We start from the raw sequence: 56,999 nt of genomic DNA, 5'->3' as shown, positions 1-56,999 counted from the left end.
TTGTTCTACCAGCCCCGGACAAGGCTGCAATAGAATTCTAATGTCTTGGCCATAAGTGGCGCAGAGCCTGGCTACGTTAGGGCTGGCCAGCGTTTGACTGGTAGCCAGCACACCAACCACGCCCGACTTAGTCGTTTGCGCCGCCGGCTTAATGGCCGGCTCCATGGCCACCACGGGCACCGGGCACCAGGCGCGGAGTTTGGCGATGGCGACCACGGTCGCCGTGTTGCAAGCCACTACTAGCGCTTTTACGCCCGCATCCAACAGCAATCCGGTGATAGTGCTTGCCCTATCCGCGATAAAATCCGCATCGCGATCGCCGTATGGCGCGTAGCCGGAGTCGGCTACGTAAAGCAGGTTTTCCGCTGGCAACTCGTCGCGAATTGCTCGTAGCACGGATAGGCCGCCGACACCTGAGTCAAATACGCCTATCGGGGCATCGTCGCGAAGGGTTGTCATGGCTGGTTGCGGTTTGTCTTTACGAAGCGAAGCACGATTTAAGGAATGGCGGTTTGGCGCCGCACTATACCACTATCAATGCCCATCCTTCGATACCCGGCCGCCTGATCAGGATTGGCGACTTTGCAAGTAATCTTCGTTAAGGCGAACGGCATTTAGCGCCGCCGGACGAGCATATACTCGCGCGACATAGTCTGAAAACAGCGGACGTTTTTCGATAGTGCCGAACATCATGCCCCAACCTAATTGCGAACCAACGTACACATCCGCCGCGGTAAATTGATCGCCGCAAATATAAGGCCCTGTAGCCAGCGCCTTTTCCAGGGTATCGATAGTCGCGTCGTAACTGCCGAAGCCGACAAATCCGCTCTTGCCTTCCGGCACCTGCCAGCCCAGGGCCTTCGCAGTCACCGCCAATTCCAACGGTCCCGCCGCGAAAAACAGCCAGCGATAGTAATCCGCCCGCGCCGGATGGTTGACCGGCGGTATCAGGTTTTTCTCCGGAAAACGATCGGCCAAATAAGCGCAGATGGCGGCGGTTTCCGTGATCAAGGCCGCGCCGTGCTTCAAAGCCGGCACTTTGCCCATCGGGTTCAAGGCAAGATATTCGGCGCTTTTCATCGCCGGTCCGAATTCCAGCCATACCGTTTCATACGGTACGCCGGTTTCTTCCAACATCCAGTGGGCTATACGCCCGCGCGATTGTGGATTGGTATAAAACATCAGTTCGTTCATTGTGCGATTCTCCTTGGCTGCGGATAAATTGACTATCGGAAACTAAAGCGCGGCGGATTTACGCCAATACGCTTAACAACAAGCCCCATCGGCCTTCGCCGTTTGCCCTTGCGCAACCGGCCCGCAGTCGAATAAACCAAAATGCCGGGACTGATCGCCCAACACCTGAAAATACTCGGCATAGCGGGTCGCGGCCAGCATGTCGGCGGTGTTGCCGCACACCCGCAACGGCCGGCCGGTTTCGAAATAGTGATGGTCGTCCAACTCAAAAGCATGCGGATGCTCGGCTATGGTTCCCAGATAACAAGCCACTTGCCCGTAATCTTCACAGCGGTCTTCCAGTTCCAGTTTGAAGGCTCGCACCGTCACCGACTTGAAGTTAACCATGCCGATCTTGGCGGCCACCTCTGGATCGTCCAAGCTAATGGGGTTTTGTTTGACAACCCGCACATCAGGGCAACCCAGATTGTGCAAAATCCGTCTAAAGTCTTCCCAATATAAAGCGCCGCCCAGGCATTCGCCCAACAGTACCGGATCCTGACGCAATTCGACAGGAATACGGCGATCGGCAAATACGTCGGAAAAATACAATTCACCGCCCGGCTTTAACACCCGAAAAATTTCCGCCAGCACCCTGGCTTTTTCCGGCGACAAATTAATCACACAGTTGGACACCACCACATCGATGCTGTTGTCCGCTATTCCTATAGGTGCCAGATTTTCGATGTGGCCATGCAGAAACTCCACATTGGCATAACCAAAACGTTCGGCGTGCCAATCCCGGTGCCGCACCGCCACTTCCAACTGTTCCAGCGTCATATCGACGCCAATCACCCGCCCGGTGGACCCCACCAGCTTGGACAGCAAATAGCAGTCGCGGCCGCTGCCGCAGCCCAGATCCAGCACGGTTTTACCCTGTAAGGCCGGCGGCAGCGGCGAACCGCATCCGTAAAAGCGCTCCAGCACCTCCGGATGCAAACCGGCCAATAACGCTTTCAAATATCCGGGCATGGCGTCGATGCTGCAACAAGCGCTGGTTTTCAGATCGCTACTGGATTGCAGTACTTGGCCGTAATAATGCCGGACCGATTCGCTAATTTCGATACTGTCTTGCATAAAATTCTCCGTAATCCGCAAATGCCGTAAACGACTCGAGCCAGTTTTAGCTAAATCGTCGCGATTGAAAAAAGCCTACAGTGCTGCAAAACCGGCGCCGCAAACCAAAGGTTTTAAGATAATGTCGCCAAGATTATAGGGCAATTCCCTTGCGGCATTATCGCCCGAATCATTACTTCGTCGCCGGTGGAAAACAATGCAGCTGCGGAGTTGTGCCGCGGGTTTTAACTGATTCGCCGGCCGCTAAGCCTTAATACTGGCTTAAATCTTGCCGTAGCATACTGAAACCACTTCCTGTTAAGAGATCACAATGCGTGTATTACTAGTCGAGGACGATGCCATGATAGGCCAGGCGCTTTGCCAAGGTTTGGCCCAAGAGCGTTTCAGCGTCGATTGGCTGCGCGATGGGGTGCAGGCGCAAATCGCGCTTGCCGCACCGTCGGCGGAATATGCCGTACTGTTGCTGGACTTGGGCTTGCCGCGCCTGTCCGGTCTGGATTTGCTGATCGACCTGCGCAAATGCGGCAATGCCATTCCGGTATTAATCCTGACCGCCCGCGATGCGGTGAGCGACCGGGTCGCCGGCTTGAATAGCGGCGCCGACGATTACTTGGTAAAGCCTTTCGAACTGGAAGAACTAGTGGCTCGCATTCATGCCCTAATCCGCCGTAGCGCCGGACGCGGATCTTTGGATATCGAATACGGCGAATTGCGCATGAATCCGCTCCGCCACGAAGTCTGGCTGCACGGCAAAGCCGTGGAATTGTCGGCACGCGAATTTGCGCTGCTGCACGCCTTGCTGGAAAAACCCGGAGCAGTACTGTCCCGCACCCAACTGGAAGAACGCCTTTATGGCTGGGGACAGGAGATCGCCAGCAACGCGGTTGACGTACACCTGCACAATTTACGCCGTAAATTAGGCGCGGATATCGTCGCCAATGTCCGCGGCGTCGGATTTCGGGTGGCAAAACCATGAAATCATCTATTCGCCATCGCCTGACAGTTTGGTTAATACCGGCCTTACTGGCAACCTGCGCGGTGTTTGCCGTGCCGACCTGGCTTAACGTTCATGACGAAATCGACGAACTGTTCGACCAGATTCTGCGGGAAGCGGCTTATTCCTTGTCCAATTCCAGCTACTCGCCCAAGGTAGAACCCGCTCAAAACCGGCGAGCGCCACACCGGGAGAACATCGATCTGATCAGCCAAATACGAGACTTGGACGGGCGGATACTGTATCGCTCTCATTCATTTTCACCGCTACCGCAAGGCAATAAGTCGGGATACGATACGCTCGTTTGGCGCGGAGAGAATTGGCGGGTCTTCAATTTGAAAACCGACACCGGCTCGATTCAAATCGCGCAAGCCTTACGCGAACGCCGCGAAACCGCGAATGAAATCACCTGGCATTTACTCGCGCCGCTATTAATTTTGTTGCCTGGATTGGCGTTAGTGGTCAGGTGGGGCATCGGCCAGGGTCTGAGGCCGCTGCAAGAGGTCGCCACGGCGGTGGAGCGACGCAATCCAAATTCGCTGGAGCCTATCCCTCCGCAGGATTTGCCGGAGGAAGTCAGAATATTAGTCTGCGCCTTGAATAGTCTGCTAGAGCGACTGGATCAGGCTCTGGTAACGCAGCGCCAGTTTACCGCCGACGCTGCTCACGAATTGCGCAGTCCGCTTACAGCTTTATCCCTGCAGGCGCAACTAGCGGAACGCGCCGGCAAACCGGCGCAGCGTTCGGCGGCCTTACACTCGCTTAGGCAAGGAATCGACCGCGCCAGTCATTTGGTTCAACAGCTACTGACATTGGCCCGCCTCGATCCGGAAGCGGGCGGCGATCCGCACGGCCCCGTATATCTCGACGCGTTGGCGCGCTCCGTGGTGGCCGATTTAGCACCGATAGCCGCCAGTCGAAACGTAGACCTCGGCATCACCCGGGCGGAACCGATCTTGGTAAACGGGTCCGCAGAGTCGCTACGCATTCTGTTGCGCAATTTGATCGATAACGCCATCAATCATTCCCCGTTCGCTGCCCGAGTGGATGTCAGTGTAATTGCGGCATCCGGCGCAGTCCGCTTGGAAGTAGTCGACACCGGTCCCGGCATCCCTGCCGCTGAACGCGACCGCGTGTTCGACCGTTTCTACCGGGGACTGGATAGTCCGGCAGCAGGCAGTGGACTGGGGCTGGCGATCGTAAAGCGTATTGCCGACCGGCATCGGGCCGGCATCACGCTGGCGGCCGGCGACAACGGCCTGGGTTTGAAGATAACAATTCATTTTCCGGAAATCCCCGCATGAAGCATTTATCGACATATGGACAGACAATCTGGCTCGCGACCTTACTACTAACGGCTTGCACACCGCAAAGCAACGGCTTGGAGCGGGTAGCCGACGATCTGGAACAGCGCACGGGACAACGCATTACCGAAGCCCAAACCAATGAAGCGGCGTGGCCGCCCAATGTCGCCCTGGCGGACGGTTTGTCCGAAGACGAGCTGGTCAGTCTGGCGCTATGGAACAACGCAGCTTTCCGCGGTACTCTGGCCGATCTGGGTTTGTCCCGCGCCGACCTGGTACAAGCCGGCATGCTGCCCAACCCCAGCTTTTCGATGTTGGTACCCTTAGGCGCAAAGCCCTTGGAGCTAACGGTACGCTATCCCCTGGAAATATTCTGGCTGCGCCCGCAACGTATCGACCTGGCTAAATTGGATATCGAACAAACCGCGCAGCGGCTGGTACAAAACGGTCTGGACTTGATCCGCGACGTGCGGGTGGCAAACGCGGAGTTGACGCTGGCCTCGGATCGTCTGCAACTGGCTGACGAGTCCTCCAAACTCACCCGAAGCATCGCCGAACTGACCCAAGCCCGATTAAACGCCGGCGATGCGAGCGAGCAGGAAGTCGCCAATGCCCGGGTCGATGCGCTACAAGCCGAGGAGCAACGCGGCCGCTTGCAACGCGATGTCGAAATTGCCGGCGAACGCTTGCGTCATCTGGCGGGACTTAGCCTGGAACAATGGCCTGAGACCGTAGCCAACAGCCCGTTACCGGCCGACGAAGCGTTTGATAGTACAATACTGTTACCCGAAGCCCTCGCCTCACGCCCCGACCTGCGCGCCGCCGAAATCAATGTCGAAGCGGCCGGACAGCGCATCGGCCTGGCACGAGCCGAGGTGTTCAATTTCACTGCCAGTCTGAATGCCAAACAAATCAATGGCCCTTTACTGGCTGGGCCGGGGCTGGATGTGGTACTGCCCATCGTCAATCAAAATCAAGGCGGCATAGCCCAAGCACAAGCGCGTTTCGACAAGGCGGCCAGACAATACCTTGCCATCCGCCAGCGAATCGCATTGGATATCCGCGAAGCCTCCGTCAGACTGCAACAGGCCCGCGATAGCCTTAATCGATGGCAACAAACCATTCTGCCGCCGTTGGCGGCCAGCGTACGCGACGCCGAAAACGCTTACGCGGCGGGCAATGTCACCTATCTATACGTACTCGAAAGCCAACGCCGCCAGTTGGATGCGCGGCTAAAATCGGCTCAAGCCGCCGCCGATCTGCGCCGGGCTCGCGCGGAATTGGAACGTAGCGTCGGCCATCGGCTGAACCCTGCTTAAGCGGCAATATTTTTCGGATTCCACGGTCGGACCCTAATGAAAACCACTCTTCAAATCATCGCTCCATCGGCTTCCCTTCTGATTGCCGTTTTATTGCTGAACGCAGGCGCTGCGTTTGCCGCCGAATCGGCATCGGCCCCGCCCGCCAAAATCGAACATCCGATGAAGGAAGCCGAATTAACTCGGGTCCAGCTGACGCCGGATGCGGAGCGGCGGCTAGGCATAGTCGTCAAAACGGTGGAACAGCGGCAACTTAGCCGCAGCCGGCTGTTCGGCGGCGAGATTACCTTGCCGGCTCAGGCCGGAACCGCCAATGGCAATCAGTCGGTTTATGCGCTACTGCCCTCTTTGGCCCCGGCCGAGTTGGTGCGTTTGGCGCAGTCGCAAATCGACGCCGACGGCCAGGTTGAACAAGCCAAGGTGCAAGCACAAGCGGCGCAACAAACCTTGAATCGAACCGAGCAGATGCGCCGCGACAAGGTCGGCACCGACCGTGCCGTGGAGGATGCGAGAGCACAAGTGGGCTTGGCCGCCGCCGCACTAAAGACTGCGCATGCCCGTCGCGACCTGCTCGGTCCGGCTTTGCTGGATGTGGCTAACCGGGCCACGCTATGGGTGCGCGTGCCGGTATACGTGGGCGATGTCGCAACCTTGGACACGCGCGTCCCGGCCAGTGTGGGCGAATTGAGAAGTACTCCCGGCAAGCCCGGTCTTAAGGCGGTCCCTGTATCGGCGCCACCTTCCGCCAACCCGGCCGCTGCCACGGTGGATTTGTTCTACGAGGTCAAAAATTCGGACGCTATGTTGCGTCCCGGTCAGCGGGTCGGCGTGACCATCCCGTTACGCGATGCCGGCAACAGCGTGGTGGTGCCCTGGTCGGCAATCGTGTACGACGCGGATGGCGGCAGTTGGGTTTATCAATCGCTGGATGCGGGCATCTATCTCCGGCGCCGGGTACAGGTGATATGGGTGGAGAATGACCAGGCCGCTCTGGCCGGCGGTGTGCAAGAGGGTGTAAAAGTGGTAACAACCGGCGCCGCGGAATTGTTCGGCACCGAATTCGGAGCGGGTAAATGATGCGTTGTCTTATAGCCGCCTCCTTACACCAACGGGTATTGGTGCTGGCCTTGGCTTTAGTACTGGTAATTTTCGGTATCTATGCCGCTCGGCAAATGCCGCTTGATGTATTTCCGGAATTCACCCCGCCGCTGGTGGAAATCCAGACCGAAGCCCCCGGCCTTTCCACCGAAGAAGTCGAAAACCTGATCAGCGTACCGTTGGAAAGCGCGGTGAACGGCACCGCTTGGCTGAAAACGCTGCGTTCGAAATCGGTACTGGGTTTGTCCTCAGTCGTCTGCATTTTTCAGGAAGGCACCGATCTGATGCGGGCGCGGCAACTGGTACAGGAACGCATCGCCACTGTCGTTCCGCGCCTGCCGGCGGTAGCGCGGGCGCCGGTGCTGTTAGCCCCGCTGTCTTCCACCAGCCGGGCGATGAAAATCGGCGTATCCTCGGAAAAATTGTCGCAAATGGCGCTTTCCGAATTGGCGTTATGGACCATCCGGCCGCGACTGCTGGCCGTTTCTGGCGTTGCGAACGTGGCCATCTGGGGGCAACGCGACCGGCAATTGCAGGTGCTGGTCGATCCCGACCGGCTGGCGGCTCATGGAGTGACGCTGGATGCGGTGATCCGGGCCGCCGGCGATGCGGCAACGGTGTCGGCCGGCGGCTTCGTCGACATCCCCAATCAACGCTTGCCGGTACGGCATTTGTCGCCGGTGGAAACGCCGGAAGATTTGGCCCGCACCGTCGTGCAATTCGTTGGCGGCGCGCCGTTGCGCTTGGGCGATGTCGCCGAGATCGTCGAAGACCATCCGCCGCCGATCGGCGACGCGGTAATCAACGATGGTCCCGGCTTGCTGCTGATAGTTGAGAAACAACCCTGGGGCAATACACTGGAGGTCACGCGTCACGTCGAAGCCACGCTGGCGGCATTGCAACCCGGTCTGCACGATGTCACTATCGACCCGACCATCTTCCGGCCGGCAACCTTCATCGAACGCTCGCTGCACAACCTGAGCGACGCGCTGATACTGGGGTGCGCGCTAGTCGCGTTGATATTACTCGCCTTCCTCTTCGAATGGCGTACCGCCGTCATTAGCCTTTCCGCTATCCCGCTGTCGCTACTGGCCGCTGCGGCGGTACTTTATCTGCGCGGCGGCACGCTCAACACCATGGTCTTGGCCGGCTTGGTGATCGCCGTCGGCGAAGTGGTGGACGACGCCGTCATCGACGTGGAAAACATCATGCGCCGGCTACGCTTGAATCGAGCAGCCGGTAGCCCGCTGTCGCCATTCCGCGTGGTCTTGAAAGCCTCGCTGGAAGTGCGCAGCGCCGTGGTATTCGCCAGTTTGATCGTGGCCTTGGTGTTCGTGCCGGTATTTTTCCTCGACGGCCTGGCCGGCACGTTCTTTCGGCCGCTGGCCTTTTCCTATCTATTGGCGATTTTCGCTTCGTTGCTAGTGGCGCTGACCGTAACGCCGGCTCTGTGTTTACTGCTGTTGCCGAATGCGAAACAACGGGAAGGCGATGCGCCGCTGACGCGTGTATTGAAACAACAATATCGCAAAACCATGCCGGCCATTATCGCCCGTCCGCACTGGGCCGCAGGCATTCTGCTTACCACCTTTCTCCTGACCGCCCTGGCTTTGCCGCGTCTTGGCGAATCGTTTTTGCCCAACTTCAAGGAAACCGATTTTCTGATGCACTGGGTCGAGAAACCCGGCACTTCGCTGGAGGCGATGCGCCGCATTACACTGCAAGTCAGCAAGGAGCTGCGGGCGATACCCGGCGTGCGTAATTTTGGTTCGCATATCGGCCGGGCCGAAGTAGCCGACGAAGTAGTCGGACCCAACTTCACCGAATTGTGGCTCAGTCTGGATACCTCGGTGGATTACGACAGTACCGTGGCGAAAATCCAGGCCGTTGTCGACGGTTATCCGGGCCTGTACCGCGACCTGCTGACGTATTTACGCGAGCGTATCAAGGAAGTGCTTACCGGAGCCAGTGCAACGGTAGTCGTGCGGCTTTTTGGCCCCGATTTGGCGATACTACGCGACAAGGCTGCCGAAGTCGGCACGGCTATTAGCGGCGTGCCGGGGGTGACCAATCTAAAAGTGGAACCGCAAGTGTTAATTCCGCAGATTCAGATTAGACTGCGGCCCGAGGCAGCCGCCAACTTCGGTTTGACGCCGGGCCAGGTAAGACGCGCGGCCACTACCTTGATCAAAGGCAGTAAAGTCGGCGAAATTTACCGGGAACAAAAAGTGCTGGATGTCGCGGTATGGGGCGTGGAACGGGTCAGACATGACTTGGCTGCGCTGCGGCAATTGAACATCGATACGCCTTCCGGCGCGCACGTTCCGTTGGGCGACGTCGCCGACCTGGAAATCACCCCGGCGCCCAACGAGATCAAGCGGGAGAACGCCTCGCGCCGAATCGACGTGACCTGCAACGTCAGCGGCAACGATCTAGGCGGCGTGGCCCGGGAAATCGAAACCCGCGTCAAAGGTTTAAGTTTTGCTCGAGGCTATCACCCGGAGTTCCTAGGCGAATACGCCGCGAGGCAAGCATCCAGCGAACGCCTGGCTTGGCTAAGCTTTGCTTGTTTGCTGGGCATCCTGGTCTTACTGCATGTGGACTTTCGCTCTGTCCGTTTGGTGCTGCTGGTGGCACTGACCTTACCATTCGCATTGATCGGCGGGGTGGCGGCGGCATTCTTCAGCGGCGGCGTGTTATCGCTCGGTTCGCTGGTCGGCTTCATCACCGTGCTCGGCATTGCAGCCCGTAACGGGATCATGTTGTTGAGCCATTACCGGCATCTGCAACAAGACGAAGCAGTACCCTTCGGCCCGGGACTGGCCATGCGCGGTGCCGAAGAACGCCTGGTACCTATCCTGATGACCGCCGCCTGCGCCGGGCTGGCTTTATTGCCGCTGATCGCGAAAGGCAATATCTCCGGCCATGAAATCGAATACCCGATGGCCGTGGTAATACTCGGCGGCTTGATTACCTCGACCCTGCTGAACCTGTTTTTAATGCCGGCACTGTACAACCGATACGCAACGACGACGGCATCAAGCCTGTAAGGTCGCCATATCGATAACGAAGCGGTATTTCACGTCGCTTTTCAGCATCCGTTGATAAGCATCGTTGATACCGGCCATCGGAATCAGTTCGATGTCGGAAACAATATCGTGCTCGGCGCAGAAATCCAGCATTTCCTGGGTCTCTCGAATACCGCCGATCAACGAACCGGCCAGGGAACGGCGGCGGAATATCAGATTACCGACGTTCGGCGACGGATGCGGATCGGACGGTACGCCGACCAGACACATCGTGCCGTCGCGCTTCAACAGGCTTAGATACTGATCCAAATCGTGCCGCGCGGCGACGGTATTTAAAATGAAATCGAAGCTATTCAGATGCTTTGCCATTTCGTCGGCATGTTTGGAAATCACCACCTCGCTTGCGCCCAAGCGCTTAGCGTCGGCCTCCTTGCCTGGCGAAGTGGTAAACAGCACCACTTCCGCGCCAAAAGCATGCGCGAATTTCAGCCCCATGTGACCCAAGCCGCCCAAACCGACGATGCCGACCTTATGGCCTTTGCCGATTTTCCAATGCCGCAACGGCGAATACGTGGTAATGCCGGCACACAGCAAGGGCGCTACCGCCGCCAGATCCAGCTTATCTGACACACGCAATACAAAACCCTGATCGACCACGATCTGATTGGAGTAGCCTCCGTAGGTCATTTTGCCGGTATGTGGGTCCGGACTGTTGTAAGTGAATACAGTGTGGGCGCAAAACTGTTCCTGATGATCCCGGCAATCGGGGCAGACGCCGCAAGAATCGACCATACAGCCTACCCCGGCCAAATCGCCCAATTTAAAATTCGTCACTTGGGCACCGACCTCCACAACCCTGCCGACGATTTCGTGCCCAGGCACTACCGGAAAAGTCGTGCCGCGCCATTCGTTACGCACTTGGTGCAGATCGCTATGACAAACCCCGCAATACAGGATTTCGATACGCACATCCGTGGGTCCGGGTTGCCGGCGTTCGAAATGAAACGAGCGTAACGGCGTTTGCGGATTATAAGCAGCATAGCCAACACTTTTGAGCATATCGATCTCCTTCGTTTAGATTGTGCGATGCCGGCGCCGAAGCTCAGCCCGTCGCTTGATTTTGCCGTTTTAGGCACATACAAGCGCCTGAAGCGGCAAATATTAACTCGTCAGTTTCAAATACTTTTTATACAGACTGTCCTTGTCCTCAACCACATCCGGATCCTTATCAATACAATCCACCGGGCACACTTCCATGCATTGCGGCTTGTCGTGGTGGCCGATGCACTCAGTGCACAGCGAAGGGTTAATCACATAAATCTCTTCGCCTTGCGAAATGGCACCATTCGGGCATTCCGGCTCGCAGACATCGCAATTGATACAGTCGTCGCTAATAATCAGCGCCATAATTACTCCTGGGAAAATTTTTCGGTTAAGCGTTGTTTGACCAATTCAGGCACGAAGCTGGACACGTCGCCATTCAGCTGGGCGATCTCGCGAATCATGCTGGACGAGATGAATTCGTATTGTTCCGCCGGGGTCAGAAACACGGTTTCGATGTTTGGCGACAGACGACGGTTCATGCCGGCCAATTGAAATTCGTATTCAAAATCGGATACCGCGCGCAGGCCGCGGATGATCACGCTGGCTTGATGTTGCTTGGCGCATTCGACCAGCAAGGTATCGAAGCCGATCACGCTGACATTGCTGAACTCGGTCACCACTTCCCGGATTAAGGCTACCCGCTCTTCCAACGAAAACAGCGGCTGTTTGCCTCGGCTGACCGCCACGGCGACTATCACATGTTGGTAAAGCCGGGAGGCGCGGTGGATCAGATCCAGGTGCCCGTTGGTGATGGGGTCGAAGGTGCCGGGATAAATCGCGGTAATGTTCATCTGCTTTAGAAAAAGGCAAAAGCGGCTTATTTTAAACCATTCGCCGCGGCAAAAGTATCCGATTGCTTTTGCAGCAGGTTGTAGCTGACTTCGCCGGCCGTCTTGGCTTTTAGCAAGCTCCAATCGGCCGGCAGATCGTCCAGCGGCCGATTGCGCTCGCATTCCAAATAAATTTTGGCGTAAGCGGCCAACCAGCCCTTGTCATCCAATAGTTTACAGGTCTGCCAAATTAAACCCTGGCCGAACGGCGGATCCAGAAATACCAAATCGAAAGGCTGCGCCGACCCGTTTAAAAAATGACTGACATCCTGCTGTACCAGCTTAACCTGCGCCGCCGCCAATTTGGCAATGTTCTCGCGCAGCTTTTGGCAACTGGCAGGGTTGTTTTCCACTTGTACCACCTGCCTGGCGCCTCGGGAAGCGGCTTCCAAACCCAAAGCCCCACTGCCGGCGTACAGATCCAGGCAGCGGCTATGCAGAATGTCGGCTTGCAGCCAGTTGAACAAGGTTTCCCGCACCCGCGACGGCGTCGGCCGCAAACCCGGCGCGTCGTCGAATACGATGTGCCTGCTGCGCCATTCGCCGCCGATGATGCGGATTTGGTTAGACATTTTATTTACCGGCACCCACCGTCACGGTTTGCAACAGCTCCGGTTTTACCCGGCGTTTGAAAGCATCCTTGATTTGCTCGATGCTGACGGCTTCGACATTGCTCTGAAAGGTATCCAGATAATCCAGCGGTTGCTGATAAAAGCCGATCATCGCCACATAGTCGGTCAGCTTGCTGTTGGTATCGAAACGCATCGCAAAGCCGCCGGTGATATTTTGCTTGGCGGCGGTCAGCTCCTTCTCGCTTGGGCCTTTATTCAGAAACTCGTTAAAAGTCTTCAGCAACACATCCAAGGCCTGCTCGGTCTGATCGTTGCGGGTTTGCAAACTCATCATGAACGGCCCCTGCCTGTACATCGGCGCAAACACACTGTAAGCGCCGTACGCCAAACCGCGCTTCTCCCGCACTTCTTCAAACAGCCTGGACACCATGCTGCCGCCGCCCAAAATGTGGTTACCCACATACAAGGCAAAGTAGTCAGGGTCTTTCCGATAGGTGCCGGGCAAACCGACCAGAACGTGGGTTTGTGTGGACGGAAACTCGATATGCTGCTTGCTGGCTTTGCCGGGCATCGTCACTACGGGGATTTCCGCAGGCTTGCTGCCCACCGGCAGCTTGCTTAGCACCTGATTAGCGGTTTGCTCGGCTTGTTCGCGACTGACGTCGCCGACGATGACCACCATGGCATTCGCAGCCACGTAGTATTTTTGATAAAAGTTTTTCAGATCGTCAGCGCTAAAACCGGCCACCGTTTCCACCACACCGGATTCCGGATGTGCATAGGGATGATCACCATACAACGCTTTATTGAAGGCAATCCCAGCTAGTTCTCCCGGCGATTCTTCCCGGTGTTTCAAACCGGCCAGGGTACGGGCTTTTTCCCGCTCAAAATCGGCTTGATTAAAGGCCGGCTTGCTCAACACGGTTTCAAAAGTCGCCAGCGCTTTGTCGAACAAAGCTTTCTCAGTCAATGTGCGCACTGCCAACCAGGCCATATCTTCACTCACGCTGGCTGAATAGTTGGCGCCTACCGATTCGAAACGCTGAGCGATGTCGTCGGCACTCAACTCGCCGGCACCGCTATCCAGCAAGGCCGAGGTCAACGCGGCGACGCCGAATTGCGCGTCGTCGCGGGCACTGCCGGCATCGAACACGACCCGGACATCCACCATCGGCAAGCCGACGGTGCGCACGTAATAAACCCGGCTGCCTTGCGGGGTTTGCCAGTTTTCGATTTTGGCGGCTGACCAGACGGTCTGGCTCAACAGCAATAGTGCCAAGCCGATTAAATTAAAACGCATGATGACCTCCTATGGCTTTTGCAGGCTTGGCGGCTTGGGTGATGGGTTGCGGGTCGAGATAAGCGACGGTGAGCGTATCCTCAATCAAATATTTCCGTGCCACTTCCCTGACCTGTTCGGCGGTGACTTGATTGACCTTATCGACATACTCGTCGGCTTTCTGCCAACCGATACCCACCGTTTCCAGCGTGCCCAACTGCATGGCTTGATAGAAGTTGGAATCTTTTTGATACACCGCGCTAGCCAACACTTGCGCCTTGATACGTTGCAGTTCGTCCTTGGCTATCAGTTCGTTCTTCAATTGATAGACTTCGTCCAGCAAGGCGTATTCCAAATCGAACACGGTTTTGCCTTCCGCCGGAGTGGCTTCCAGCAGGAACATCTCCGGCAAACGCGAGGTAAGATCGAAGCCGGCACCGGCCGATACGGCAATTTGCTTGCCTCTGATCAAACGCGAAGACAGGCGGGCGCTATCGCCGCCGTCCAGCACACCCGCCAGCACTTCCAGTGCATAGGCTTCCCATTCCGGCTTGGCGGTTTTTAATACCGGCACTTTATAGCCCATCATCAGGTAAGGCAGTTTGGCCGGCGCTTTCACGGTAATACGGCGCACACCGTGCTGTTCGCTTTCATCCTGCGGTTTTACCGGTTTCAGCACACTGGGTTGCAATGGCGCAAAATATTGCTCGGCGAGTTTTTCGACTTGCAGCGCATCGACATCGCCCACCACTACCAACGTGGCATTATTGGGCGCGTACCATTGTTGATACCAGGATTGCAGGTCTTCGACTTTATAGTTGGCTATATCGGACGGCCAACCGATCACCGGATTTTGGTAGGGGCTGTTGGTGAAAGCGGTAGCCATGAATTGCTCATGCACTTTCGAACGCGGCTGGTCGTCGGTACGCATGCGCCGCTCCTCGGTGACTACTTCCAATTCTTTTTTTAATTCCTCAGCTTTCAAATCCAGATTACGCATCCGGTCGCTTTCCAGTTTAAAGCTGATTTCCAGGCGCGATTTTTCCAGGGTTTGGAAATACGCCGTGTAATCCTGCCCGGTAAAGGCGTTCTCGTTGCCGCCGTTTTCGGCGATGATCCGGGAAAACTCACCGGCCGGATATTTTTGGGTACCTTTGAACATCATGTGTTCCAACATGTGCGAAATACCGGTAATACCGCCAGGCTCGTAACTGGAGCCGACTTTGTACCAGACTTGCGATACCACCACCGGCGAACGATGGTCCTCCTTTACCAGTAGTTTTAAGCCGTTGCTAAAAACATGTTCGTGTACCTTGCCGGCCTCGGCATGCGCCGCGACAGCAGGACAAAGCAGCGCTAACGCCGCAAGCCTATAGTTCATAAATCCCTCGTTGACTAAAAGATGGTGAGCGCTTGTGATTATTTTAATAATCAATGGTTCACTGTTATTCTATATGTTTAAAGACCTGCAAATCCATTTGGTACTTGATGACCGACACAACCTCCGCGCTATCCTGGAAAGACTACTTAGAACTCTGTAAGCCCAGAGTCGTCGCATTGATCGTGTTTACCGCCGTTGTCGGCATGCTGCTGGCCGTACCCGGCATGCCGCCGCTGGATAACTTTTTCTACGGCAGCATAGGCATCGCCCTAGCGGCCTCCTCGGCGGCGGCGATCAATCATTTCATCGATCAAAAAGCCGACGCGGAAATGGGCCGCACCAAGAATAGACCACTACCCACCGGGCATTTGAACTCGCACCAGGTATTGGTGTTCGCCAGCTTGATCGGCTTTGTCGCCATGGCCATCCTGACCATCAAGATCAATGTGTTGACCGCATTCCTGACCTTTTTGTCGCTGATCGGCTATGCACTAATTTATACGGTATACCTTAAAAAAATGACGCCGCAAAATATCGTGATCGGCGGCGCGGCCGGCGCCGCACCGCCGGTACTGGGCTGGGCGGCGATTACCGGCGAAGTGCATCCTCACGCCTTACTGCTGTTTTTGATTATTTTCGTCTGGACCCCGCCGCATTTCTGGGCGCTAGCCATCGCCAGACGCGAGGAATACGCCAAAGTCTCCATCCCGATGCTGCCGGTGACCCACGGCGTGGAATTCACCCGCTTACAGATTCTGCTGTACACCATTCTGTTGTTGATCACCACTCTGCTGCCTTACCTGACCGGCATGAGCGGCGTGATTTATCTGTTGGCCGCAGTATTGCTGGGCTTGGGCTTTATCTATTACGCGATCCAAATGATGCGTAAAAAAGACAATAAAACCGCGATGCGCACCTTCGGCTATTCCATTGTGTATCTGATGCTGATTTTCGCGGCATTGCTGATCGATCATTACTTTCCCCTGTCATTCTCATGAGCTTGTTGACCCAGGAACATCCGTTCGCGGAATTTATCAAGATACTCGGCAAGGGCAAAAAAGGTGCCCGGCCGCTGACAGAAGACGAAGCCTACCGGGCCATGCAAATGATTTTGTCCGACGGCCAAGTGGAACCCATTCAGCTCGGCGCGTTTTTGATGCTGATGCGCGTCAAGGAAGAAACCTGCGAAGAGCTGGCCGGCTTCGTGCAAGCCGCGCGGGAAAGTTTTGCTTTCGAATCAAAAGTGGCCGTCGACTTGGACTGGTCGTCTTACGCCGGCAAGCGTCGCCATCTGCCCTGGTTTTTACTGTCCACTTTGCTACTGGCTGAGAACGGCATCAGAGTATTCATGCACGGCGCCGGCGGCCATACTCAAGGCCGATTATATACAGAGAATGCGCTGCAAGCCTTGGGGATAAAGGCCGCGACGTCAATCGCGGAAGCCGGTCAACAGTTGGAGCAAAATAATTTCAGCTATCTGTCGCTGGAATATATTTGCCCGAAACTGTACGACATGATCAATCTGCGGCCGGTGATGGGTTTGCGTTCGCCGGTACATACATTGGTGAGACTGTTGAACCCGTTCGACGCCACGGCCAGCATTCAAGGCATCTTCCATCCCAGCTACCGGCAGGTACATCAAAAAGCCGCGTTGCTGCTGGATCAAAAACACATGGCGGTATTGAAAGGCGAAGGCGGCGAAACCGAGCGCAATCCGGACGTCGAGTGCCTGGTGCAGAGCGTCAATAACGGAGAACTTAACGACGAAACCTGGCCGGCCTTGTTCGAACGCCGGCATATGAAAGCCGAAGACATGGACCCGCAGTTATTGACGCAATGCTGGCGCGGCGAGTTTAACGACGAATTCGGCGAAGCGACCGTGATAGCCACCGCGGCGGTGGCGTTGAAGCTGCTGGGCAAAGCCGATGACCAAGCACAAGCTCAGCAATTGGCGACCGAATTTTGGCTGGCACGTAACCGGCAACGTTTTTGAATGGCCGACGGCTTAAGCCGCAATTTTAGCCAGCCTCCAGCGGCGGGTGGCTAAAGTTTGGAATACCCCTGATATAGTCGCGCTGCAAATGGAGATACTGCAAGCCCATCAGCGTGGAAATGTCGTCGTGATCGATCCAGACCACTTTCACCTCGCCTTCCAAATTCAAATGCTTGTAATCGAATTTGGCCACCGTGCCGTCCGGCACCTCAATTCTACCCAACATGCGTATCATCAAGCCATCCACCGAGACATTTTCGGTATTGAACGCATAATCGGTATCGTTGAAGACGATATGACCAGGCGCGGTCATGTTTTTGCGGTAGGCGCGACGGCTGTAGAGCAGATTATCGGTATCATAAGAAAGGTTGCGAAACTCGATGGCAATTTCAAAACCGTCCACGGTTGCTTCGGCCCGGACCATTTCGGCCTCGCCGGCTAAACGCATGTCCGGCAGATAAAAATCGACGATCGGCGAAACTTGCAAGGCATTAAAAATGTCTTTGATGCCGTTAACCTGCGGCTTAACCTTTAATTGCGCCAATAAACCGGTCAACGACAGATTCACGACCCAAATCTCGTGCTCTTCGAAGCCCAAATACAGCAATCCTTGGCTGGCCAGATTTTTGCGATAGGCTCGGTTTTCGGTCGTTGGCATAATAGTCCTTCCGGTTTGGCAGGGGCGCGCAAAGACGAGCCCTTTATTGCAATCTGATTCGCTAAGGTATGAATAGCAGAATAATTTGTCTCGCAAGTCTAGCGTTTTTATCAGCGTGTACAACCATGCCGCCGAAAAACCCGGAAAATATCTGTCAGATATTTCGGGAAAAAGACAATTGGTATCAAGCCACGTTGAGTTCCGCCCGGCGCTGGGGCGTGCCCATCGCGGTACAAATGGCGATTATTCATCAGGAGTCCAGCTTCGTCGCCGACGCCCAGCCGCCCAGACCTTTAATCCTGGGCTTTATCCCCTGGTTTCGTTCCAGCAGTGCTTACGGCTACCCGCAAGCCAAGGACGAAACCTGGGCGGATTACCGGCAAAAAGCCGGCAACAGTTGGGCGAAGCGCGAGGACTTTGCCGACAGCTGCGACTTTGTGGCTTGGTATTGCGCCACCAGCAACCGCACGCTCGGCATCCCCACATCGGACACCAACAAGCTGTATTTAACTTATCACGAAGGCCTCGGCGGTTTTCAACGTAGCAGCTACCTGTCCAAGCCATGGCTGCTGAATACCGCGCAAAAAGTCCATCAGCGCGCTTTACGCTACGATGCGCAACTGGCCACCTGCCGGCAAGAGCTGGACGCCAAAAACTGATAAACTAGCGCCCCCAACAATCTAACGGGAGTCTTCATGAAATCCACGAAACAACGTGTTATCGCAATTTTAATCGCATTTATTACAGGATTCGTTATGTTCTCAATGGCCAACGCCAACACCCCAGCCGAAAACAAAGCCGCGGGAGAAAAATTTCTGGCGGACAACGCCAAAAACACCGGCGTCGTCACGACCGCCAGCGGTCTGCAATATCTGGTGTTCACCGAAGGCGCCGGCGCTCAACCCAAAGCCACCGACAACGTCACGGTGCATTACAAAGGCACCACCATCGACGGCAAAGAATTCGATAGTTCCTACGGCCGGGGCGAACCTGCCACTTTCCCATTAAACCGCGTCATCGCCGGCTGGACCGAAGGCGTACAATTGATGAAAGAAGGCGCGAAATACCGCTTCTTTATTCCTTCCAATCTGGCTTACGGCGAGCGAGGGGCTGGCAGAGATATTGGGCCTAATGCGGCGCTGATTTTTGATGTTGAGTTGATTAAAGTCAACTGAGTTTTGGTGTCGCTGACGCGACGGATTGTTTAGAAGTCGGGTCTCGGCCCGACAGCCGAGATACTTTCTTTTGCGCCGCCAAAAGAAAGTATCCAAAGAAAAGGCGGCCCGGATACCGCTTATTCCCTGCGCTCCTCGCTTTTGCCGGGGGTTGACGAAAGGAGCTTCCTGCCCCTTCGTCAACGTGCGGCATCCTTGCCGCACCCCTCCGGGCTATTCCCGCCGAAAGCTCCGGTGCTCGGCGCGGCATACGGGGTAAACCCATCCCATAATCCAAGATCAAACCAACATACGTCGAGCTTCATCCTCAAGCATGTTGAAATATTGTTTTTGGCTCGAACAAAATCTGAATCCTTTTTCCAGCTAGACTTTGACATAACATATATATCACCCAATTCAGGGAGATATACAGAAACTATGTAATCACTTGTTAGGCCATTGTTAGCTTGGCTGTCCGAGGAATACTAGATGGAAGGAACAGAAGAGACTTCAGACCGTTACCCACTAAATATTGAGCTACCCTCGCTAAAGTCCCTGTTTATTGAAATATGTTTTGGAGAGGTTATCTTGAGTACAGGGACTGCAGTGTTGGCTGCGAAAAACAGGAGGTCTCGCTGTGCAATCATTACCAATCGGCATAATGTAACTGGTCGCCACCAAGAAACCGGTGAGTGTTTAAGTAAAACATTGGGAACCCCTGACAACATAATCATCCACTTCCACCGCTCAAAACCACACATTGGTGAATGGCTAAAGCTCAGATTGCCTTTGTATCGGGATAGCGGCGAGCCGTTTTGGATAGAACATCCAATACTCGGCGCAAAGGCCGATCTGGTGGCACTAAATGTAAAGTGGGGGGACGACGTTTTGTGTCTTCCGTACTACATCGAAAAAGATGTCGATAGAGTTGGAATGCTTGTCAGTCCAGCCGAGCCGGTTAGCGTTATTGGATTTCCATTTGGCATTTCCACAAGCGGTAAACTACCCGTCTGGGCCACTGGCTTTCTTGCTCATGAGCTGTCTTTAGTAACGGAAGAGAACCCGGTTTTCCTTATCGATTGTAGATCTAGACAAGACCAATCCGGATCTCCTGTAATCGCATTCAGGACCTCAGGTTACAGAAGCATTAAAGACGGAAAGATATCTTCAAGCTTATCCGCCAAAGAAGCATGGGAATTTCTAGGAATCTACTCCGGAAGAATTAACCCCGAATCTGATTTGGGTAGGGTGTGGCATGCAGACTCTCTCGCGACGCTTCTTGATGCTGCGGAGAATGACTACGAGACCCGTAGAAGGGCTACTAATGCATAGCAATCGCCCAATCGGGTAAACACGGTGGTCCGATTAGCCCAGCGTAATCGGACGCACGTTGGAATACGCTGTCCGCGTTGTCGCTAATTAAGCTAAACGACGCAAGGCTACATTTTTGCAAACTCAAATCCTGCAAATCACGCGTAGGTTCCCCCCCGCATGCCGCGCCGAGCACCGGAGCTTTTGGCGAGACAAATCGGCAGGATAGCCGATTTGCATGCGCAGCACCCGAAGGGCCAGGCACAGGGATGTGCCGAGTGAGTAGCCCCGAAGGGGTGCGGCAGCGATGCCGCACGTCGGCGGAGGGGCTGGGAATAAGCGGCATCCGGGCCGCCTTTTCTTTGGATACTTTCTTTTGGCGGCGCAAAAGAAAGTATCTCGGCTGTCGGGCCGAGACCCGACATTAAAACCAGCCGTCGCGCCAGCGACACAAAACCGACAAGCCTAACCAAAATAAGCAACTTTAAGCCAACATCCCCGCAAACAACCACTCAGAGTAAGCCTGCTCCCGCTCCAGAATGGTCTCATTTTTTATAACCTTGAGCTTTTTCACCAACACTTCGCCGGTTTCCGGAAAAAAGTACACCTTACGGGGATAGATGCCGAGCATGTCGTCAGCCATGACCGGAATGTTCCGGTTGGCCAGATAAGTGCGCAAAAACTGTGCGCTACGTGCACCAACATTGTTTCGCTGCATGCCGTTAAGAATATTACCGCCACCAAACACCTTTGCTTCCAAATTCTCCATTTCCGCGCCCATGTCGATCAGGCGGTCGATGAAACCATCCATGCCGGCATTCGCCATATTCTCCATGCGCTGATTGAGCGGCTGATCTTCATTGACGTTGACCACCATGAATTGATACATCCCACCGATGCCCTGTTGACGGTCTCTGATACAAGCAATAACGCATGAACCCGACACAGTGACGATCAACTCTCCGGAATTGGTTACGCAATATTCACCGGGCGTAATCTTGAAAGCACGAATGCACTGGTGCGGATCGTAGTAGGTTTCGAAGTGTTTTTGCGGGTACATGCCACTACCTTGAATATTACAGAAAGTTAAACAAGCAAATGCCGTTCAGAATTAATACATATAAAGCAAGAACAATGCCAAGTAAGAATTTGACCAGCACCTCAAATCTTTAGAATTTCACTGACTGACATCGATCTTCCGATTGTAAAACAGTTTGACACTCTTTGGCGGCTTTAACCGCCTGCTCTGGTGCAACGCTTGTTTGCGGCTTGCAAGCAAAAATATCCACCGCAGTAGCGGCACATTTTAGTATCCTACCCGACCATTCCGCATCCAGCCCGCAGACCATGAGCCAATACCCACTGTTCGCCACCACGCCCAAAGCGATGGAAGGCATTCTAGCCAACGAAATCAAAGCCCTGGGCGGCCAAAACGTTCGCGAAAAAATGGCCGGCGTGGCTTTCGACGGCGATCTGGCGCTGGCTTACCGGGTCTGTTTGTGGTCGCGTACCGCCAACCGGGTGTTTCTGCCCTTGAGTAGTTTCGAGGTCAAATCCCAGCAGGATTTGTACGACGGCGTGAAAAAGATCAACTGGTTTGAACACATCAAACCGGACGACAGCCTGGCGGTGTCGTTCAGCAGCAAAAACAATCCCGCTATCAACAACACCCATTTCGGCGCGCTGAAGGTTAAGGACGCCATCGTCGATCAAATGCGAGCCAAGTTTAACAAACGGCCCAATATCGACACCGACCGGCCCAGCATTCGCGTCAATGTCTATCTACACAATGAGACCGCACAACTCAGCCTGGATTTATCCGGCGAGAGTTTGCACAAACGAGGCTACCGCGACGTCAACATCGCCGCGCCGATCAAGGAAAACCTGGCGGCGGCGATTTTACTGCGTGCAGGTTGGCCGAAAATCGCCGAGCAAGGCGGTTCGCTGCTCGATCCCATGTGTGGCTCCGGCACCATGTTGCTGGAAGGGGCGATGATCGCCGCCGATTATGCGCCGGGTTTGCAGCGCGATTATTTCGGCTTCCTGGGCTGGAAAAAACACGATGCCGCGCTTTGGGAAAGCCTGCTGGACGAAGCCAAGCAACGCCGGGATATTGGCTTAAGCAAGATGCCGGTGATTGTCGGTTTCGATCAAGACCGCCGCACTGTGTTAGCAGCCTTGCAGCACGTCGAAAATGCCGGCTTGGCCGGTAAGATTCATATCGAACGACGCGATATTGCCGACGCGAAGGCGGCGGAAAGTTGGACTAAGGGCTTGATCGCCTGCAACCCGCCCTACGGCGAACGTCTGGGCGATGAGGCCGAAACATCAGAGCTGTATCGCCGCTTTGGAGAGGTGTTGAAACAACGTTTCGTCGGCTGGCAGGTAGCGATGATCATCAGCAATCCGGAATTGGGCTTTAGATTAGGCGTGCGTTCGCAAAAACCGATTACCCTGTTCAACGGCGCGCTGGAGTGCAAATTGCTGCGCTTTAATATCGAAGTGCAGACCTTTTTCGAACCCAAAGCCAAATCCCAGCAAGAACGTATCGAGCAAATCAGCCGGCGTACCGAAACCGAGCAGCCGGATAATCAGGCGGAAATGTTCGCCAATCGGCTGCGCAAGAATCTGAAAAAAATCGGCAAATGGGCCAAGCAAAACCAGGTCAGCTGCTATCGGCTGTACGACGCCGATTTGCCGGAATACGCGGTGGCCGTGGATGTTTATCAGGGCGAGCAGACCTGGGTCAACGTGCAGGAATACGAATCGCCGAAAACCATAGATCCGGCCAAAGCCAATCAACGTCTGGCCGGGGTCATGGTGGAAATCCCCAAAGTATTGGAAATACCCAAGGAGCAGGTGTTTTTAAAAATCCGCCGTAAGCAGAAAAGCACCGAGCAATATGAAAAGCAAGGCGAATCCGGCCGTTTCCACGTGGTCGAAGAAGGCGGTTGCAAGTTTTGGGTGAATTTCGAAGACTACTTGGATACCGGCCTGTTTCTGGATCACCGGCCGATTCGCCTGTTGATACAACAGCAAGCCAAGGGCAAACGCTTTCTGAATCTGTTTGCCTGTACCGGCAGTGCTAGTGTGCATGCGGCGGTGGGTGGCGCGGCGTCTAGCGTCACGGTGGACATGTCCAATACCTATCTGGACTGGGCCAAGCGCAACTTCGACCTGAACGGGATTCAAGGCGATCACAAACTGCTGCGCGCCAATTGCGTGGAATGGCTGGCGGAGCAAGCCGGCGCCAAGGACAAGCCGCAATTCGATCTGATCTTTCTCGATCCGCCGACCTTTTCCAATTCCAAGAAAATGGACGAAGCCTTTGATATTCAGAACGATCATCTGCACCTGCTACGCAGTGCGGTTGCCCTGCTGGCAGCAGACGGCGTGTTATATTTTTCCACCAACTTCCGCCGCTTCAAACTGGATAGGCAAGCCTTGGCGGATTTTCAGATAGAAGACATCAGCGCGAAAACCATTCCTGAGGATTTCGCCCGCGATCAAAAAATTCATTATTGCTGGAGGATTACGCGATGAGCGAGTGTTTGCACATCATCGTCAAGGGCCGGGTGCAGGGCGTTTATTTTCGCGCCTATACCCAAAAGCAGGCGGTGAAGTTAAATGTAAAAGGCTTTGTCAGAAATCTGGCCGACGGCAGTGTCGAAATCATCGCCAGCGGCCATGTGGAAGAACTGCAAAAGCTGGTGGCTTGGTGCCATAAAGGCCCAATATTGGCCAAGGTTAGCGAAGTAATCACCAACCCACATGAGGCAGGCGAGCATTTTGAGGTATTTGAGGTTAGGTAGATCGAGTAAGGCTAGGTATTTGTCTGAGCGATATTTAGTTTGGTTAACTGAATACCGTTTTCTCAATCTTTAGCCTACCTAATCCCTAGCAAGCAGTTTTCGACTGCCTAACAGCACAAACAACTTCTACCCACCTTCCCCGTCAAATCGGATTACAATAGCGAACATTTATTCCCAACAAAGGGCGCAGCTTAGACGCCCGCCAGCAATCGGCAGGAGCAGTTTTGGCTGACAGAATTATTCGTATCGCTACCCGGCAAAGTCCGCTGGCCTTGTGGCAGGCCGAGCATGTCGCGGCGCGACTGCAACAGGCATTTCCCGGCTTACAAACCGAGCTGGTAAAAATGGTCACCCGCGGCGACAAAATCCTTGATGCACCATTGGCCAAAGTCGGCGGGAAAGGTTTGTTCGTCAAGGAACTGGAACAAGGCATGCTGGAAGGCTCTGCCGACATTGCCGTGCATTCGATGAAAGACGTGCCGGTGGAGTTTCCGGAAAGCCTGCATCTGGCAGTGATTCTGGACCGGGAAGATCCTACCGATGCCTTCGTCTCCAATAAATATCGCAGTTTGGCCGAATTGCCGACCGACGCGCGCATCGGCACTTCCAGTCTACGCCGCCAATGCCAAATCAAGGAAAAATTCCCAAACGCGGAAATTCTTAGCCTACGCGGCAACGTCAATACCCGGCTGGCGAAACTGGATGCCGGTGAATACGACGCGATCATTCTGGCTTCGGCCGGCTTGAAACGGCTGGGAATGGGAGAGCGCATCACCGCCCAACTGGAGCCGACAGAAAGCCTACCGGCGATGGGACAGGGCGCCATCGGCATCGAGTGCCGAATCGACGACGCCGAGATTCACGAATATTTAAAGGTATTGCACGACGAAGACACCAGCATCCGGGTCGGCGCCGAACGGGCGATGAACGCCCGGCTCAACGGCGGCTGCCAAGTACCTATTGCCGGTTTCGCCGAAATTAAAGGTGAGCGCTTGGTTATGCGTGGCCTGGTCGGCAACCCCGACGGTTCTTTATTATATAGAGCGCACGCGGAAAGCAGCCTGGCCGATTTTGAAATCTTAGGCCGAACTGTAGCGGAGGATTTACTGGCACAGGGCGCCGATAAAATTTTACGCGAGTTGTATCAATGACACCCGCTCTGCAAGGCGCGCGGATTCTGGTAACTCGACCCGCCGCGCAAGCCAACAATTTGTGTAATTTGATAAATCAACGGGACGGTCTGGCCATACGCTTTCCAACTTTGGAAATTGTCGCAGCCCAGCCCGATTCGACTATATTGGCTCAGGCAGTAGCCGGCGACTGGCTTATTTTTACCAGCACCAACGCTGTGGATTTTGCTATCAAGGCGTTCGGTGGCAAAATGCCGGCCTTGCATAAGTTCGGAATTGCCGCCGTCGGTCAGGCTACCGCCAACGCTTTACAACAAGCCGGCTGTCCGGTGGATTGTGTACCGGCGACCGAGTTTAATAGCGAAGGCTTGTTGGCCGAGCCGAAATTGCAGGATGTCGCGGGTAAAACTTGCGTGATCGTCCGCGGTGTCGGCGGCCGGGAAAAACTGGCGGAAAGTTTGCGTAATCGAGGCTCCAAGGTGATATATCTTGAGGTCTATAGCAGGCGCCAACCGGTAATAGACAACAGCGAATTGCGCGGACATTTAACAAAACATCAGCTGGACGCAGCGATTATTACCAGCGTCGAAGCTTTACAAAATTTATTGGCAATGCTGGACGATGAGTCGGCGGCACTATTGAGAGCAATACCCTTGGTGGTGGTGAGCGAACGGGTCAGCGACGCGGCAAAACAGTTCGGATTTAAACAGATTGCAGTGAGCAAGCAGCCCACCGATGCAGCGATTTTAGAGACCTTGACGACGTTATTTAACGGGGAAAACAGTGGCCGAAGTAATTGAAGAACAACAAGAAAATCCAGCTCCGGTAGTAGTGGTTAAAAAGTCGCATGCCGGCCTGTGGGTTGGTATTGTCTCCATCGCCTTGGTCATCGCCCTGGCTGCCGCCGGTTTTTATTTTTTCCAGCAGTTGCGCAGCAGCCAGGACACCGAAAACAATCAGGACAATCTGAAGCTGATAGAGCTCGACAAGGAACTTAACGGATTACGCGATCAATTGAACGGCGTGCAATCGCAGATCGCCAACGTCAACGCGGAGATGACCGGCAAGGACAACCATTTTAACCAGACGCTGGCCGACTTTTCCAAGCTGCATGAAGAACGCCTGGATACCGCGCGCAAGGAGTTGGAATCCTCAATCCTGATGCTGCAACGGCAACTGGGTAAAACCCGCGGCGACTGGCTGTTGGCGGATGCGGAGTATCTGCTCACTGTCGCCAATCAACGTTTACATCTGGTAGGCGACGTCAATACCACTCGCGAAGCCCTTGAGGCGGCAGACCAACGCCTGCGGGAAAGCGGCGACGCGGCGGTATTTAAAGTACGCGAGCAAATCGCCAAGGAAATCGCCTTATTAAACGGCGCCACCGTGCCGGATATCGTCGGCATCTACGCCGGCATTCAGCATTTACAGGATGCCGTGGAAGGGTTATCGGTATTTCTGCCGCATGCCGGCAAGCAGCCGGAAAAACCGGAACCTAACAGCGACCTGTCCGAACACGGTCATGAAATTTTAAGCACCGTAGCCAAACAACTGGAAGGCTACGTGGTCTTGCGTCATACCGAACAACCGGTCAATGCCATCCTGACGCCCGAAGAAGCCCATTTCATCAAACAGCAACTGAAAGTGCGGTTGGAAATGATCGAAATTGCGCTGGTGCAACAGAACGATACCTTATTTTCCAGCAGCATTGCCGACGCCAAACAATGGCTGAAGAAAAATTTCGCGGAAAACCAGCAAACCGATAAATTTGTGGCGGAGCTGGACAAACTGGCCAATGTGCAGATTCGCAGCCAATATCCAGATGTCAGCGGCTCTTTGAAGCTGTTAAAGGACATCAGCAAGCTGCGTATCGAAACCGATAAAGCGGTGCTGAATAATCCGGGCGCGTCGGCGGAGACCGGCTCGACGGCCGCACCCTCCGCCGGCCAGCAATAAGCGAGTGGCATTATGAAAAATTTCCTGTATTTTCTCGGCTCCTTGCTTAGCGCCGTGCTGGTGGCGTTTTTGCTGCATAACTGGCTGGTCAAACAGAACGATCCCGGTTATGTATTGATCGGTTTCGGTCACTGGTCTCTGGAAACCTCGTTAACGGTATTTACCGTAACGCAAGTCATCGGCTTTTTCCTGCTATACAGTTTTTTCCGTTTACTGGGTGTATTGATTCGGATGCCAAGTCAGTTTGCCAAGCGTAGGCGCAACATCAAACTGAATCGCTCGCAAGAGGCCTTGATTGCCGGACTGTTCGACGCCGCAGACGGCAATTGGGAGCGTGCCGAAAAAATTCTGATCAAACATGCGGCACATAGCGGCGCGCCGTTATTGCATTATCTGACCGCAGCCAGAGCGGCGCAATCGCGCGGCGCGCTCGATAAACGCGACGAATATCTGCAAAAAGCCAACGAACAATCGCCGGATACCAATTTGACCGTAGGTTTGACTCAGGCGGAACTGCACCTGTCCGAACAACAGTTCGAACAAGCCTTGGAAACATTGGGCAAATTGCATTCGATCAATCCCGGCCATGCGCGGGTATTGAAAATGATGCATCAAGCCTATCAGCATCTTGGCGACTGGGAGGGCCTGAGCAAACTGTTGCCGTCGCTACAGCAACATAAGGTGCTGATGGAAACCGAAGTAAAATTGCTGGAAACCGAAACCTTCAGTCGCCTGCTCAAACAAACGATTGCGCAAAACGACCAAGATGCCATTCAGCGCTGCTGGGAAGGCATCCCGGAACATATCAAAACCCTGCCCGGCATTGCCAATATCTATTTTGCGGCCATGATCGCGGCTGGAGCGGGCTCATCCGTGGAAACGGCAATGCTGAAACAATTGGGCAAACATTGGGACGACACCCTGTTGGTGTTGGTCTCGAATATCGAAGCGGAAGACGCCGCCAAACAACTGCAATCAGTCGAACAATGGCTGGCGGTCTATCCCGGCAACGCAGTTTTATTAAGAGTGCTTGGCAAACTGGCGTTAAAAGCGACGCAAATGGAAAAAGCCGAACAATATCTGTTGAAAAGCTTGAATATCGAAGCCTCGGTCGCGACCTACCAACTGCTGGGCGAATTGCTGTTTGCCAAAGGTGATAAAGATCAAGCCTGCAATTACTTCAAGCGCGGCATGGAATTGGCTTCCGCTGAAGTGATCAGCGGCGTAGAGGCTATCGGCCCCGTTTAACACCCGCTAGTTTAAGCTGCTATTGTTAAACTCGTCGGCATGCTCTTCTTTAATTGCCAGGATTTCCGGCAAATTCTTCGTTAGCAACGGCACCAGTCTGGGATCGAAATGCTTGCCGGACTCGGCAATGATAAAGGCCAAGGTTTCGTCCAGCCCCCAAGCCGGTTTGTACGGGCGTCGCGACGTTAAAGCGTCGAATACGTCAGCCAATGCGCAAATTCTGCCGGCTATCGAAATTTCTTCCTCTCTCAACCCTTGCGGATAGCCGCTGCCATCCCATTTTTCATGGTGATGCTGAGCGATGATACGCGCCGTTCTCATCAGTTCGGTCGGCGATCCGGATAGAATATTGGCCCCCATTTCCACATGGGTCTGCATGATTCGCCATTCTTCGGCGTCCAATTTGCCGGGTTTCAGCAAAACCCGATCCGGAATACCGATCTTGCCGATATCGTGCATAGGTGCCGCATTGAGTATGATTTCCGCATCCGCTTCACCCAGCCCATAAGCCAGGGCCAACAGTTGCGCATATTTGCTCATGCGGATAATGTGGTTGCCGGTCTCGTTATCCCGGTATTCGGCAGCCAGACCCAACCTACGTATCACTTCCTGGCGAGTACGATAGAGTTCGTCGGTGCGAATTTTGACCTGTTCCTCCAAAAGCCGGTTTTGACCGCGCACCCGGTTATGCATTAAGCGCACTTCCAGTAAATTGTGGATCCGGGTAACGGCTTCGAGCTGATCGAAGGGCTTGGTCAAAAAGTCTTTCGCTCCCAAACTTAAAGCTTGCAGGCGAGTTTCCATATCCGATTGCGCGGTCAACACTAACACCGGCAGATAGTCGTCTTTAAAACGTTGTTGCAACTGCTGCATCACATCGAAGCCATTTAGATGCGGCATACGGATATCCAGCAAAAAGGCATCGAAACGGGTCGCGTCGCATAAGGCAACGACTTCGCGAGAATCGCAGGTCGATTGAATATTCCGATAGCCCTGCCGCTGCAAAATCTTTTCCAGCAATTTAACGTTGGCGGGTTCGTCGTCGACGATCAGAATGGCTGCATGCAGAATATGCTGTTTTAGGTCCACGTTTTTTTTCAATGGGGTCGGTGACGAATCGATATAAGCGTATGCAAGTGCAACTAATAAAGAGGACTGAAATAACCCGACCAATCTTTCGCTATTCGCAATCGATGCTCCGGAGAAATCAGAGTATAGCTAAAATAGCTCAAGACGCACTTTGCCGTCCGCCCAAGGCCAAGGGGCTTAGCCTTTAGCCGCAGCGAATCGCCATGCAGGATATATCGTCTTGCGTCTCCCTGCCGGCCATATGCGCGTCCACAGCCGTTTGTATCGCCGCCACCCGCAGGCCGGACGGCGCGATGCTAAGGGTTTGCAGCAGAGTATCGTGCCCGAACAAGCGATTATCGGGGTTTTGCGCATCGGTTAAACCGTCCGAGTACATAAACAATTCGCACTCGTCCCGCCAGTGCCAGATTTCACAGCCGTCGTCAAAGTCCCGATTGTCCAGAATGCCGGCGGACGGATGCGAGGAACGAAAGGTATGCACTAATTTGCCGGCCTTATCCAGCGCAAAAACCTCCGGCAATCCGCCATTCCACAACTCTACGGTTTGCCGCCTGGCGTCTATCATACCCAAGGCCAAGGCCACGAACCGCCCCACCGGCATTTGGCTGTACAACAGCCGATTGATTTCGCGCACGATAATCGGCACCGCGAGACCTTTTCTGGTCATGGCTTGAAACGCTTGATTGACGATAACCGTCGGCAATGCGGCCGCCAACCCATGGCCGGTGGAATCGGCCAATAAAAAATAGATTTGTTGGCTGCTAACCCGTCTGGCGCAAACCAGATCGCCGCTAAAACGTTTGGCCGGTTGCAACCAGAATTGTAGATGATCGTCTTTCAGGTCGCTCTGTTTGATCAAACGCTCGAAAATGCTTTGCAAAAACTGCTGCTCGTCCTCATTTTCGTCGTGATAGATTTTAAGCTGCTCCGTATCGGCAATGATCAGTTTTTGCATATCGATCGAGCGTTGCGCCGAGCTCAATTTGGCCGCGAGTATGGCCTTATTAAACGGCTTCTGCAGAAAGTCGTCGGCACCGGCTTCCAGACCGTCGATCACATCCTGTTCTTGGCTAAGAGCGCTAAGTATGTAAATCGCTATCCATTTATCCGTCGGCAGCGCTCTAATGGCCCGAATCGCTTCCAGACCATTCATGACCGGCATCATGATGTCCATCAGGATCATATCCGGCGCCTCGCTTACTACCAAGTCGACGGCTTGCTTGCCGTTTTCCGCCAGAATCACTTGATGTTGCATTTTGGTCAGCAACTTATCGAGCAGCGTTCTATTTTCCGGAATATCGTCGACAATCAATATTTTCATTAGGATTCGTACCGTTATACGCACTAGCCGGCAGTCTACCCTAACTAAATAAGCTATCCCACATCGAATCGACTTTTTTGATCACATCCTCGCTCATCACGATAGGCCTGCCCCATTCCCGGCTGGTTTCGCCAGGCCATTTGTTGGTCGCATCGAAACCAACCTTCGACCCCAAGCCCGACACCGGCGAAGCAAAATCCAGATAATCTATAGGAGTGTTTTCCAATATCGTCAAATCGCGAGCCGGGTCCATCCGGGTGGTAATCGCCCAAATCACATCCTGCCAATTGCGCACATCCACATCGTCATCGACCACGATGACAAACTTGGTGTACATAAACTGCCTCAAATACGACCAGGTGCCCAGCATCACCCGTTTAGCGTGGCCGGCGTATTGTTTCTTCATGCTGATCACGGCCATCCGATAAGAGCATCCTTCCGGCGGCAGGTAAAAATCGACGATTTCCGGAAACTGCTTTTGCAAAATCGGTACGAAGACTTCGTTTAAAGCCACACCAAGGATCGCCGGCTCGTCGGGCGGGCGGCCGGTGTAGGTGCTGTGGTAGATCGGCACCTGCCTTTGCGTAATGCGCTCGACGGTAAACACTGGAAACTCGTCGACCTCGTTGTAATACCCGGTGTGATCGCCGTAGGGTCCTTCCGGCGCGGTTTCGCCGGGATAGATAAAGCCTTCCAGGACGATTTCGGCGCTGGCCGGCACTTGCAGACCGTTTAGTCCTGGCGTCAGGCAGTTGGCGACTTCGGTCTTGCTGCCGCGCAGCAAACCGGCGAAGGCGTACTCGGACAAAGAATCCGGCACCGGCGTCACTGACGCCAATATCGTTGCCGGGTCCGCGCCCAGCGCCACAGCCACCGGAAACGGTTTACCCGGATGCGCCTGTTGCCATTCCTTGAAATCCAATGCCCCGCCGCGATGCGCCAGCCAGCGCATGATGACTTTGTTTTTGCCTATGACTTGCTGCCGGTAAATCCCCAGATTTTGCCGGTCTTTATTCGGGCCCTTGGTAATCACCAACGGCCAAGTGATTAACGGCGCGGCGTCTTCCGGCCAACAGGTTTGAATCGGATACACGCTTAAATCGACTTCATCCCCAACTCGAATCACTTCCTGGCAGGGTGCGGAACTGACTATTTTTGGAGCCATATTTAGCACTTGCTTGAATACCGGCAACTTTTCCAGCGCGTCTTTCATGCCTTTCGGCGGCTCGGGCTCTTTCAGATACGCCAGTAATTCGCCGATACCGCGTAATTCGGAAACGTCTTTGGCACCCATGCCCATCGCCACCCGCTTCGGCGTGCCGAACAGGTTGCCGAGCACCGCAATATTGGAGCCTTTCGGGTTTTCGAACAGTAAGGCCGGCCCGCCCTGCTTCAGAACCCGGTCGCAGATCACCGTCATTTCCAACACCGGATCGACTTCCGGTTTGATGCGTTTCAGTTCGCCCTGTTTTTCCAGCTGCTCGATAAAGTCTCTTAAATCTCTATATTTCATGCATTGTCCTTAGAAGGGGCCGAACATCGTGCCTCGAGGTATAAAATCAAACCGGCAATCATACGCCGGGATAAGCCGGGCAAGGAAGCCAAAAAACTAAATGAAAGCGCCGAGTATCAACGCCGCAACACCTGTAACGGCGGCTGACTGACCACCTGCCGCACCCCCCAATATCCGGCCAGCCCCACCGTGGCCGCGCCTATGGCCGGCAATGCGCCCCACAAATGGAAGCTGGGGTGATAATCGATATGTATCACTCGGCTATATAGCGCGTACAAAATCGCCTCGCTGGCCAGTGCCGCCAAAATGCCAGCCAGCGTACCGAGCAAACCGAACTCGATCACATGCGTGGTGCGTAACAAGCCGCGCCGGGCACCCAGCGTGCGCATCAAGGCACCTTCGTAGATCCGTTGATCCAGCGTGGCGTAGACGGCGGCAAACAGCACGGTAAAACCGGCCGCCAACGCAAAATACAGCAGCAGATTGATAGCCTTGGTCAACTGCGTCAGGATCATTTTGAACTGTTTCAGGATCTGATCGACTTCCAGTATTGTAATGGCCGGGTATTTTTTCAGCAGTGTAGTCAGTAGGTTTTTTTGACTATCGGCCAGATAGAAGCTGGTCATGTGCGTCGTTGGAAAATTATCCAGCGTGCCGGGCGAAAATATCATGTAAAAGTTAGGCCGCATCGTGTCCCATCGCACGCTACGAATATGGGAGACCTTAGCGCCGAATTGCGCGCTACCCACGGTAAAGGTCAATTGATCGCCCAACTTGATTTTCAGGCTTTCCGCCAATTTTTGTTCTACCGACACCAACCCCGGCTGTTCGCCTTGCCAGGGATCGCCGTCTGTGGTTTTGTTATCGTCCGGCAATTGCCCGGTCCAGGTCAGGCTCAATTCGCGTTGCGTAGCGCCCTCACCCTGCGTGTCCTTGCTGACGCGGCCTTGCACTGGCTCATCATTGATCGTCACCAAGCGCCCACGCACCACCGGATAAAACCGGCTGCTGGCGATTTGCGCTTGTTGCAACTCGTCTTGAAATGCCTGCTGGCGTTCCGGCAGGATATTCAACGCAAAATGATTCGGCGCCTGTTCCGGCAATTGCTGCTGCCAGTTGTCGATTAAATCGCTACGTACGCTAAAACTCAGCGCCATCGCGGTTAACGTGATACTAAAAGCCAATATCTGACTGACGCTGGCTTGGCTGTTCCTTAGCAATCCCTGCAAACCGAACCGCCAATTCAGTCCCATCTTCGGCAACAGCTTGCGCGTCAGTAATAGCAAACTGTATATCCCCGCCCCCAAGCCGAATAATGCCAGCGTACCCACACCCAAAATGATGGAGGTCATTTTCGGATCTTCGGTGTAGCGCCAAATCAAGCCGCCGATGATCGCCAACGCCAAACCGTAAATCAACCAGCCGCTGGTGGGTAGCGGCTCCAGATCGCGGCGCAATACCCGCAATGGCGAAACTTTTTGCAAGCGCAGCAAAGGCGGTAAGGCAAAACCCAGCAATATCGCCAGGCCGGTAATCAAACCGAAAAACACTGCTAGCCAACTGGGACTAGCCAATTCTTGCGGCAACAAGGACTTTAACAGCTCAAATAAACCGAATTGCGCCAGCCACCCCAATCCGCAACCGGCTCCGCTGGCTACCAAACCCAGTACCAGAAACTGCAAACCGTAGAGCCAGACAATTTCCGCTTGCTTGCAACCCAGGCAACGCAAAATGGCGGTGGCGTTGAAATGCCTTTCGGTGTAACGGCGGGTGGCCATCGCAATCGCTACGCCGGCAATCAGGATCACCACGATGCTGGATAAGCCCAAGTAACGCTCGGCGCGCTGCAATGCCGAGCCCAATTCCGGCCGGTCCTCATGTATATCCAGCATCTTTTGCGACGGTTTCAATTGCGGTTTCAACCAATCCCTGAAGGCGGCCAAGGCCTGCTCGTCACCGCCGAACTGGAAGGCATAACGCACATGACTGCCGGGCTGAATCACTCCGGTGGCGGCCAAGTCGTTTTGATTGATCATGACTCGCGGCGAAAAGCTGTAAAAGTCGCCGCGTTTGTCCGGTTCGTAACTCAATACCCGGCTGATGGTCAGCGCTTTTTCACCTACGGTCAGCGTATCGCCGATTTTCAGATGCAGCGTCTGCAAAACGCGTTTGTCCACCCAGGCTGAGCCCGCTTCCGGGCCTTTACCGACGACAGTTTCATCCTGCGATTCAGCATCGCTGGTTTTCAATTTGCCGCGTAGCGGGTAGCCGCCGCTGACAGACTTTACCGAGGCCAGCAGCATTTCCTGGTTTTCCAACAAAACGCTGGCAAACTCGCTGGTCTGCGAGTGGGACAAGCCCAATTCGCGGGCCTTGGCCAGCCAGATTTCGTCGATCAGCGCCGGGGCAGCCACCACCAGATCGCCGGCTAAAAACTCGGCGGCTTGTACCGTCATGGTCCGCTGCAGCCGGTCCGCAAACAGCGATATCGCAGTGGAACTGCTCACCGCAATCAGTAAAGCCAGCAGCAGCAAGGTCAACTCCCCGGAACGGCTATCGCGCCATAGCAGCTTTAGCGCCAGATTGAAGCGCTTCATACCATGCTCCCGGCATCCAGGCGAATGGTGCGTTGACAACGTCCGGCCAGAGACATGTCGTGAGTCACTAAGATCAAGGTGGTGTGCTGTTCCTGATTGAGTTCGAACAGAAGATCGATAATATGCGCGCCGGTCTTGCTGTCCAGATTGCCCGTCGGCTCGTCGGCGAACAAAATTGCCGGCCGCGTGACAAAGGCCCGCGCCAAGGCCACCCGTTGTTGTTCGCCGCCGGACAACTGTCTGGGTGTGTGGGTCAGACGATGCGATAAACCCACCCTATCCAAAAGCGCGCGGGCGGCCACCTCGGCTTGAGCATCTCCACTGAGCTCCAGCGGCAGCATCACGTTTTCCAGGGCCGTCAAACCCGGCAAAAGTTGAAAGGATTGAAATACGAAACCGACCAATTCGTTGCGCAATAAGGCGCGGCCGTCTTCGTCCAGCTTGGTCAAGTCGCGGCCATTGACGACCACTCTACCGGTGCTGGGTGTATCCAGCCCGGCCAGCAAACTGAGTAAGGTGGATTTGCCGGAACCGGACTCGCCGACAATCGCGAGACTCTCGCCCGGCTTGATGATTAAATTCACCGATGACAAGATATGTAAAATGCCTTCGGAAGTCGGAACCGTTTTGCCGAGTTGTTCGGTGACGATAATCGGGGAATTGGTCTTATCAATATGAGTATTTAACATGTATAGCGTGATCCTTGCTGTTGTCCTAAGTGTGTTGCCGGTAACCGCATTCGCGAAATCGATAGTGGTGTTGGGTGACAGTATTAGTGCCGGTTACGGCATCGAAGTTCAGCACGGCTGGGTGGCATTGCTGCAAAACAAGCTGGCCGACCTGCATAGCAGCTATATTATCAGCAACGAAAGCATCAGCGGCGACACTTCGGCCGGCGGTTTAGCCCGGCTGGAGCAAATTTTATCGCGGCACAAACCGGATATTCTATTGCTGGAACTGGGCGCCAACGATGGTTTGCGCGGTTTGTCGCCGCCGGAAATGAAAAACAATCTGACCGAAATCGTCCGGCGTTCGCAAAAAATCGGCGCCAAGGTGATGTTGCTGGGCATGAAGATCCCGCCCAATTACGGCAAGCGTTATGTCGAAATGTTTTACGAGGTTTATCCGCAACTATCCGCGGAATTGAAGATTCCGTACGTGCCGTTTATCCTGGAAGAGGTGGCATTAAACCCCGAGATGATGCAGGCTGACGGCCTGCATCCGAATGAACTGGCTCAACCGGTGATAGGGGAGAAAATCTGGGGATATTTACAACCGTTGCTATAGAAACCAATGGCTATTTTGCCGCCAACGCTTGTTTGAAGGCCGGCAGTTGCCGGTAACCCGCGATTTCCCCGGCTGTAAACCGCCATTTCATTTTTTTTTGCAGACGTTGCTGCTCGCGCGGCTCCAGCCAAAAACTCAAAATTCTAACCAGATAATTCCGCAGCAAATACAGCGGAATACCGGCAATGCTTTTGCCTGACGGCGCTTCGACATAGGCCAATACCTGACAACGGCCCACGTCGAACATCCAACGGCAAACATAGCTTTTAGTCATACGTTCCGGAATATTGCAGTGATACAGCAAGGCTTCCGGCACGTACCGAAACTGGCCGCCGCCGCGCCGAAAGCGGCCCATGTATTCGGTGTCTTCCGTAAACGGCACCGATGTTCCCGGCCCGAGCTCCTCGCGAAACCAACCGTTTTTGGCAACAGCCTTAGCTCTCAACGCGGTATTGACACCGCCCGGAATGACTTGTTCGTCCAACAACGCCTGAGTCATACCGAAATCGCGGGTATTGGTGATACCGCGCGGCAATGCAAATTCGCCTTCGGTATGCAGCCAGGCTGGTATCTCGCCCAGCCATTTGGGTAACACTTTGCCGGCAAAACCGTCGATTTGCGGATGCGCGGCGGCTGCATCGATGTAAGCCTGCAACCAGCTTGCTTGGGGTTCGACATCGTCGTCGGTGAACACCAGCAATTCACCTTGCGCTTGCTTTATTGCCCGGTTCAGCGCGCGGGACTTGCCCGGAATGGGTTCCGCTAAGCAATAAACCGGCAACCGCCCCCGCGCCGCCTCGGCCGCGATCACCGCGACGGTATCGTCGCTGCTGCCGTTATCGACCATCAGCAACTCCCAGCTGCTATCGCTGTTCAGCCGCATGGCGGCCAATGCGTCGAACAAGCGCGGCAAGATCGACGCTCTGTTGCGGGTGCTGATAATCACGGAGGCGTTTAACATAGGTTGCAGACCGAGTTTAGAATGTTGGATTAAGCGATATTACAGCGGATGATCGAAATAATCGCCATCGATCCCGCTGCGGTACCAATTTTGCAAAATGTTGTCGGCTAGCGGCGGCTCGCGATAGATCAGATAGCGATTGCCGCGCGACGGCACCGCCTCATAGCCAAGACTGCGGAACAGACTGGTCAATGACGGCGAGGCTACTTCCATACTGGCCCAGCTAATGCCGTTCTCTCGCCAATAGCCGAACAAATAATACAGCAGAGTCAGCAAAGCCGGCTCGTCGTCCAACGGATAAAACACATCGCGCAATACCGCCATGCTGATAGCATCGCCAAAGCTTTGCTGATGCCAGATAGCATAAGCCCGCAACTTACCGGCGGCATCCCGCAGTGCGAACAATCTTAACGGACAGGTTGGGAAATCGAATAAACGCCAGTTTAAATAACGGCTGCTGCGTTCCAGACAGGAGAGATAGCCGGCTTTGGCCCGATCCCATAATTCATCGAACTCGGCATCGCAACGCGAAACCTCCGCAAACGTAAAGCCGCCGCTACGCAATTTGACATTGCGTAAGCGCAAGTTGAGGTCGAACATACTGCCTAGCAGATGCCCCAGGGTTTTTCCGGCCCGTTTTTCCCAGGAACCGCTATAACCGACCCGCAGGCGAAAAAAATCGTTATCGGTGCCGCCGATCTCGGCAAATCCGCATTTTTTGAACGCTTTTTGGGTAATCACGCCGGCGGTCACGGTACCGTTGAATGGTGCAAACTCCAGGCTATGCTCAATCAGCCGGGTAGCTAAACCCTGGCCGCGAAATTGCTGATCGACGCTGGTGTTGGACCCGAATGCAATAGATACGGATTCCCCTTGCAACCACCAAGGTTGCACAAACATGGCGCGGAAACCGACCAAGCGTCCACTGTGCCAAACCCCAACGCCGACGCACGGCAGCGTTTCTTGCCAAGGATTCTGTAAGATGCGACGCTCGAACCATTGCCGGATATATTCCGGATGTTGCTGAAACTCGTCGAAATTAGCAATGGCAATCCGGACACAATCCGGAATATCCGCCCGTTGAATCGGTCCATAAACAAAATGCTCTGCGGCTGCGGACATATACGCTTCCCAATAACAATACTGATGATCAGAAGATAGGCTAAAAACTCAATTAAGGTACACGCATAATCAGGTTCGCGGTTTGCTTGACAAACACCGCCATTATCGACGCAATCTTTACTTAATACCAAGCCCGGCAATGCATTACCCCAAAGCAAAGATACTGTGCGCAATTGAGATAAATCGCGTATTGCCGGTAGCGATTTTGGACGGTGGCAAGGCGATGACCTTGGAACTTGAGAGGGGGAAGGCTTACCGGCAGGAACGCGGCATCTTGACAGCCACCGCCGAGCGAAAACCCGGCGGCGGAAAACAGTTAATCGATTATTCAGTACAAGCCGGCATTTATTGCGGTGTTGCGTTTTTTCAATCCCAGAAGACCCAAAACGCCGCTAAGAAATAGCCACACCGCGGTAGGCAGGGCTGCTTTTAACGCATCAGCGTTGGTTTCGTCGATCAAAGGCTCGAATGCGAAGTTTAGCCGTCCGAAAAAATCGAATTGCGTAAGCAGACTGCCGAGCGCATCCGCTCTGGACAAAGCTTGCCGAAATGCATATACGGCCTGGCTTTTGACCTGAATAAACAGCGATAGGGCATAATCCTGAAAGACAGATTCGCGTAACTGCACCACCGCTAGCGCTTGATAAGAATTTGGCAAATCCGGCGTAGTCGATTTTAGGAACTCGGCCGAGTTGAGGCTAAGATCGGTGCCCGCAGCCTGCGAAAGCTGAATTCCCCAAAAAGATAGGCCTATAAAAAATATCGCCGAAAGCAGCGGCTTATGTTTGTCCATGTTAAAACCCCAGAATTAATCAATTATTTAAGAGGTGAAACCCTAATACCGGAAAAACTGCTAATTAATTGAATTAGCACGGCTTCGCGGCAAAGGCGTCCGTCAAACTTAGGATAGCACTATATATGCCATTTTCAAGAGCATGATTTATATAAATATTTTTCGGGCGTGCCGCGCGTTCTGCTTAGTTTAAGACAAGCACTGCCAACTTACTGTTGCTAACACAACAACTTAGCCGCCGGCCAATGCACTGAAATGCCAAGCCAGCCTCCCCGAAAGCGGGAAAAATGTTTCGCTGCTTGCCAAACTCGCGGTCCGAACGACGCCATTTCAATTCGGCCTGCCATTCGACGGTTTTACAGTTGAAAGATAGCCATAACTTGTTAGAGTAGTAAGCAAGTTACTGAAAACGCGGACTCGGGAGCATCATGTTACGCAAAATATTGATCGCCAATCGCGGCGAAATTGCTGTCCGTATCATTCGGGCTTGCGCGGAAATGGGCATACGTTCAGCCGCCATCTATTCGGAAGCCGATCGCTTTGCCCTGCACGTTAAAAAGGCCGACGAATCCCATTACATCGGCAGCGAACCGCTGGCCGGCTACTTGAATATCTATAGTCTGGTGGATTTGGCCTTGCGTACCGGCTGCGATGCGATTCATCCGGGCTATGGTTTTTTATCGGAAAATGCCCAGTTTGCGCGCGCCTGCCAGGAACGCGGCTTGGTCTTTATCGGGCCTTCCGCGGAAGTGATTCAACGCATGGGCGACAAAACCGAAGCCCGCAGCGCAATGATCGCCGCCGGTTTGCCGGTCACGCCCGGCTCGGACGGCAATCTGGATAGTGTCGAGCACGCCTTGCAGGTGGCGGAACAAATCGGGTATCCGATCATGCTGAAAGCCACTTCCGGCGGTGGCGGCCGCGGCATCAGGCGTTGCGACAATCCGGACGAACTGCGGCAAAACTACCAACGGGTAATTTCCGAAGCCACCAAAGCCTTCGGCAGCGCCGACGTGTTTCTGGAAAAATGCGTGGTTAACCCGATTCATATCGAAGTACAGGTATTGGCCGACCATTTCGGCAACACCATCCATCTTTACGAGCGCGATTGCTCGGTGCAGCGACGCAACCAAAAACTGATCGAAATTGCGCCATCGCCGCAATTGGAAGAGGCTCAACGTCAGTATCTGGGCGGCTTGGCGGTAATGGCTGCCAAAGCAGTGGGTTACACCAACGCCGGCACCGTCGAGTTCCTGCTGGACGCCGACGGCCGTTTTTATTTCATGGAAATGAACACCCGGGTACAAGTCGAGCACACCATCACCGAAACCATTACCGGCGTGGATATTGTCGAAGAACAAATACGCGTCGCCGCCGGCCTGCCGCTACGTTTCAAGCAGGAAGAAATAGTCAGGCGCGGTTACGCGATTCAATTCCGCGTCAACGCCGAAGATCCGAAAAATAATTTCCTGCCCAGTTTCGGCCATATATCCCGTTACTACGCCCCCGGCGGTCCTGGCGTGCGCACCGACACGGCAATATACACCGGTTACGAAGTCCCGCCGTTTTACGACTCGATGTTAGCCAAAGTCATCGTCAGCGCCATGACCTGGGAAGATGCGATCAATCGCGGCGAGCGCGCATTAAAGGACATGGGCTTGTTCGGGATCAAAACCACGATCCCCTATTACTTAAAAATTCTCGGTCATCCGGACTTTCGCCGCGGCCGTTTCAACACCGGCTTTGTCGAAGCGAACCCCGATCTGATCAATTATTCAAACAAGCCGCGACCGGAAATTCTGGCCAGCGTGCTGGCGGCCGTCGTGGCCTCTCATACCGGCCTGTAAGCCAAAGGACACTGCAATGAGTAAAGTTTACGTAACCGACGTTATCCTCCGCGACGCCCACCAATCATTAATTGCCACCCGCATGCGCACCGAAGACATGCTGCCGGCCTGCGCCATGCTGGACGATATTGGCTACTGGTCGCTGGAATGCTGGGGCGGCGCCACTTTCGATGCCTGCCTGCGCTTCTTAAAAGAAGACCCCTGGGAACGCTTGAGCAAACTAAAAGCTGCGCTGCCCAATACTCGCCTGCAAATGCTGCTACGCGGCCAAAACCTGCTTGGCTACCGGCATTATTCCGACGATGTGGTACGTAAATTCGTCGAGACTGCCGCCACCAACGGCATGGACGTGTTCCGGATCTTCGATGCGTTGAACGACATCCGCAACCTGGAAACCGCTATCGAAGCCACCAAAGCAGCCGGCAAGCACGCCCAAGGCACAATCTGCTATACCACCAGCCCGGTGCACGACATCGCCAGTTTTATTAAATTGGGCAAGGGCCTGGCCAACCTGGGCTGCGATTCGATTGCCATCAAGGACATGGCCGGCCTGTTGACACCCTATATTGCCGGCGAACTGGTCAAGGCTCTGAAAGACGCCGTCGATCTGCCGCTGCATCTGCATTGCCACGCCACGGCCGGCTTGGCGGAAATGTGTCAGATTAAAGCTATCGAAGCCGGCTGCGAACATGTCGATACTGCTTTATCTTCCTGGGCCGGCGGCACCAGCCATCCACCCACCGAATCTTTGGTCACCGCCTTACGCGGCACAGAATACGACACCGGCCTTGATTTGGATAAACTGCAAGAGGCGAATCAATATTTCGCGGAAGTGCGAAAAAAATATCGCCGCTTCGAAAGCGAATTTACCGGTATAGACACCCGCGTGCATATCTTTCAGGTGCCGGGCGGCATGATCTCCAATCTGGCCAACCAGTTAAAAGAGCGCAACGCACTGGACCGCATGGCCGAGGTTTACCGGGAAATCCCGGAAGTACGCAAGGATTTGGGCTACCCGCCGCTAGTAACCCCTACTTCGCAGATTGTCGGCACCCAGGCCGTGCTGAATGTCTTGACCGGCAAGCGTTACGAGACCATCAGCAACGAAGTCAAGCGCTACCTGCACGGCGGTTACGGCAAGGCCCCCGCTCCGGTTAATCCGCAACTGCAAGCCAAGGCGGTCGGCAAGGAAGAAGTCATCGAGTGCCGCCCGGCCGATTTGCTGAAACCCGAGTTTGAGCATCTGCGCAACGAAATCGCCCATTTGGCCGCGAACGACGAAGACGTGTTGAGCTTTGCGATGTTCCCGGAAATCGGCAAACAATTTCTGGAACTGCGTTCCACCGACAACCTAGTTTCCGAACCGTTGGAACTGGCAGACGCGCCAACACCGGGCGAAGTGAAAAAAGCCCCGACCGAATTCAACGTGGCGCTGCATGGCGAGTCCTATCACGTGAAAGTCACCGGCGCCGGCCCGAAAAACCAGAGCTTGCGGCATTTTTATTTCACCGTGGACGGCATGCCGGAAGAGATCGTCATCGAAACCCTTGACGAAATCGTGCTGGACGGCGGCGCGCAAGGTGCGGTGCAAAGCGCCATCGCCAGCAAACAGCGCCGGCCCAGCGAGCCGGGCGATGTAGTCACCAGCATGCCGTGCAATATCATCGACGTCCTAGTCAAGGAAGGCCAAAAAGTTAACGCCGGCCAATCCTTGCTCGTGACAGAAGCGATGAAAATGGAAACCGAAATCACCGCGCCGATAGGCGGCATCGTCAAAGCCATTTATGTCGCAAAAGGTGACGCGGTTAACCCGAATGAGGTGTTGGTGGAAATTAATTAGCGGAAAAGAACAAAAACGAAAGGTAAAATAGTGCATTTGCCGCGTGGGTAGCTTTTATATATTTGTAGCAGTTTGCTTCTGCAAATAATTTCGCCGCTACAATTATGTTCGCCGGCCATCTTTTTAGCCCTTCATCTGTCGCCTGATTACTTTGAATCCTAAACCCGTCACCGAAGAATCCATCCGCTATGCCGTCGAACTGTTACGGCAAGGCCAACTGGTCGCTTTTCCGACCGAGACCGTATACGGCCTGGGCGCGGATGCAGCCAATCCCGACGCGGTCGGCAAGATATTCGCCGCAAAAGGCCTGGCCGATCACCCGCTGATTGTACATATCGCCAGCGCCGCGCAAATCGACGACTGGGCGGAAACTGTGCCGGAAGCGGCATTAAGGCTGGCGGAACGTTTCTGGCCAGGACCGTTGACGATGATACTGAACAAAAAATCGGCGGTGCCGTCGGCGGTTACCGGCGGCCAAGATACCGTGGGCCTGCGGGTACCGGCCAATCCGGTCGCGCTGCAATTATTGCAAGCCTTCGGCGGTGGCATCGCCGCGCCGTCCGCCAACCGTTTCGGCCACATCAGCCCGACGCAGGCCCAACATGTCGCCGAAGAACTTGGCGATAGTGTGGCCTGCATCCTGGATGGCGGACCTTGTTCGGTGGGCGTGGAATCGACCATCATCGATCTTAGCGACGGCATCCCCGCCATCCTTAGACCCGGCCGCATCACCCGCAGCCAATTGAAAGCGGTATTGCAAACCGATGTACGCCTATCGCCGCAAAGTAAAATCCGCGCGCCCGGCATGATGGCGGTGCATTACGCGCCGAACACCATGGCGCTGCTCTGCCCGGCCGATACGCTAATCGCGATGACCGACGACTTATGCGCCCAAGGCAAACATATCGGCATCCTGGCATTCAGCGCCGAAATCGCCGAGATCCCCTGCCTGCATTTGCTCAGATTACCGGCCGACGCCGAGCTTTACGAACCTGCCTTGTACAGTTCGCTACGCGCACTGGACAATCTACAGCTGGATACCATCCTGATCGAACAGCCGCCCGATAACGAAGCCTGGGCCGCTGTCAACGACCGCCTGAATAAAGCGACCGTTTAAAAGATGACCGACGAGGAATGGCTGCGTTATGCCATCCGTCTGGCGCAACGTGCCGAAAGCCGGGGCGAGGTACCAGTCGGCGCATTGCTGGTACATAACGACCGATGCATCGCCGAAGGCTGGAATCAACCTATCCAAACCAACGATCCCACCGCCCACGCCGAAATCGTCGCCCTGCGCAAAGCCGGCCAGAAGCTAAACAACTACCGGCTGAACGACACCACGCTCTACGTCACGCTGGAACCCTGCGTCATGTGCATGGGCGCCATCGCCCACGCCCGCGTCAAACGCCTGGTGTTCGGCGCCTACGACCCCAAGCGCGGCGCGGTCTGCCACGCTTTGCAACTCAGCGACGCGCCGTTTTTGAATCATCACGTAGAATGGACCGGCGGGGTATTGGAAGCGGATTGCGCGGATTTGTTGAGCGATTTTTTTAAAGGCAGACGCAAACAGTCTAAAGTTGGATAACGATACAGTTCGCTGAAATCAATTCCATCTCTTGCTGGAAAACGGTTTGCGGTTTTGTCATTGCCACCAATCCTGACGGTCTCATCTTTCGGCGATGACATCATGTCACGAGCCGACTTCACTCGAAATTTGCGAAACTCGTTACCACGTTGTCGACATAGCATTGCAAAACCACCGAAAATCAAACCTTCACATCCACTAAAGCCGGCAAGGCCATCCCGTCTATACGTTTAACGTTGCTCAACACTTTTTCCAGAAAAGCGGTATCCTGGTTACGGCCTTTCTGGAATTCAATCATCCCTTCGATTTGCCCCAGATAATCGACTTTAACGTTGCCGATATCGTCGGCCTGGGATTGGTTATTTATCGCCACCGGAATACAGGGCACGATGTCCAGCAAGCCGTCAACGCCGGACTTAATCAAGCTGTTGATCTCATTCAACGAGACGTTATGCATATCGACGTTTTTTCGCCCGGCGCTCTGCTCGGAGACGGTAGCGGCGGGTTTGATGTCCGGGCTGCGCGGCGGATATTTTCCGCTGGCGGTTTGGTAGGCGGCAAGGCTTGGCCCTATATTCGAGATAGTCATGGCAAACTCCGGATTTCAACGTTAAGGTTGCCGGTGTTAAACAAGATTGATGCCATTGTTCTCTGCTTGAGGCGGCAAAGGCGCGTATCCGGCTCCGCTTATGGCGGATGCCGGCAGCAGCCGGCTTAACAGGGTATGCAAGGATTCCGGCTCCAGCGGCTTGTGCAGCACCAGATAACCTTCCTGCTCAGCTTGCGCAAGAGCCGGCGAATCGAATTCACCACTGACCATGGCACCCGCCGCATCCGGGCAACGTTCCAGCAATACCTGTAATAATTCGAAACCGCTCTCGCCGGAACGTAGGCGCTGATCGCAGAATATCGCTTGCGGCTGGAAGCCACTATCCAACATAGCCAAGGCTTCGCTGCCGGAGGCCACGCATTCGGTTTGTACGCCCCAGGCATTCAGCATCGCTTGCCACGCTCTACGCACCTGAGGTTCGTCGTCGACGATCAGACATCGCCCTCGCAACATCTCCTCCTGGAATTCACTGGTAAACGGTATCTGAAAGCCGGCGTGCCGTTCATCGGCTGACGCAGTCGGCAAACGCAACCAAAATCGCGAACCAACACCTTCGCGCGATTGCAAACCCTGGCTGACACCCATCAGATCGGCGCAGCGCGCCACCACTGCCAAGCCCAAGCCGTGGCCCGCGTTGTCGATGCGCCAGGCGTGCTCAGGACGAAAAAACGGCGAGTACACCCGTTGCTGATCGGCTTCGGCAATGCCGACGCCGGTATCCCACACTTCGAGTTGCCAAGCGCTACCGCGGCGCCTTACCGCCATCAACACACCTCCGCTCAAGGTATAGCGCAAAGCGTTTTGCATCAGGTTGATCATCGATTGCCGCAACAGCATCGAATCTGCCATTACCAAGGCTTTGCCGCCGCTTGGCCGCACTCTCAACTCGATTTGCCGGGTAAGCGCTTCTTCCCGAAACAATGTCGCGACGTCGGCCATCAGCGGGTCGAGAGCCACAGTTTGCAGATTGACCGGTAACGCCCCCAGCTCGATACGCGACAAATCGAGTAAGGAATTGAACATCTGGGTGATCGACTGCACACTTTGTTTTAACTCCTGTAACGGTTGCCGCAAGACCGGATCCTGGTTGCGACGGGAAATCGACTCGATCAGAAAACCCATCGCATGCACCGGCTGGCGCAGGTCGTGGCTGGCGGTAGTTAAAAACTGATTTTTGGCGCGTAACGCGGCTTCCGCTTTTTCCGTGGCCTGCCGGTAATCCTCTTCCAACTTGATTTGCTGCAAGAAAAATCCGTGCGAAACCAAAGCCTGGCGGTCCAGCGTCCAGAGCATCACCCCGGATAGCGGCAGCACCAACAGCCAATGCTCGGGAAAGGCCCAGGGGGCTATCATCATGCACGGTAGCCAGGCGGCATTCGCAAAACGGCGATATACGGCCAATACCGGCGACATTTGCGACGCGTTGGCGGCGACGATAGAAGTAAGAATGACGGCTTGCAGCAACGTAAATTCAAAAGGCACTCTACCTGCGGTAATTAGGCCGCTGGCAGCCAAACCCAAGCCGTGCAGAGTTGCCGTTCGATAGACAGTAAGCAGCCATTTGCCAAGCACCTGTTCATTGGTCAGTTGTTCCCGGTCCCGGCGGTAGCCGCTATGTTGCAGCCTTACCGCGACGCCGGCCAACAGGTAAGACAAGGTCCAAAGCCAATAACCTTCCGGATTTAGGCCCAGGCTGTATTGCCAATAGCCGAACGCAACCCCGGAAATGGGTAGTAAACCAATACCGTGAACCAAGCGACTGTAGGCCATATCCAGCAGCCGAGCCTGACCGGACGCGCCGAGATCGGCAAATGTTAATTGCGATAGGCCTATCGTCATTCCAGCCTCCTGCCGCGCAACATCGTGATGACCTCGATCCGGTTGCGCGCACCCAATCTCTCCAGAATCCCGGTCACATGCTCCTTCACGGTTTGCTCGGACACCGACAAATTCAAGGCGATGCGTTTATTGGGCAGCCCTTTTAACATCATCGCCAGTACTTGTCCTTGGCGGATGGTCAGGCCAAGCTCACGCGCTGTCACGGGCAACTCCTTACTCGGAAATTGGCGTCCGGCGAACTGTTCCCCGCGCTGAAACCAACTACCGCCCTGCAGCAATGCAGCCACCGCCTCGGCGAAAACATCCGGGGTCTCCTGCTTATGCAGAAAACCGTCGGCTCCGGCCATCTTGCTCTTGTCCAGCACCGCCGTATTGTCGTCGGCGCTGATAACTAATAAGCGCGTCGCCCGGCACCGCCGCTTCAGCTCTTCCAGCAAACCCAGCGATGCACCCTCGGGCAACCAGAAGTCCACTACCGCCAGCGATGGCGGCCGATCAGCATCAAGAATATCCCAAAACTCGGCGACGCTGAACACAGCCCGCGCCGCATCGAACCCGCAATGGGACAGCAAAAAATCAGCAATGCCGCTGGCCGATAACGGATGGTCGTCTATAACCAGCGCACTAATCCTATTTGTCACACAAATAATCCTCTTTAACATCGATAAGCCCGCGCCCGGCCGGTTTTGCGGCCTTAGCTTATCAACTAAATAAACGCAGGCGAAACTTAACAAGCCACCTCAACTTTCCGTCACCCTTATCAGTCAAAATCAGCCAGTTCAAGCCGATTGCAAGGAGTTGGATTCGCCCACGACAAGCTGTCGGAGCAGAGCGCGCCGCAATACCTCCCTTGTTAGGTATTGCGTCAGCATTTGCCCGCAGCGCGTAGCAATTGATTACAGCTGGCATTGTTGGTTTTTCCAATATCGCTCGATCCTTTGGTGAAATCCGTACACATAGCATCAGCCCCGCTTGCCATACCCCAAGTTGCGACTTTACCAAACCCGGACGGCTCTAAAATTTCACATTTAAAAGTGGCGCCATCATCAGTTTTAACCGTGTACTGTACGCCGTTATAACCGGCTGGCGCTTCTGTCGCCTGTGAATTGGTGATTTTAAAGCTGCCAGCTTCACGGCCAATAGCCATTGATATTTTGGTCTCCGCTTTGCCACTGCCTTGAGCGGAAGTGTTATTAGCTGTTGTTGCGCAGCCGGCAAGCATCAACAAGCAGGTTACCGTCAGAAGTTTTTGTGCCATTTTTGATTCTCCACCGCTCCGAGTTAAGGAAACGCAGGGCATAGGAGCGTGAAGATATGCCTAACGTAGAGTTGCGGCATCAGGCCCGCCCTCCCATGTGCCAGGTTGTTTACAACCTCGCCGCTTGCCGGCGCCGACTGTTTTTCCGGCCGTTAACCAAGACCTCAATTAGGCCGGGCAAAAACATGCAAATCAATTACATCTTAACAAATTAGCTCTGCTTTCCGACACCCTACTCCGGTAGGGTTCCCTGGCTGTATCAGCCTTCCGATAATGCCGCCCAGTCTTGGAGCCGTTAGGCGCGGTTACCGAGTATTTGCATCCGTTCAAGAACTGCTTTTGGAGAAACATCATGAAACATCAATCCATATATGGCGCCGCCATGGCTGGCCTGCTAATGGCCGGCAATGCGCAAGCGCAACTGTTCGACCGCGGCGGCGGCCTGATTTACGACAGCGTACAAAACATCACCTGGCTAGCAGACGCCAATTACGCCAAAACCAGCGGCTTCGACGCCGAAGGTAAGATGAGCTGGCAGAACGCCTCAGCTTGGGTGAACGATCTGAGTTACCCGGACAGTGTGCGCGGCGTCACCTATAGCGATTGGCGGCTACCGGCCTTTCATGACTTGGGCGTACCGGGTTGCGACTACGGCTATAACAACACCGACTGCGGCTTCAATGTATCGACCGCAAGTTCGGAGCTGGCACAGCTGTTCTACGGCGATTTCGCCAACAAAGGCTTTGTCGATTCGCGCGGCCTGCCCCAACCCGGTTACGGTGTCGTCGACGACCCGGCTACTCCCGCCGACGAAAGCTTGTTCAGCCACATCCAATCCTTCAGTTATTGGCTGGGCAGCAGTTATGACGGCGACGCCAGTAAAGCCTGGCATCTGAGCACCGCGACCGGCATGCAAAACTATATTAGCAAGGGCAACAATTTTTACGTCTGGGCCGTGCGCGACGGCGACGTGGCGGCGGTGCCGTTACCTGGCGCGGTCTGGTTATTCGGCAGTGCGCTGATGGGCGTTCTATATGCGAAGCGCCGCGGCGCATAAATTGATTTTTAACTCGGCGAGCGGCTTCAGACCGCCGTTTATTACCATCAAGGAGACATTATGAAATTAAAATTATTAGCAGGGGTGTTGGCTGCGACCCTATCCAGCGTGTCGGACACTTATGCCTCGCAAATCGTGCTGACCTTTGAAAATTTGTACGATTGGGATTTGGTTGACGGTTACGGCGGCATTTCCGGATGGCAAGCCGGCGGAACATTGCGAGATTATTCCATTTATCCATCCCATCGGCCGGAAATGGGGGATAGTTATTTCTCGGTTTCCCCCGGCGGTGCGGAGTTGAGTTTCGACGCCGCGCCGGTCGTGTTTGAGGGAATACATTACAACTTTGTCGGCTTCGACAGTCATGTCAGTTACGACCTGTATTACCAAGATCGACTGGTGTATAGCGCACCGTTGGTTCCGGAAAATCAGCCCCCGGAAGTTTACTGGCTGGCATCCGGTTATAGCGGCCTCATCGATAAAATCTATTTTCACGGCACGTCGGACGGCGTCGTCATCGACAACCTGATCTACTCTACAGCAGCCCCCGTGCCCTTACCCGGCGCAGCCTGGCTGTTCGGCGTCAGCTTGGCCGGTTTATTTGCCCGAACCGGCCGCCGGCAAATACAGGCGACATAAACTCACCAACCCCAATCAACCAGGAAATGTCGAACAGGAAGCTGATCAAACGCAGACGAGCCATTCGCCGAACTCTTAATACGGCTAAATGCCCGCACCACGTAGACTTTTGTCCTGAATACGTTTGCCGATCGAAAAACGCCTTCTTCCACCCGGAGAAGGCAGGGGTGAGAGAATTAAATCGGCAACTTGCCTCCCACTCCCTAAGTCAGATGGCATTTTTAGGCGACGCCGCCGACAAAAGGAAATTTCCAACCGCAACCCCGCCACCCTACTCCCGAGGCTAGCAATGAAATTCAGACCATCAATCTCGGCCACGCTTTTGATATTGATAAGTATGTTGAACGGTTGCGCGACTGCCATCCCGAACGTGACCACGGTTAAAACTGCCGGCCGGCAAGTGGAATTTGCACTGAGCAAGCACGACACAACGCCGGTCGTATTTGAAAACGGGCTGGGCGGAACTTTCGACTGGTGGGAGGAGGTTTATCCGGCGATAGCCGGAGATGCCACTGCTTTGGTTTACAACCGTGCGGGCTACGGTAACAGCGAGCAAGTCGAGGCGTCGCGCGATGGCCGGCATATTGTCGAAGAGCTGCGAGACTTACTTGCCAGCCAGAGCCTCGCACCACCGTATATTTTGGTGGGGCACTCGCTGGGCGGTTTGTATATGCAATGGTATGCCCGGCATTATCCGCAAGAAGTTGCTGGCCTGATTCTGGTTGATTCGACGCATCCCGCCCAGCTCAAAGGCCCGGGCGCTATCGAAAACTGGCCGATATGGGTGCGTTGGATATTTGGTGTGATGATGTCGGCGACTGCCAATCGAGAGCTGGCCGCGCTGGATCCAACTGGCGACGAGGTGTTAGCGGCCCCTGCATTCACCGGTGCACCAGTCATAGTGCTGAGCGCGGCTCAACCCTTAGCGGATACGTCGGAGTTAGCAATCGACGCCAACCAAAAGCGAAAAGATATTGCGCGGTTACATCCGGGAGCTATGCAACGCTGGGTAGATAGCGGCCATGCCATTCCGCTGGAAGAACCGGAGTCCGTCATCTCGGCAATCCGCGAAGTCTTGTCGACCGCGCGGCCCATCTCAGGGGAGCCCAATACAGGGACCGGCGCCCCCTAGGCCGGATTCATCCAACGTAGTTACTCCCCACCCTAGCGCTCTCCCTGCCGGAGAGCGGTTTTTAAGACGCCCTCTTTGAAGTATGCCTTGAAATTGGCAACTCCGGTGCGGATGGCCTTATTTGCGCAAACGTTTGTAAGCGTTGATCAAGCCGTTGGTGGAGCTGTCGTGGTCGGTGATAGCGTCTTCATTTTTCAGCTGAGGCAGAATCGCCCGCGCTAACACTTTCCCCAATTCCACTCCCATTTGATCGAAGGAATTGATATTCCAGATCACGCCCTGCACGAAGATTTTGTGTTCGTAAAAAGCAATCAAGGTGCCCAAGGTTCTGGGAGTTAATTTTTTAAATAAAAACGAGTTGGACGGTTTGTTGCCTTCGAAGATTTTGGAGGCAATCAAGGCGTCATCCAGATTGGGTTCATGACTCAAATCTTTTCTGACCTCGCCCTCGGTTTTGCCGCGCATCAAGGCCTCGGCTTGGGCCAGAAAATTAGAGATCAGAATGTCGTGATGGTCCGGCAAGCTGTATTGACTTTGCGCGGCCGCCAGGAAATCGCCGGGAATCAATTTGGTACCCTGATGAATCAGCTGGAAAAACGCGTGCTGACCGTTGGTGCCGGGCTGACCCCAGATGATCGGCCCGGTGTTGTAATCGACTTTTTCGCCATGAATAGTGGCGCTTTTGCCGTTGCTTTCCATGTCGCCCTGCTGGAAGTAATCGGCAAAATATTTCAAGGATTGCGCGTAAGGCAGTATGGCGTAGGTTTCCGCTTCGAAAAAATTGTTGTACCAAATACCCAGCAAGCCCATGATTACCGGGATATTTTTTTCGAACGGCGCGCTGCGAAAATGCTCGTCGGCCAAATGTGCACCCATCAGCAACTCTTCGAAATTATCCATACCCACATATAGCGCGATCGACATGCCGATCACTGACCATAACGAATAACGCCCGCCGACCCAATCCCAAAATTCAAACATATTGTCCGGATCGATACCGAACTCCTTAACTTTGGCGACATTAGTGGATATTGCCACGAAATGCCTGGAGATATGCGCGGGATCGACCGCGGATTGCAAAAACCAGTTCCGCGCCGAACGGGCGTTGGTCATGGTCTCTTGCGTGGTAAAGGTTTTTGAGGAAATCAAAAACAGCGTGGTTTCCGGGTTGAGCGGTTTCAGCGTCTCGACGATGTCGGTTTGATCGACATTGGACACAAAATGCGCTTTCAGGCCGTCCTTGCCGTAAGGCGCCAGCGCGGTATCGACCATTTTCGGCCCCAAATCGGAACCGCCGATACCGATGTTGACGATGTCGGTGATGGCTTTGCCGGTGAAACCGGTCCAGGCGCCGGAACGCACCTGCTCGGTAAATACCCGCATTTTTGCTAAAACCTTATTGATTTCCGGCATCACGTCTTTACCGCGAAAAAATACCGGCTTGTTGCTGCGGTTACGCAAGGCGGTATGCAAGACAGCGCGTTTTTCCGTGGTATTAATAATGGAACCGGAAAACATGGCTTCGGTCTTGGCGGAAAGCTCGGCCCGATTGGCCAAGTCGATCAGCAAGGGCAAGGTTTCATCGGTAATCAGATTTTTGGAAAAATCGAACAGCAAATCGTCAAATGTTACGGAAAACTTGTCGAAGCGTTGTTTATCCTTATCGAACGCATCCTTCATGCAAAATTTGCCGGAAATCTCGCGGTGATGTTGCTTAACGGCATTCCATTCGGCAGAGTTTATTAATTTGGACATATTGTTGTTATGTAATTAACCGGAAGGTTTTTTCAGTGGACCTGAATAGATAGAGGCAATTTAAAGGAATGATTCATAACCCCATTATAAGGATTGTCTTTGATCGCTGACAAAAAAAATTACAGCTTGAATCCCGCATCCCAACTAGCGCACGATAGCCTTTCTTTGGTTATGGCTATGTGCTAGAGTTAGCCACTGTTTTGATCGAAATCAGGCAGTTACGCTGGCCAATGATTTAAACAAGTTTCATGTGTAAACGCATGAAAAATAATAAAAACTACAGCATTTATTAACACGGGAAGGGGATTTATGAGAAGCTCTCGCATATTTAGAAATAGTTTCATCGGCTTGTTGGGCCTGCTTTTTTCTTCCGCGCTTTGGGCGCACGGCGGCGCGGCGGGTACCGACACCGACCAATGCAAGTTCGAACTGGAAAAAGACCACTGGATCCATTACACCGCCTATCAGCCTACAGCCTATCCGGCTGAAGAGTTTTGCGGCAACATTCCCGATACCGGTACCTTGACCCAATTGGTATTCGACTATCAAGACCAACGCTACCGCGGCATGGCCATCGAATTCGAAGTCACCAAAGAACCCGAAGGCAAACGCGTATTCTTCCAAGCCGCGGAAAAACACAAATCCGGCACCGTGATTCTTAACCTGCCGCAAGGCGTGCCGGAAGCCGGCAAACACCTGATACACATCACGCTGCTGCAAGATAACGGCGAAAGACTGGACGCCCACATGAGCTTCAAAGCCGGCGCCGGCCAACCGACCAGCAAAGGCAGCTACGGCTTGTACGCCTTGGTGATATTCGCGGGTTTGTACATCCTGTATTTGTCTAACGCCGGCTTTAAACGCAAAGTAGACGAACTGATCGGTAAAGCCAAAGAAGTTTAACGAATACGCCTTAAGACTCGTTATTCCGCCGATGCTGCGCGGCGGAATAACGTACTTTTCGGCAGCCTTGTCAATCAGAACTATCGCGGCATAATCCAGCTATACACAACGCCCCCTTGAGGTAATGCAATAATGGTCAAATTCGTATCACTTGCCACACTGGTCTGTGCCTTGTCTGTTACTCCGGTTTTCGCAAAAGAATTCCAGGATCACACGCAGATGATGAACCACGGCGACGGTCATTTGATGGATATGGATGGCGGCATGGTCATGGGACAAAACACCGACACCCTGCCAGGCGGCTGCGACAAAATCGCCGCGACCAAAGAAATTACCGTACACGCCGGACACAAATATTCCGAAAAATTTCCCGGCACCATGTTTGCGTTCGATCAGCAGGAATATCAATTCGAACCGTGCACCAAACTTACCGTGCATTTCATCAACGACGATGAAATCCGTCATCAATGGATGATGCATGGTCTACCCAAATACCTTTATCCGAAAGGCATGTTCCATTTGGAAGTGAGCGGCCCGGGCAAAGTCTCCGGCACCCTGATCCTGCCGCCCGGCGACAAAACCTATTTGGTGCATTGCGACATCGCTCAGCACATGGAAAAAGGCATGAAAGGCCAACTTAAAGTCGGCAAGGGCAGCGAGGAATTACCCAGCATTCCCGGCGTCACCGCCGCCATTTTCCCGGACGATTACAGCGGCAAACCTTACGATCCTAAGCTGGATGCACCGGTACCTAGCACACCTGTCGCAGCTCCGGTTGCGGCTGCACCGATAACGCCACCCTCACCGGATGACTCCATCGTTTCCGGCACAACTGTTATCGGTCTGGCTATCGGCTTTGTTGCGGCGCCTTGGTTGGCAAAACGCTTTAAAGGCATGAGCGCCGGCGAAGTAGTCGCCACTGTTTTGGAAAAAGCAGCTGAAGGCGTCGGCTACGTAGTACGACTGATCGGCAAACTGATCAAACTAGTATCCGGCAAAAACGTCATCGCCCTGCCGGACAAATAAGAACTAAGCAAAAAGCCCCTGAAACAGTTGTTTCAGGGGCTTTTTTATGGGCTAAACAAATGCAATTAGAATCGCTCGGCCCGCTGGGATTATTTATCAGCGCGTTTATTTCATCCACCATCGCCCCCGGCGGTTCGGAAGCCGTACTGGCTTATCTGGTTAATAGCCAACAACATTCGGTCAGCCAGTTGGTGGCTATCGCCAGCATCGGGAACACGCTCGGCGCAATGACGACTTGGTGGCTGGGCCTATGGACTGCAAAAAAATATCCCGCCGAAATGCTGACCAAGCAACATCGAAAGTCTTTAAACACCGTGCGTAGCTGGGGCAGTTGGGCCCTGCTGTTTTCCTGGCTGCCACTGGTTGGCGACGGCCTGTGTTTTGCCGGCGGTTGGTTGCGCCTTTCCATGCTGTCCTCGCTGTTGGCGATTTTTTTAGGTAAAGTGTTGCGTTATATCGCCGTTGCCTACGCCTTTGTCTAAGCCATGAGTTTCTTTTTCTTACCGCACTTCCCCGCCGCCAATACCGTCGCCGAGCACCGCAAGCGCGATTATCAGATTGCCGCGTTTACCTTTGTCACCACCACCATCTGCTTGACGATGGACGGTTTCGCGCCGCAATTCATGCAATATGTGTTGGCGTTTTTTGGTTGGCTATTTTTGATTGCCTGGCTGCGCGGCGAATGCAAATATGTGCGCACCCAAGTAGCCGTTGCGGTAACGTTTGCGGTAATCGGCGAGTATTTCGCGTCCGTGTATATGAAAGGCTATATCTACCGCTTCGGCAACGTACCCGCCTATGTGCCCGCCGGTCACGGTCTGGTGTATCTCACCGCCGTGGCGCTGGGCCGTTCCGGGTTATTCCAGCAACACGCCCGCCGTATTGCGATATTCGTTGTGGCAGCCTGCGGCACCTGGGTAGCTTGGGGGCTCAGCGGTTATAGCCGTTTGGACATCATCGGCGCAGTGCTGTTTGTGGTGTTTTTGGGCTACTTGTTCAAGGGCCGCTCACCCATGGTTTACTTGGGCGCGTTCTTCATCACCTCCTGGCTGGAAATCGTCGGCACCAGCGCCGGCACCTGGGCCTGGGCCGAGATTGACCCGGCTTCGCACCTGCCGCAAGGCAACCCGCCGAGCGGCGTCGCTGCCTGGTATTGTTTGGTGGATGCGGTTGCTATTGCCGGCGCGGGGCCGGTATTGCAGATTTTCACTAAAACCGCGTTGGTGTTGCAGCGGCAAAGGGCGTGACCGCTGCAGGCTTGGTTGAGCGAAGCGATGCCCGGCAAGAACGCCTTTAATGCTGGGTTTCGCGCAGCTCGACCCAGCCTACATTACTCCACATGTCGGATCGCATTCAGCCGCACTCGATCACCCAGACGAATCAAGCCACCAGACAAAATCCGCGCCGTCATTCCGCCATGACCACGTAGCGCGTTATAACTTCCCAGACCCAGTTCGGCCGCCATTTTTGAGCACGGATCGCAAGGCCCGGTGACTTGAATAATCACCTCATCGCCCACTGCCCATTCCAATATCGCGTCCGGGAACGGCGAGCGCATACCGATAAGATTGAGTCCCGAAACCACGAGGTTGCGCCGCAGCCGAGTCGGTTCCAATTCCGCAAGCCCACACCAGTTGGCAATAAGGGGTAAATGTTCGGCCTGAAATAAAGTCAGTTCGCGTTTTGACGATTGCCTGCCGGAACGCGCAGCAGTTGCTCGCCGGTCACCGAGCAATCCCCGCCCCGGCTCCGCGCGGGCTTCATCGGCCACAACCGCCAGCTCGCCACGTGCCGGACGCAGGATGATGGCTTCAATTCGGCCTTCCGACGTGAATTGTTGAGTTAGATCGCGGAGAGTCATGATTGGGTGGCGATGCGGCGGGGCGGTGAATGTAGCTAGCCTAGCGCAATCGCACGAATTTGAAACATTTCATTTCTCCGCTTACCTCAGCTAATCGGAGTCCCAAATCATAGGCGTAGGGTGGGCAAAATTTGCCCACCATTGATCATCACGCCATCATTTCCGAACGAGTAAACGGTATAATCCATCATTCCGCGTGGGCACAAAAAGCATGTGCCCACCCTACTGGGCTCCGTAAAGTGGGGTTGATTTTTGATGCCTAACGCCATAGTTAACCGGCGGCAATGCGGAGCATTGACGTCCGAGTTGAACGAACGGTTAGGCTGGTGATAGATGCTTGAATGGCTAACCTCTCGGCCACTAGGTTTCATTTTGCTCTGGCACGATGGAGAGGACAGCCCCTGGCTTGCCTTCACGTAAAGTGAAACCTCGTTGTAAAGCATGCTTACCCCAAAACTGAAATTTTCGACAGCAGCTTCCTC

Annotated in this window: 54 protein-coding genes (2 of these 54 running past the window's edge); 28 read left to right on the top strand and 26 right to left on the bottom strand. The window is 54.3% G+C overall.

Annotation, left to right across the window (positions count from 1 at the left end):
- The 3 genes from murI to ACH50O_RS20860 form a co-directional block, all read right to left on the bottom strand.
- Window positions 1-459: the 5' portion of a glutamate racemase gene (murI, locus tag ACH50O_RS20870; protein ID WP_446809675.1), read on the bottom strand. It extends 384 nt beyond the left edge of the window; the window shows 459 of its 843 coding nt (coding positions 1-459); its start codon is at window positions 457-459; its stop codon lies beyond the left edge, outside the window.
- Between the two features lie 108 nt (window positions 460-567).
- Window positions 568-1,194: a glutathione S-transferase family protein gene (locus ACH50O_RS20865; protein WP_446809674.1), complete on the bottom strand. Its 627-nt coding sequence runs from the start codon at window positions 1,192-1,194 to the stop codon at window positions 568-570.
- A gap of 72 nt (window positions 1,195-1,266) precedes the next feature.
- Window positions 1,267-2,310: a methyltransferase domain-containing protein gene (locus tag ACH50O_RS20860; protein WP_446809673.1), complete on the bottom strand. Its 1,044-nt coding sequence runs from the start codon at window positions 2,308-2,310 to the stop codon at window positions 1,267-1,269.
- 310 nt (window positions 2,311-2,620) lie between these two features.
- Here ACH50O_RS20860 and ACH50O_RS20855 point away from each other — a divergent pair, with 310 nt between their 5' ends.
- The 5 genes from ACH50O_RS20855 to ACH50O_RS20835 are packed head-to-tail and all read left to right on the top strand — an operon-like array spanning window position 2,621 to window position 10,075.
- Window positions 2,621-3,286: a response regulator gene (locus ACH50O_RS20855; RefSeq protein ID WP_446809672.1), complete on the top strand. Its 666-nt coding sequence runs from the start codon at window positions 2,621-2,623 to the stop codon at window positions 3,284-3,286.
- A complete protein-coding gene (locus ACH50O_RS20850) occupies window positions 3,283-4,608 on the top strand; it encodes an ATP-binding protein (RefSeq protein WP_446809671.1) in 1,326 nt (441 codons plus the stop codon). The genes ACH50O_RS20855 and ACH50O_RS20850 overlap by 4 nt, the downstream gene beginning before the upstream one ends.
- A complete protein-coding gene (locus ACH50O_RS20845; RefSeq protein ID WP_446809670.1) occupies window positions 4,605-5,927 on the top strand; it encodes a TolC family protein in 1,323 nt (440 codons plus the stop codon). Before ACH50O_RS20850 ends, ACH50O_RS20845 begins: the two co-directional genes overlap by 4 nt.
- 36 nt (window positions 5,928-5,963) lie before the next feature.
- On the top strand, window positions 5,964-7,004 hold the full coding sequence (locus tag ACH50O_RS20840; RefSeq protein WP_446809669.1) for a membrane fusion protein MtrC: 1,041 nt from the start codon (window positions 5,964-5,966) through the stop codon (window positions 7,002-7,004).
- Window positions 7,001-10,075 (top strand): efflux RND transporter permease subunit, encoded by a 3,075-nt coding sequence (locus ACH50O_RS20835; protein ID WP_446809668.1) that lies wholly within the window; start codon window positions 7,001-7,003, stop codon window positions 10,073-10,075. The genes ACH50O_RS20840 and ACH50O_RS20835 overlap by 4 nt, the downstream gene beginning before the upstream one ends.
- Here ACH50O_RS20835 and ACH50O_RS20830 read toward each other — a convergent pair.
- From ACH50O_RS20830 to ACH50O_RS20805, 6 genes are all read right to left on the bottom strand, one after another.
- Window positions 10,064-11,113: an NAD(P)-dependent alcohol dehydrogenase gene (locus tag ACH50O_RS20830; RefSeq protein WP_446809667.1), complete on the bottom strand. Its 1,050-nt coding sequence runs from the start codon at window positions 11,111-11,113 to the stop codon at window positions 10,064-10,066. The two genes, ACH50O_RS20835 and ACH50O_RS20830, sit on opposite strands and share 12 nt — an antisense overlap.
- A 102-nt stretch (window positions 11,114-11,215) precedes the next feature.
- Window positions 11,216-11,461: a YfhL family 4Fe-4S dicluster ferredoxin gene (locus tag ACH50O_RS20825; protein ID WP_446809666.1), complete on the bottom strand. Its 246-nt coding sequence runs from the start codon at window positions 11,459-11,461 to the stop codon at window positions 11,216-11,218.
- A 2-nt stretch (window positions 11,462-11,463) separates the two neighbouring features.
- A complete protein-coding gene (gene coaD, locus ACH50O_RS20820) occupies window positions 11,464-11,949 on the bottom strand; it encodes a pantetheine-phosphate adenylyltransferase (RefSeq protein WP_446809665.1) in 486 nt (161 codons plus the stop codon).
- Between the two features lie 26 nt (window positions 11,950-11,975).
- Window positions 11,976-12,560, bottom strand: a complete 585-nt coding sequence (rsmD, locus tag ACH50O_RS20815) for a 16S rRNA (guanine(966)-N(2))-methyltransferase RsmD (protein WP_446809664.1) — start codon at window positions 12,558-12,560, stop codon at window positions 11,976-11,978.
- Window position 12,561: 1 nt separating this feature from the next.
- Window positions 12,562-13,860 (bottom strand): M16 family metallopeptidase, encoded by a 1,299-nt coding sequence (locus tag ACH50O_RS20810; RefSeq protein WP_446809663.1) that lies wholly within the window; start codon window positions 13,858-13,860, stop codon window positions 12,562-12,564.
- Entirely contained in the window at window positions 13,850-15,220 is a 1,371-nt protein-coding gene (locus ACH50O_RS20805) for a M16 family metallopeptidase (protein ID WP_446809662.1), read from the bottom strand. Before ACH50O_RS20805 ends, ACH50O_RS20810 begins: the two co-directional genes overlap by 11 nt.
- Before the next feature lie 107 nt (window positions 15,221-15,327).
- Here ACH50O_RS20805 and cyoE point away from each other — a divergent pair, with 107 nt between their 5' ends.
- Both cyoE and ACH50O_RS20795 read left to right on the top strand, forming a co-directional pair.
- Complete coding sequence (gene cyoE, locus ACH50O_RS20800; RefSeq protein WP_446809661.1) at window positions 15,328-16,218, top strand: heme o synthase; 891 nt, start codon at window positions 15,328-15,330, stop codon at window positions 16,216-16,218.
- Window positions 16,215-17,213, top strand: coding sequence for a glycosyl transferase family protein (locus ACH50O_RS20795; RefSeq protein ID WP_446809660.1), 999 nt, complete (start codon window positions 16,215-16,217; stop codon window positions 17,211-17,213). Before cyoE ends, ACH50O_RS20795 begins: the two co-directional genes overlap by 4 nt.
- 25 nt (window positions 17,214-17,238) lie before the next feature.
- Here ACH50O_RS20795 and ACH50O_RS20790 read toward each other — a convergent pair whose 3' ends face one another.
- Window positions 17,239-17,871, bottom strand: coding sequence for a PilZ domain-containing protein (locus ACH50O_RS20790; RefSeq protein WP_446809659.1), 633 nt, complete (start codon window positions 17,869-17,871; stop codon window positions 17,239-17,241).
- A gap of 125 nt (window positions 17,872-17,996) precedes the next feature.
- Between ACH50O_RS20790 and ACH50O_RS20785 the strand changes: the two genes are divergently transcribed.
- The 3 genes from ACH50O_RS20785 (at window position 17,997) to ACH50O_RS20775 (ending at window position 20,357) form a co-directional block, all read left to right on the top strand.
- Window positions 17,997-18,530, top strand: coding sequence for a transglycosylase SLT domain-containing protein (locus ACH50O_RS20785; protein ID WP_446809658.1), 534 nt, complete (start codon window positions 17,997-17,999; stop codon window positions 18,528-18,530).
- 96 nt (window positions 18,531-18,626) lie between these two features.
- Window positions 18,627-19,046: an FKBP-type peptidyl-prolyl cis-trans isomerase gene (locus tag ACH50O_RS20780; RefSeq protein WP_446809657.1), complete on the top strand. Its 420-nt coding sequence runs from the start codon at window positions 18,627-18,629 to the stop codon at window positions 19,044-19,046.
- Window positions 19,047-19,514: 468 nt separating this feature from the next.
- Window positions 19,515-20,357, top strand: a complete 843-nt coding sequence (locus ACH50O_RS20775) for a hypothetical protein (RefSeq protein WP_446809656.1) — start codon at window positions 19,515-19,517, stop codon at window positions 20,355-20,357.
- Between the two features lie 463 nt (window positions 20,358-20,820).
- Here the strand turns inward: ACH50O_RS20775 and ACH50O_RS20770 are convergent, their stop codons facing one another.
- The gene (locus tag ACH50O_RS20770; RefSeq protein WP_446809655.1) at window positions 20,821-21,396 is read right to left on the bottom strand and encodes a chemoreceptor glutamine deamidase CheD; all 576 of its coding nucleotides are present in this window, start codon (window positions 21,394-21,396) and stop codon (window positions 20,821-20,823) included.
- Between the two features lie 287 nt (window positions 21,397-21,683).
- Between ACH50O_RS20770 and rlmKL the strand changes: the two genes are divergently transcribed.
- The 6 genes from rlmKL (at window position 21,684) to ACH50O_RS20740 (ending at window position 28,482) form a co-directional block, all read left to right on the top strand.
- Window positions 21,684-23,879: a bifunctional 23S rRNA (guanine(2069)-N(7))-methyltransferase RlmK/23S rRNA (guanine(2445)-N(2))-methyltransferase RlmL gene (gene rlmKL, locus ACH50O_RS20765; RefSeq protein ID WP_446809654.1), complete on the top strand. Its 2,196-nt coding sequence runs from the start codon at window positions 21,684-21,686 to the stop codon at window positions 23,877-23,879.
- On the top strand, window positions 23,876-24,148 hold the full coding sequence (yccX, locus tag ACH50O_RS20760; protein ID WP_446809653.1) for an acylphosphatase: 273 nt from the start codon (window positions 23,876-23,878) through the stop codon (window positions 24,146-24,148). Before rlmKL ends, yccX begins: the two co-directional genes overlap by 4 nt.
- A 224-nt stretch (window positions 24,149-24,372) precedes the next feature.
- Window positions 24,373-25,299, top strand: coding sequence for a hydroxymethylbilane synthase (gene hemC, locus ACH50O_RS20755; RefSeq protein WP_446809652.1), 927 nt, complete (start codon window positions 24,373-24,375; stop codon window positions 25,297-25,299).
- A complete protein-coding gene (locus tag ACH50O_RS20750; RefSeq protein ID WP_446809651.1) occupies window positions 25,296-26,078 on the top strand; it encodes a uroporphyrinogen-III synthase in 783 nt (260 codons plus the stop codon). The genes hemC and ACH50O_RS20750 overlap by 4 nt, the downstream gene beginning before the upstream one ends.
- Window positions 26,062-27,234 carry a uroporphyrinogen-III C-methyltransferase gene (locus ACH50O_RS20745; protein ID WP_446809650.1) on the top strand — a complete coding sequence of 391 codons (1,173 nt, stop codon included), beginning with the start codon at window positions 26,062-26,064 and terminating at the stop codon, window positions 27,232-27,234. Before ACH50O_RS20750 ends, ACH50O_RS20745 begins: the two co-directional genes overlap by 17 nt.
- A 12-nt stretch (window positions 27,235-27,246) precedes the next feature.
- Entirely contained in the window at window positions 27,247-28,482 is a 1,236-nt protein-coding gene (locus ACH50O_RS20740; RefSeq protein ID WP_446809649.1) for a heme biosynthesis HemY N-terminal domain-containing protein, read from the top strand.
- A gap of 6 nt (window positions 28,483-28,488) precedes the next feature.
- On the opposite strand, the gene ACH50O_RS20735 is transcribed toward ACH50O_RS20740, so the two are convergent.
- The 5 genes from ACH50O_RS20735 to ACH50O_RS20715 all read right to left on the bottom strand — a co-directional run bounded on the left by ACH50O_RS20735 (window position 28,489) and on the right by ACH50O_RS20715 (window position 35,691).
- The gene (locus ACH50O_RS20735; protein ID WP_446809648.1) at window positions 28,489-29,571 is read right to left on the bottom strand and encodes an HD domain-containing phosphohydrolase; all 1,083 of its coding nucleotides are present in this window, start codon (window positions 29,569-29,571) and stop codon (window positions 28,489-28,491) included.
- Between the two features lie 184 nt (window positions 29,572-29,755).
- Window positions 29,756-30,892 carry a PP2C family protein-serine/threonine phosphatase gene (locus tag ACH50O_RS20730; RefSeq protein WP_446809647.1) on the bottom strand — a complete coding sequence of 379 codons (1,137 nt, stop codon included), beginning with the start codon at window positions 30,890-30,892 and terminating at the stop codon, window positions 29,756-29,758.
- A gap of 40 nt (window positions 30,893-30,932) precedes the next feature.
- Entirely contained in the window at window positions 30,933-32,405 is a 1,473-nt protein-coding gene (ubiD, locus tag ACH50O_RS20725) for a 4-hydroxy-3-polyprenylbenzoate decarboxylase (RefSeq protein ID WP_446809646.1), read from the bottom strand.
- Between the two features lie 116 nt (window positions 32,406-32,521).
- Window positions 32,522-35,002, bottom strand: coding sequence for an ABC transporter permease (locus tag ACH50O_RS20720; protein ID WP_446809645.1), 2,481 nt, complete (start codon window positions 35,000-35,002; stop codon window positions 32,522-32,524).
- Window positions 34,999-35,691 (bottom strand): ABC transporter ATP-binding protein, encoded by a 693-nt coding sequence (locus tag ACH50O_RS20715; RefSeq protein ID WP_446809644.1) that lies wholly within the window; start codon window positions 35,689-35,691, stop codon window positions 34,999-35,001. Before ACH50O_RS20715 ends, ACH50O_RS20720 begins: the two co-directional genes overlap by 4 nt.
- Between ACH50O_RS20715 and ACH50O_RS20710 the strand changes: the two genes are divergently transcribed.
- Entirely contained in the window at window positions 35,690-36,289 is a 600-nt protein-coding gene (locus tag ACH50O_RS20710) for an arylesterase (RefSeq protein WP_446809643.1), read from the top strand. The genes ACH50O_RS20715 and ACH50O_RS20710 overlap by 2 nt on opposite strands.
- A 10-nt stretch (window positions 36,290-36,299) precedes the next feature.
- Here ACH50O_RS20710 and ACH50O_RS20705 read toward each other — a convergent pair whose 3' ends face one another.
- The 3 genes from ACH50O_RS20705 to ACH50O_RS20695 form a co-directional block, all read right to left on the bottom strand.
- Window positions 36,300-37,250, bottom strand: coding sequence for a glycosyltransferase (locus tag ACH50O_RS20705; RefSeq protein WP_446809642.1), 951 nt, complete (start codon window positions 37,248-37,250; stop codon window positions 36,300-36,302).
- Between the two features lie 39 nt (window positions 37,251-37,289).
- Window positions 37,290-38,372 (bottom strand): GNAT family N-acetyltransferase, encoded by a 1,083-nt coding sequence (locus ACH50O_RS20700; protein WP_446809641.1) that lies wholly within the window; start codon window positions 38,370-38,372, stop codon window positions 37,290-37,292.
- Window positions 38,373-38,700: 328 nt separating this feature from the next.
- On the bottom strand, window positions 38,701-39,165 hold the full coding sequence (locus ACH50O_RS20695) for a hypothetical protein (protein WP_446809640.1): 465 nt from the start codon (window positions 39,163-39,165) through the stop codon (window positions 38,701-38,703).
- Between the two features lie 428 nt (window positions 39,166-39,593).
- On the opposite strand from ACH50O_RS20695, the gene ACH50O_RS20690 reads away from it, so the two are divergent.
- The 4 genes from ACH50O_RS20690 to tadA all read left to right on the top strand — a co-directional run bounded on the left by ACH50O_RS20690 (window position 39,594) and on the right by tadA (window position 44,437).
- Window positions 39,594-41,012 carry an acetyl-CoA carboxylase biotin carboxylase subunit gene (locus tag ACH50O_RS20690; RefSeq protein WP_446809639.1) on the top strand — a complete coding sequence of 473 codons (1,419 nt, stop codon included), beginning with the start codon at window positions 39,594-39,596 and terminating at the stop codon, window positions 41,010-41,012.
- 16 nt (window positions 41,013-41,028) lie between these two features.
- Entirely contained in the window at window positions 41,029-42,852 is a 1,824-nt protein-coding gene (gene oadA / locus ACH50O_RS20685) for a sodium-extruding oxaloacetate decarboxylase subunit alpha (protein ID WP_446809638.1), read from the top strand.
- 151 nt (window positions 42,853-43,003) lie between these two features.
- Window positions 43,004-43,969, top strand: a complete 966-nt coding sequence (locus ACH50O_RS20680; RefSeq protein ID WP_446809637.1) for an L-threonylcarbamoyladenylate synthase — start codon at window positions 43,004-43,006, stop codon at window positions 43,967-43,969.
- 3 nt (window positions 43,970-43,972) lie between these two features.
- Window positions 43,973-44,437 (top strand): tRNA adenosine(34) deaminase TadA, encoded by a 465-nt coding sequence (tadA, locus tag ACH50O_RS20675; RefSeq protein ID WP_446809636.1) that lies wholly within the window; start codon window positions 43,973-43,975, stop codon window positions 44,435-44,437.
- Between the two features lie 181 nt (window positions 44,438-44,618).
- Here the strand turns inward: tadA and ACH50O_RS20670 are convergent, their stop codons facing one another.
- From ACH50O_RS20670 to ACH50O_RS20655, 4 genes are all read right to left on the bottom strand, one after another.
- Complete coding sequence (locus ACH50O_RS20670) at window positions 44,619-45,026, bottom strand: hypothetical protein (RefSeq protein ID WP_446809635.1); 408 nt, start codon at window positions 45,024-45,026, stop codon at window positions 44,619-44,621.
- A 36-nt stretch (window positions 45,027-45,062) separates the two neighbouring features.
- On the bottom strand, window positions 45,063-46,886 hold the full coding sequence (locus ACH50O_RS20665) for an ATP-binding protein (RefSeq protein WP_446809634.1): 1,824 nt from the start codon (window positions 46,884-46,886) through the stop codon (window positions 45,063-45,065).
- Entirely contained in the window at window positions 46,883-47,527 is a 645-nt protein-coding gene (locus tag ACH50O_RS20660) for a LuxR C-terminal-related transcriptional regulator (RefSeq protein ID WP_446809633.1), read from the bottom strand. Before ACH50O_RS20660 ends, ACH50O_RS20665 begins: the two co-directional genes overlap by 4 nt.
- Before the next feature lie 224 nt (window positions 47,528-47,751).
- Window positions 47,752-48,144: a hypothetical protein gene (locus ACH50O_RS20655; RefSeq protein WP_446809632.1), complete on the bottom strand. Its 393-nt coding sequence runs from the start codon at window positions 48,142-48,144 to the stop codon at window positions 47,752-47,754.
- A 352-nt stretch (window positions 48,145-48,496) separates the two neighbouring features.
- Here ACH50O_RS20655 and ACH50O_RS20650 point away from each other — a divergent pair, with 352 nt between their 5' ends.
- From ACH50O_RS20650 to ACH50O_RS20640, 3 genes are all read left to right on the top strand, one after another.
- Window positions 48,497-49,201, top strand: a complete 705-nt coding sequence (locus ACH50O_RS20650) for an Lcl domain-containing protein (RefSeq protein ID WP_446809631.1) — start codon at window positions 48,497-48,499, stop codon at window positions 49,199-49,201.
- A 60-nt stretch (window positions 49,202-49,261) separates the two neighbouring features.
- Complete coding sequence (locus ACH50O_RS20645; RefSeq protein ID WP_446809630.1) at window positions 49,262-49,840, top strand: hypothetical protein; 579 nt, start codon at window positions 49,262-49,264, stop codon at window positions 49,838-49,840.
- 289 nt (window positions 49,841-50,129) lie between these two features.
- A complete protein-coding gene (locus ACH50O_RS20640; protein WP_446809629.1) occupies window positions 50,130-50,972 on the top strand; it encodes an alpha/beta fold hydrolase in 843 nt (280 codons plus the stop codon).
- Window positions 50,973-51,089: 117 nt separating this feature from the next.
- Here ACH50O_RS20640 and pgi read toward each other — a convergent pair whose 3' ends face one another.
- The gene (gene pgi, locus ACH50O_RS20635; protein ID WP_446809628.1) at window positions 51,090-52,727 is read right to left on the bottom strand and encodes a glucose-6-phosphate isomerase; all 1,638 of its coding nucleotides are present in this window, start codon (window positions 52,725-52,727) and stop codon (window positions 51,090-51,092) included.
- A 309-nt stretch (window positions 52,728-53,036) separates the two neighbouring features.
- Here pgi and ACH50O_RS20630 point away from each other — a divergent pair, with 309 nt between their 5' ends.
- The 4 genes from ACH50O_RS20630 to ACH50O_RS20615 all read left to right on the top strand — a co-directional run bounded on the left by ACH50O_RS20630 (window position 53,037) and on the right by ACH50O_RS20615 (window position 55,903).
- Entirely contained in the window at window positions 53,037-53,630 is a 594-nt protein-coding gene (locus tag ACH50O_RS20630; protein ID WP_446809627.1) for a hypothetical protein, read from the top strand.
- 132 nt (window positions 53,631-53,762) lie between these two features.
- On the top strand, window positions 53,763-54,656 hold the full coding sequence (locus tag ACH50O_RS20625) for a copper oxidase (RefSeq protein WP_446809626.1): 894 nt from the start codon (window positions 53,763-53,765) through the stop codon (window positions 54,654-54,656).
- Window positions 54,657-54,715: 59 nt separating this feature from the next.
- Window positions 54,716-55,138: a YqaA family protein gene (locus ACH50O_RS20620; protein WP_446809625.1), complete on the top strand. Its 423-nt coding sequence runs from the start codon at window positions 54,716-54,718 to the stop codon at window positions 55,136-55,138.
- A gap of 3 nt (window positions 55,139-55,141) precedes the next feature.
- A complete protein-coding gene (locus ACH50O_RS20615; RefSeq protein ID WP_446809624.1) occupies window positions 55,142-55,903 on the top strand; it encodes a hypothetical protein in 762 nt (253 codons plus the stop codon).
- An 83-nt stretch (window positions 55,904-55,986) separates the two neighbouring features.
- On the opposite strand, the gene ACH50O_RS20610 is transcribed toward ACH50O_RS20615, so the two are convergent.
- Both ACH50O_RS20610 and ACH50O_RS20605 read right to left on the bottom strand, forming a co-directional pair.
- On the bottom strand, window positions 55,987-56,517 hold the full coding sequence (locus tag ACH50O_RS20610; protein WP_446809623.1) for an MOSC domain-containing protein: 531 nt from the start codon (window positions 56,515-56,517) through the stop codon (window positions 55,987-55,989).
- A 107-nt stretch (window positions 56,518-56,624) separates the two neighbouring features.
- Window positions 56,625-56,999, bottom strand: partial view of a hypothetical protein gene (locus ACH50O_RS20605; protein WP_446809622.1) — the 3' end only. It continues 390 nt past the right edge of the window; the window shows 375 of its 765 coding nt (coding positions 391-765); its start codon lies off the right edge, out of view; the stop codon is at window positions 56,625-56,627.

This window comes from Methylomonas sp. 2BW1-5-20 (assembly GCF_052474515.1).
This window is presented reverse-complemented; position numbering and strand designations above follow the sequence as displayed.

What these genes read in the sequence shown, in the direction of transcription:
- ACH50O_RS20795 (WP_446809660.1), top strand. Translation starts at nt 16,215, where the DNA reads ATGAGCTTGTTGACCCAGGAACATCCGTTCGCGGAATTTATCAAGATA.
- ACH50O_RS20730 (WP_446809647.1), bottom strand. Translation starts at nt 30,892, where the DNA reads ATGAAAATATTGATTGTCGACGATATTCCGGAAAATAGAACGCTGCTC.
- ACH50O_RS20770 (WP_446809655.1), bottom strand. Translation starts at nt 21,396, where the DNA reads ATGTACCCGCAAAAACACTTCGAAACCTACTACGATCCGCACCAGTGC.
- rsmD (WP_446809664.1), bottom strand. Translation starts at nt 12,560, where the DNA reads ATGTCTAACCAAATCCGCATCATCGGCGGCGAATGGCGCAGCAGGCAC.
- ACH50O_RS20690 (WP_446809639.1), top strand. Translation starts at nt 39,594, where the DNA reads ATGTTACGCAAAATATTGATCGCCAATCGCGGCGAAATTGCTGTCCGT.
- ACH50O_RS20630 (WP_446809627.1), top strand. Translation starts at nt 53,037, where the DNA reads ATGAGAAGCTCTCGCATATTTAGAAATAGTTTCATCGGCTTGTTGGGC.
- ACH50O_RS20625 (WP_446809626.1), top strand. Translation starts at nt 53,763, where the DNA reads ATGGTCAAATTCGTATCACTTGCCACACTGGTCTGTGCCTTGTCTGTT.
- ACH50O_RS20655 (WP_446809632.1), bottom strand. Translation starts at nt 48,144, where the DNA reads ATGGCACAAAAACTTCTGACGGTAACCTGCTTGTTGATGCTTGCCGGC.
- ACH50O_RS20640 (WP_446809629.1), top strand. Translation starts at nt 50,130, where the DNA reads ATGAAATTCAGACCATCAATCTCGGCCACGCTTTTGATATTGATAAGT.
- ACH50O_RS20750 (WP_446809651.1), top strand. Translation starts at nt 25,296, where the DNA reads ATGACACCCGCTCTGCAAGGCGCGCGGATTCTGGTAACTCGACCCGCC.
- ACH50O_RS20825 (WP_446809666.1), bottom strand. Translation starts at nt 11,461, where the DNA reads ATGGCGCTGATTATTAGCGACGACTGTATCAATTGCGATGTCTGCGAG.
- coaD (WP_446809665.1), bottom strand. Translation starts at nt 11,949, where the DNA reads ATGAACATTACCGCGATTTATCCCGGCACCTTCGACCCCATCACCAAC.
- ACH50O_RS20705 (WP_446809642.1), bottom strand. Translation starts at nt 37,250, where the DNA reads ATGTTAAACGCCTCCGTGATTATCAGCACCCGCAACAGAGCGTCGATC.
- ACH50O_RS20845 (WP_446809670.1), top strand. Translation starts at nt 4,605, where the DNA reads ATGAAGCATTTATCGACATATGGACAGACAATCTGGCTCGCGACCTTA.
- ubiD (WP_446809646.1), bottom strand. Translation starts at nt 32,405, where the DNA reads ATGAAATATAGAGATTTAAGAGACTTTATCGAGCAGCTGGAAAAACAG.
- ACH50O_RS20780 (WP_446809657.1), top strand. Translation starts at nt 18,627, where the DNA reads ATGTTCTCAATGGCCAACGCCAACACCCCAGCCGAAAACAAAGCCGCG.
- ACH50O_RS20805 (WP_446809662.1), bottom strand. Translation starts at nt 15,220, where the DNA reads ATGAACTATAGGCTTGCGGCGTTAGCGCTGCTTTGTCCTGCTGTCGCG.
- ACH50O_RS20790 (WP_446809659.1), bottom strand. Translation starts at nt 17,871, where the DNA reads ATGCCAACGACCGAAAACCGAGCCTATCGCAAAAATCTGGCCAGCCAA.
- ACH50O_RS20785 (WP_446809658.1), top strand. Translation starts at nt 17,997, where the DNA reads ATGCCGCCGAAAAACCCGGAAAATATCTGTCAGATATTTCGGGAAAAA.
- ACH50O_RS20710 (WP_446809643.1), top strand. Translation starts at nt 35,690, where the DNA reads ATGTATAGCGTGATCCTTGCTGTTGTCCTAAGTGTGTTGCCGGTAACC.
- ACH50O_RS20835 (WP_446809668.1), top strand. Translation starts at nt 7,001, where the DNA reads ATGATGCGTTGTCTTATAGCCGCCTCCTTACACCAACGGGTATTGGTG.
- cyoE (WP_446809661.1), top strand. Translation starts at nt 15,328, where the DNA reads ATGACCGACACAACCTCCGCGCTATCCTGGAAAGACTACTTAGAACTC.
- ACH50O_RS20855 (WP_446809672.1), top strand. Translation starts at nt 2,621, where the DNA reads ATGCGTGTATTACTAGTCGAGGACGATGCCATGATAGGCCAGGCGCTT.
- tadA (WP_446809636.1), top strand. Translation starts at nt 43,973, where the DNA reads ATGACCGACGAGGAATGGCTGCGTTATGCCATCCGTCTGGCGCAACGT.
- yccX (WP_446809653.1), top strand. Translation starts at nt 23,876, where the DNA reads ATGAGCGAGTGTTTGCACATCATCGTCAAGGGCCGGGTGCAGGGCGTT.
- ACH50O_RS20700 (WP_446809641.1), bottom strand. Translation starts at nt 38,372, where the DNA reads ATGTCCGCAGCCGCAGAGCATTTTGTTTATGGACCGATTCAACGGGCG.
- ACH50O_RS20810 (WP_446809663.1), bottom strand. Translation starts at nt 13,860, where the DNA reads ATGCGTTTTAATTTAATCGGCTTGGCACTATTGCTGTTGAGCCAGACC.
- ACH50O_RS20720 (WP_446809645.1), bottom strand. Translation starts at nt 35,002, where the DNA reads ATGAAGCGCTTCAATCTGGCGCTAAAGCTGCTATGGCGCGATAGCCGT.
- ACH50O_RS20610 (WP_446809623.1), bottom strand. Translation starts at nt 56,517, where the DNA reads ATGACTCTCCGCGATCTAACTCAACAATTCACGTCGGAAGGCCGAATT.
- ACH50O_RS20775 (WP_446809656.1), top strand. Translation starts at nt 19,515, where the DNA reads ATGGAAGGAACAGAAGAGACTTCAGACCGTTACCCACTAAATATTGAG.
- pgi (WP_446809628.1), bottom strand. Translation starts at nt 52,727, where the DNA reads ATGTCCAAATTAATAAACTCTGCCGAATGGAATGCCGTTAAGCAACAT.
- oadA (WP_446809638.1), top strand. Translation starts at nt 41,029, where the DNA reads ATGAGTAAAGTTTACGTAACCGACGTTATCCTCCGCGACGCCCACCAA.
- ACH50O_RS20860 (WP_446809673.1), bottom strand. Translation starts at nt 2,310, where the DNA reads ATGCAAGACAGTATCGAAATTAGCGAATCGGTCCGGCATTATTACGGC.
- ACH50O_RS20830 (WP_446809667.1), bottom strand. Translation starts at nt 11,113, where the DNA reads ATGCTCAAAAGTGTTGGCTATGCTGCTTATAATCCGCAAACGCCGTTA.
- ACH50O_RS20615 (WP_446809624.1), top strand. Translation starts at nt 55,142, where the DNA reads ATGAGTTTCTTTTTCTTACCGCACTTCCCCGCCGCCAATACCGTCGCC.
- ACH50O_RS20665 (WP_446809634.1), bottom strand. Translation starts at nt 46,886, where the DNA reads ATGACGATAGGCCTATCGCAATTAACATTTGCCGATCTCGGCGCGTCC.
- ACH50O_RS20645 (WP_446809630.1), top strand. Translation starts at nt 49,262, where the DNA reads ATGAAATTAAAATTATTAGCAGGGGTGTTGGCTGCGACCCTATCCAGC.
- ACH50O_RS20715 (WP_446809644.1), bottom strand. Translation starts at nt 35,691, where the DNA reads ATGTTAAATACTCATATTGATAAGACCAATTCCCCGATTATCGTCACC.
- ACH50O_RS20840 (WP_446809669.1), top strand. Translation starts at nt 5,964, where the DNA reads ATGAAAACCACTCTTCAAATCATCGCTCCATCGGCTTCCCTTCTGATT.
- ACH50O_RS20695 (WP_446809640.1), bottom strand. Translation starts at nt 39,165, where the DNA reads ATGGACAAACATAAGCCGCTGCTTTCGGCGATATTTTTTATAGGCCTA.
- ACH50O_RS20865 (WP_446809674.1), bottom strand. Translation starts at nt 1,194, where the DNA reads ATGAACGAACTGATGTTTTATACCAATCCACAATCGCGCGGGCGTATA.
- ACH50O_RS20620 (WP_446809625.1), top strand. Translation starts at nt 54,716, where the DNA reads ATGCAATTAGAATCGCTCGGCCCGCTGGGATTATTTATCAGCGCGTTT.
- ACH50O_RS20670 (WP_446809635.1), bottom strand. Translation starts at nt 45,026, where the DNA reads ATGACTATCTCGAATATAGGGCCAAGCCTTGCCGCCTACCAAACCGCC.
- ACH50O_RS20740 (WP_446809649.1), top strand. Translation starts at nt 27,247, where the DNA reads ATGAAAAATTTCCTGTATTTTCTCGGCTCCTTGCTTAGCGCCGTGCTG.
- ACH50O_RS20650 (WP_446809631.1), top strand. Translation starts at nt 48,497, where the DNA reads ATGAAACATCAATCCATATATGGCGCCGCCATGGCTGGCCTGCTAATG.
- rlmKL (WP_446809654.1), top strand. Translation starts at nt 21,684, where the DNA reads ATGAGCCAATACCCACTGTTCGCCACCACGCCCAAAGCGATGGAAGGC.
- ACH50O_RS20850 (WP_446809671.1), top strand. Translation starts at nt 3,283, where the DNA reads ATGAAATCATCTATTCGCCATCGCCTGACAGTTTGGTTAATACCGGCC.